General features: G+C 62.3%; 40 protein-coding genes (2 of these 40 running past the window's edge). 17 read left to right on the forward strand and 23 right to left on the reverse strand.

What is annotated here, in order from left to right; all coding sequences use genetic code 11:
- Positions 1 to 178 carry the 5' end (the start) of an OsmC domain/YcaO domain-containing protein gene (locus OQ248_RS27805; protein WP_265814840.1) on the reverse strand. The gene continues 2021 nt to the left of window position 1, outside the view, so 178 of the gene's 2199 nt are visible here — the first part of the coding sequence; the start codon lies at positions 176 to 178; its stop codon lies beyond the left edge, outside the window.
- Positions 179 to 282: 104 nt separating this feature from the next.
- Entirely contained in the window at positions 283 to 1212 is a 930-nt protein-coding gene (locus OQ248_RS27810; protein WP_265814841.1) for a LysR family transcriptional regulator, read from the reverse strand.
- An 86-nt stretch (positions 1213 to 1298) separates the two neighbouring features.
- Here OQ248_RS27810 and OQ248_RS27815 point away from each other — a divergent pair, with 86 nt between their 5' ends.
- The 6 genes from OQ248_RS27815 (at position 1299) to OQ248_RS27840 (ending at position 7656) form a co-directional block, all read left to right on the forward strand.
- Positions 1299 to 3266, forward strand: coding sequence for an alkyl sulfatase dimerization domain-containing protein (locus tag OQ248_RS27815; protein WP_265814842.1), 1968 nt, complete (start codon positions 1299 to 1301; stop codon positions 3264 to 3266).
- Positions 3267 to 3388: 122 nt separating this feature from the next.
- A complete protein-coding gene (locus OQ248_RS27820) occupies positions 3389 to 4258 on the forward strand; it encodes an AraC family transcriptional regulator (RefSeq protein WP_265814843.1) in 870 nt (289 codons plus the stop codon).
- A 90-nt stretch (positions 4259 to 4348) separates the two neighbouring features.
- Positions 4349 to 5113, forward strand: a complete 765-nt coding sequence (locus OQ248_RS27825; RefSeq protein ID WP_265814844.1) for a hypothetical protein — start codon at positions 4349 to 4351, stop codon at positions 5111 to 5113.
- Between the two features lie 28 nt (positions 5114 to 5141).
- Positions 5142 to 5579: a hypothetical protein gene (locus tag OQ248_RS27830; RefSeq protein WP_085708504.1), complete on the forward strand. Its 438-nt coding sequence runs from the start codon at positions 5142 to 5144 to the stop codon at positions 5577 to 5579.
- 86 nt (positions 5580 to 5665) lie between these two features.
- Positions 5666 to 6331: a response regulator gene (locus tag OQ248_RS27835; RefSeq protein ID WP_114882371.1), complete on the forward strand. Its 666-nt coding sequence runs from the start codon at positions 5666 to 5668 to the stop codon at positions 6329 to 6331.
- Positions 6307 to 7656 carry an ATP-binding protein gene (locus OQ248_RS27840; protein WP_265814845.1) on the forward strand — a complete coding sequence of 450 codons (1350 nt, stop codon included), beginning with the start codon at positions 6307 to 6309 and terminating at the stop codon, positions 7654 to 7656. The genes OQ248_RS27835 and OQ248_RS27840 overlap by 25 nt, the downstream gene beginning before the upstream one ends.
- 14 nt (positions 7657 to 7670) lie before the next feature.
- On the opposite strand, the gene OQ248_RS27845 is transcribed toward OQ248_RS27840, so the two are convergent.
- Positions 7671 to 9512 (reverse strand): potassium transporter Kup, encoded by a 1842-nt coding sequence (locus OQ248_RS27845; protein ID WP_265815164.1) that lies wholly within the window; start codon positions 9510 to 9512, stop codon positions 7671 to 7673.
- Positions 9513 to 9811: 299 nt separating this feature from the next.
- Here OQ248_RS27845 and OQ248_RS27850 point away from each other — a divergent pair, with 299 nt between their 5' ends.
- Positions 9812 to 10705 carry a LysR family transcriptional regulator gene (locus OQ248_RS27850; protein WP_265814846.1) on the forward strand — a complete coding sequence of 298 codons (894 nt, stop codon included), beginning with the start codon at positions 9812 to 9814 and terminating at the stop codon, positions 10703 to 10705.
- Positions 10706 to 10711: 6 nt separating this feature from the next.
- On the opposite strand, the gene OQ248_RS27855 is transcribed toward OQ248_RS27850, so the two are convergent.
- The 8 genes from OQ248_RS27855 to OQ248_RS27890 all read right to left on the reverse strand — a co-directional run bounded on the left by OQ248_RS27855 (position 10712) and on the right by OQ248_RS27890 (position 18866).
- A complete protein-coding gene (locus OQ248_RS27855; protein WP_265814847.1) occupies positions 10712 to 11866 on the reverse strand; it encodes a carboxymuconolactone decarboxylase family protein in 1155 nt (384 codons plus the stop codon).
- Positions 11867 to 11885: 19 nt separating this feature from the next.
- Entirely contained in the window at positions 11886 to 12938 is a 1053-nt protein-coding gene (locus OQ248_RS27860) for an alpha/beta hydrolase (RefSeq protein WP_265814848.1), read from the reverse strand.
- A gap of 180 nt (positions 12939 to 13118) precedes the next feature.
- On the reverse strand, positions 13119 to 14369 hold the full coding sequence (locus tag OQ248_RS27865; RefSeq protein WP_265814849.1) for an allantoin permease: 1251 nt from the start codon (positions 14367 to 14369) through the stop codon (positions 13119 to 13121).
- A 183-nt stretch (positions 14370 to 14552) separates the two neighbouring features.
- Positions 14553 to 15527, reverse strand: a complete 975-nt coding sequence (locus OQ248_RS27870; protein ID WP_265814850.1) for a biotin-dependent carboxyltransferase family protein — start codon at positions 15525 to 15527, stop codon at positions 14553 to 14555.
- Entirely contained in the window at positions 15524 to 16396 is an 873-nt protein-coding gene (locus OQ248_RS27875; RefSeq protein WP_265814851.1) for an allophanate hydrolase subunit 1, read from the reverse strand. Before OQ248_RS27875 ends, OQ248_RS27870 begins: the two co-directional genes overlap by 4 nt.
- Positions 16393 to 17766 (reverse strand): acetyl-CoA carboxylase biotin carboxylase subunit, encoded by a 1374-nt coding sequence (locus tag OQ248_RS27880; protein WP_265814852.1) that lies wholly within the window; start codon positions 17764 to 17766, stop codon positions 16393 to 16395. The genes OQ248_RS27875 and OQ248_RS27880 overlap by 4 nt, the downstream gene beginning before the upstream one ends.
- A gap of 10 nt (positions 17767 to 17776) precedes the next feature.
- Positions 17777 to 18022, reverse strand: coding sequence for an acetyl-CoA carboxylase (locus OQ248_RS27885; protein ID WP_085708515.1), 246 nt, complete (start codon positions 18020 to 18022; stop codon positions 17777 to 17779).
- A gap of 85 nt (positions 18023 to 18107) precedes the next feature.
- Complete coding sequence (locus OQ248_RS27890; protein ID WP_265814853.1) at positions 18108 to 18866, reverse strand: 5-oxoprolinase subunit PxpA; 759 nt, start codon at positions 18864 to 18866, stop codon at positions 18108 to 18110.
- Between the two features lie 125 nt (positions 18867 to 18991).
- Between OQ248_RS27890 and OQ248_RS27895 the strand changes: the two genes are divergently transcribed.
- The gene (locus tag OQ248_RS27895) at positions 18992 to 19909 is read left to right on the forward strand and encodes a LysR family transcriptional regulator (RefSeq protein ID WP_119429207.1); all 918 of its coding nucleotides are present in this window, start codon (positions 18992 to 18994) and stop codon (positions 19907 to 19909) included.
- Positions 19910 to 20007: 98 nt separating this feature from the next.
- Positions 20008 to 21057 carry an NAD(P)-dependent alcohol dehydrogenase gene (locus OQ248_RS27900; protein ID WP_265814854.1) on the forward strand — a complete coding sequence of 350 codons (1050 nt, stop codon included), beginning with the start codon at positions 20008 to 20010 and terminating at the stop codon, positions 21055 to 21057.
- Positions 21058 to 21431: 374 nt separating this feature from the next.
- Here the strand turns inward: OQ248_RS27900 and OQ248_RS27905 are convergent, their stop codons facing one another.
- Positions 21432 to 22790 (reverse strand): DUF4041 domain-containing protein, encoded by a 1359-nt coding sequence (locus OQ248_RS27905; RefSeq protein ID WP_265814855.1) that lies wholly within the window; start codon positions 22788 to 22790, stop codon positions 21432 to 21434.
- Positions 22791 to 23065: 275 nt separating this feature from the next.
- On the opposite strand from OQ248_RS27905, the gene OQ248_RS27910 reads away from it, so the two are divergent.
- From OQ248_RS27910 to OQ248_RS27925, 4 genes are all read left to right on the forward strand, one after another.
- Positions 23066 to 23473: a hypothetical protein gene (locus tag OQ248_RS27910; RefSeq protein ID WP_265814856.1), complete on the forward strand. Its 408-nt coding sequence runs from the start codon at positions 23066 to 23068 to the stop codon at positions 23471 to 23473.
- Between the two features lie 96 nt (positions 23474 to 23569).
- Entirely contained in the window at positions 23570 to 24085 is a 516-nt protein-coding gene (locus OQ248_RS27915) for a GNAT family N-acetyltransferase (RefSeq protein ID WP_265814857.1), read from the forward strand.
- 38 nt (positions 24086 to 24123) lie between these two features.
- On the forward strand, positions 24124 to 25158 hold the full coding sequence (locus OQ248_RS27920) for a GSCFA domain-containing protein (protein ID WP_265814858.1): 1035 nt from the start codon (positions 24124 to 24126) through the stop codon (positions 25156 to 25158).
- A complete protein-coding gene (locus OQ248_RS27925; RefSeq protein ID WP_265814859.1) occupies positions 25127 to 25816 on the forward strand; it encodes a hypothetical protein in 690 nt (229 codons plus the stop codon). The genes OQ248_RS27920 and OQ248_RS27925 overlap by 32 nt, the downstream gene beginning before the upstream one ends.
- A 34-nt stretch (positions 25817 to 25850) precedes the next feature.
- On the opposite strand, the gene OQ248_RS27930 is transcribed toward OQ248_RS27925, so the two are convergent.
- Genes OQ248_RS27930 through OQ248_RS27955 form a run of 6 tightly spaced genes read right to left on the reverse strand, consistent with a single transcriptional unit; the run spans position 25851 to position 49819 of the window.
- Positions 25851 to 26720 (reverse strand): TauD/TfdA family dioxygenase, encoded by an 870-nt coding sequence (locus tag OQ248_RS27930; RefSeq protein WP_265814860.1) that lies wholly within the window; start codon positions 26718 to 26720, stop codon positions 25851 to 25853.
- Positions 26721 to 26735: 15 nt separating this feature from the next.
- Complete coding sequence (locus OQ248_RS27935; protein ID WP_085708523.1) at positions 26736 to 26942, reverse strand: MbtH family NRPS accessory protein; 207 nt, start codon at positions 26940 to 26942, stop codon at positions 26736 to 26738.
- Positions 26939 to 27613 (reverse strand): hypothetical protein, encoded by a 675-nt coding sequence (locus OQ248_RS27940; RefSeq protein WP_265814861.1) that lies wholly within the window; start codon positions 27611 to 27613, stop codon positions 26939 to 26941. The genes OQ248_RS27935 and OQ248_RS27940 overlap by 4 nt, the downstream gene beginning before the upstream one ends.
- A complete protein-coding gene (locus tag OQ248_RS27945) occupies positions 27610 to 36705 on the reverse strand; it encodes a hybrid non-ribosomal peptide synthetase/type I polyketide synthase (protein WP_265814862.1) in 9096 nt (3031 codons plus the stop codon). The genes OQ248_RS27940 and OQ248_RS27945 overlap by 4 nt, the downstream gene beginning before the upstream one ends.
- Positions 36702 to 40814, reverse strand: coding sequence for an amino acid adenylation domain-containing protein (locus tag OQ248_RS27950; protein WP_265814863.1), 4113 nt, complete (start codon positions 40812 to 40814; stop codon positions 36702 to 36704). The genes OQ248_RS27945 and OQ248_RS27950 overlap by 4 nt, the downstream gene beginning before the upstream one ends.
- Positions 40811 to 49819, reverse strand: coding sequence for a non-ribosomal peptide synthetase (locus tag OQ248_RS27955; RefSeq protein WP_265814864.1), 9009 nt, complete (start codon positions 49817 to 49819; stop codon positions 40811 to 40813). Before OQ248_RS27955 ends, OQ248_RS27950 begins: the two co-directional genes overlap by 4 nt.
- 815 nt (positions 49820 to 50634) lie before the next feature.
- On the opposite strand from OQ248_RS27955, the gene OQ248_RS27960 reads away from it, so the two are divergent.
- The 3 genes from OQ248_RS27960 to OQ248_RS27970 all read left to right on the forward strand — a co-directional run bounded on the left by OQ248_RS27960 (position 50635) and on the right by OQ248_RS27970 (position 53084).
- Positions 50635 to 51060 (forward strand): hypothetical protein, encoded by a 426-nt coding sequence (locus tag OQ248_RS27960; protein ID WP_265814865.1) that lies wholly within the window; start codon positions 50635 to 50637, stop codon positions 51058 to 51060.
- Between the two features lie 21 nt (positions 51061 to 51081).
- A complete protein-coding gene (locus tag OQ248_RS27965) occupies positions 51082 to 51498 on the forward strand; it encodes an organic hydroperoxide resistance protein (RefSeq protein WP_265814866.1) in 417 nt (138 codons plus the stop codon).
- Between the two features lie 152 nt (positions 51499 to 51650).
- Positions 51651 to 53084: a catalase gene (locus OQ248_RS27970; RefSeq protein WP_265814867.1), complete on the forward strand. Its 1434-nt coding sequence runs from the start codon at positions 51651 to 51653 to the stop codon at positions 53082 to 53084.
- Positions 53085 to 53154: 70 nt separating this feature from the next.
- On the opposite strand, the gene OQ248_RS27975 is transcribed toward OQ248_RS27970, so the two are convergent.
- Together OQ248_RS27975 and OQ248_RS27980 are read right to left on the reverse strand one after the other, a co-directional pair.
- A complete protein-coding gene (locus OQ248_RS27975; protein WP_115077463.1) occupies positions 53155 to 53904 on the reverse strand; it encodes a creatininase family protein in 750 nt (249 codons plus the stop codon).
- A 134-nt stretch (positions 53905 to 54038) separates the two neighbouring features.
- Positions 54039 to 54854: a helix-turn-helix transcriptional regulator gene (locus tag OQ248_RS27980; protein ID WP_265814868.1), complete on the reverse strand. Its 816-nt coding sequence runs from the start codon at positions 54852 to 54854 to the stop codon at positions 54039 to 54041.
- Between the two features lie 134 nt (positions 54855 to 54988).
- Between OQ248_RS27980 and OQ248_RS27985 the strand changes: the two genes are divergently transcribed.
- Positions 54989 to 56203, forward strand: a complete 1215-nt coding sequence (locus OQ248_RS27985; protein ID WP_265814869.1) for an MFS transporter — start codon at positions 54989 to 54991, stop codon at positions 56201 to 56203.
- Positions 56204 to 56249: 46 nt separating this feature from the next.
- Here the strand turns inward: OQ248_RS27985 and OQ248_RS27990 are convergent, their stop codons facing one another.
- The 3 genes in view from OQ248_RS27990 to OQ248_RS28000 are tightly spaced (at most 24 nt apart) and all read right to left on the reverse strand, a layout consistent with a single transcriptional unit that may run on beyond the window.
- Positions 56250 to 57026: an alpha/beta hydrolase gene (locus OQ248_RS27990; RefSeq protein WP_265814870.1), complete on the reverse strand. Its 777-nt coding sequence runs from the start codon at positions 57024 to 57026 to the stop codon at positions 56250 to 56252.
- A gap of 24 nt (positions 57027 to 57050) precedes the next feature.
- Positions 57051 to 57560, reverse strand: coding sequence for a cytochrome P460 family protein (locus tag OQ248_RS27995; RefSeq protein WP_265814871.1), 510 nt, complete (start codon positions 57558 to 57560; stop codon positions 57051 to 57053).
- 24 nt (positions 57561 to 57584) lie between these two features.
- On the reverse strand, positions 57585 to 57671 hold the final stretch of the coding sequence (locus tag OQ248_RS28000) for an alpha/beta hydrolase (RefSeq protein WP_265814872.1). It continues 957 nt past the right edge of the window; only the last 87 of its 1044 coding nucleotides appear in the window; the start codon falls outside the window, past its right edge; it ends in the stop codon at positions 57585 to 57587.

Below are 57671 nucleotides of genomic sequence, written 5' to 3' on the forward strand. Positions count from 1 at the left end.
CGCAATACAGCTTCACGAAGTACGCCGCACACAGCGCCGACGAAGCCAGGAAGTAGTCGAACGGACCCGGTGCCGAACCATCGCCCTTGTAGCGGATCGGTTGGTCGGCCACCACCGTGAAGTCGTCGAACTTGGCTTCAAGTCGAAGGTTGTCGAGAAAGTTGACCTTGATTTCCATGGGGGACTACCAGAATAGCGAGCTGAACAGAATGGCCGCCATTATCCGGTTTTTGAGCGGGAAGTCTTGTGCTTTGGCGTTTTGGCCGCCGACCGGAGCGCCGCTCAGGTCGAGATGTTGCGCTGCGCCATCTCGTCGGCGATGGCGTCGATCACGCAGCGGGCTGTCGGTGACAGGCTTCTGTTGGGCAGGCTGACGACACCGATTTCGGAATGCAGTCCGGGCCGGTCCACGACCTTCAATTCGATCAGATTGCCGCTGCGCAGGTCTTCAGCCACGGCGCCGTGGATCACGCCGAGGATGGTATCGGTCGAACAGGCCACCGTCCTGAGTAACGCCACATCGTCGCACTCCAGCGCAAGCGGCAAGGCCTGGCGCGTGGAAATGCCCAGGGTATGCGCAGTCTCTTCCTTCACCACGGCCGGCAGGCGCGTCGTGGCGATGCCGTACTTTTCCAGGTCTCTCATCGTCACCGCGCGTCCGGCCAACGGGTGCTGTGGCCGGACGAAGAACCCCGCCGAGGCCTGACCCAGCGGGCGGATCAGCAGATCGGTGTCGGCCGAGAAATTGCGAATGTCCGCGACGAAGAATTCGACCGCTTCGTCCCGCAACCGGGCTTCAAGAATCTGCCAGTTGTTGATCTCTACCCGCAGGGTGACTTGCGGATATTCCCGGCGCAACCGAGGCACCACCTGATGCATCAGCATCGCCGCCGGAAACGGTCCGACGCCAAATGCGAGGCTGCCGAGCCGGCCATCGCCGTAAAGCGCCAGGTCCCGCTCCAGCGAGCGTGCATCGAACAGCAACCGTCGCGCCCGCTCGATCAGAAACTCCCCCGCCGGCGTCGGGCGTACGTCACCGCTGTCCCGGTCGAACAGGCGCTGACCGGTTTCGCTTTCAAGCGCCTGAATGCTGCGGCTCAGGGCCGGCTGGCTCAAGTGCACGCGTTCGGCAGCGCGGCCGAAATGGCGTTCATCGGCAAGGGCCAGCAGGTGTGTCAGTCGTTTGAGGTCCATCTGACCGATGCTAGCCACGCATTGTCCGGATGTAAACAATGCATTGGATACATCACGCCCGCCTCCCTACTCTCTGAAGAATCGATCCTCGGAGAACAACAAGAATGAGACCGACCTTTCACACATTGATCGCCCTGACGCTGGTTTCCCTCGCCGGCTGCGACAAACCGCCCAGCGTTGCCAGCGGCGAAGCGACGTCCGCCACTGCGGCGGTGATAGAAGCCTCAATCAAGGGCCTGGACTTCAACGACACTCGGGACATGACTGACGCCCAGCGCGGCCTCATCGCCCGCCCGACCGGCCAGATCCTCGGCCCCGACGGCTCTGTGCTGATCGATTTCGATGCGTTCAGATTCGTCGAAGGCAAGGCTCCCGCCACGGTCAACCCGAGCCTGTGGCGTCATGCGATGCTCAACGCCCAGATCGGTCTGTTCAAAGTCACCGACGGCATCTACCAGTTGCGCGGTTTCGACATCGCCAACATGACGCTGATCGAAGGCCAGACCGGATGGATCGTGGTCGACCCGCTGACCTCGAAGGAAACCGCCGCCGCTGCCCTGGCCTTTGCCCGCGAGCAACTCGGCAACAAGCCCGTGACCGCCATCATCTTCACCCATGACCATGCCGACCACTTCGGCGGCGTACTGGGCATTACCTCGGTCGCGGAAGTCGCCGAACGCAAGATTCCCGTGGTGGCTCCTGTCGGCTTTATGGAGGAAGCCACCAGCGAAAACGTGTTGGCCGGGCCGGCAATGTCGCGCCGTTCGATGTATCAGTTCGGCAAGAACCTGGCGCCAGGCGCCACCGGCATGGTGGATACCGGGCTGGGGAAAAACGTTGCCTACGGCAGCATCGGCATTCTGCCGCCGACGCAGATCATCGATCAGCCGACGCAGGAACGGGTGATCGACGGCGTGACCTTCGTATTCCACAACATTCCCGGCGCTGAGGCCCCGGCCGAGCTGACCTTTTCCATCCCCGAACGCAAGGCCTACGGCGGCGCCGAGCTGCTGGCGCAGACCATGCACAATCTGCTGCCGATCCGTGGCGCCAAGGTTCGTGATGCGTTGCTCTGGTCCGATTACACCCAGGCTGCCCTCGATGAACTGGGCGACACCGAAGTCTATTTCGGCCAACACAACTGGCCGGTCTGGGGCAATGAGCGCATCCGCGAATTCATCACCAAGCACCGCGACGTCTACAAGTACATGCACGATCAGACCGTGCGCCTGATGAATGCCGGTTACACGCCCGACGAGATCGCCGAAAAGATCCGGTTGCCCGACTCGCTGGCTTCGTACTTCGGCACCCGCGGCTATTACGGCGACCTGCGACACAACGTCAAGGCGATCTACCAGATGTACCTCGGCGCCTACGATGGCAATCCGGCGCATCTGAATCCGCTCCCTCCCAGGGAATCCGCCAGACGTTACGTCGAGTTGATGGGCGGCAGCGCCAAAGTGCTCGAAGCCGCACGCGTGGCCTATGACAAAGGCGAATACCGCTGGGTGGCCGAACTGTTGGATCAGGCCGTCCTCGACCAGCCCGACGACAAGGCCGCCAAGGAACTGCTGGCCCAAACCTATGAACAGCTGGGCTACCAATCGGAATCCGCGACCTGGCGCAACAGCTACCTGACCGCCGCCCAGGAACTGCGCAACGGCCCGCCGGCCAAAGGCGTGAGACGTTCGGACCTGATCGAGCTGATGAAGCAGACGCCCACCGAACGCTTCCTCGAAGCCATGGCCGCGAGCCTCGACGGGCCGGCGGCGGACGGCAAGAACTGGACCTTCAACCTGCAACTGACCGATACGAAGGAATCGTTCGTGCTGTGGATCGAGAACGCCGTGCTGCACTATCGCCGGGGCGCACCGGTCAGCAATGCCAACGCCACGTTGAGCGTCACCAAGGATCTTTTCGTGCAACTGCTGGGCGGCACGGCGGGGTTCAAGGACGCGCTCACATCCAAAGACCTGAAAGTCGATGGCAGCACGGTGGATCTGGTGAGATTCCTTGGATTGCTGGAGAAAGCCCCGGGCAACTTTGCGATCGTCGCTCAGGCGCGCGATTGATTCGTGCAAGGTGGTTCGGATGTAATGCCTGAAGAGGTCAAACCCTGAGCAAGTCCGGCTAGGTATCTGTACGCCGCTTTCGACGATTCTAGGGCCGACCGTTACTCCAGGAGCTTCACTCCGTGCCAGACGCACCGACGCAAACTGCCTACGCGAAGCGCTTCACCGTCGTACTCGCCTACATCGACGCCAATCTTGAGGGCGATCTGTCGGTGAAAACGCTGAGCCAGGTGGCGAACTTTTCCGAGTTCCACTTTCACCGGCAGTTCACGGGATACGTCGGCGTGCCCGTCTCGCGCTATGTGCAGTTGATGCGCCTGCGCCGCGCCGCGCACCGTTTGAGCACCCTGCCCGACCATTCGGTGATGGAAGCCACGCTCGACGCGGGGTTCGAAAGCCCCGAAGCGTTTTCCAGGGCATTCAAGCGAGCCTTCGGCACTTCGCCGGGGGCTTTTCGCAAGGCTCCGGACTGGAGCGTCTGGCACACGGTCTTCGCCATACCTCACTTTTCAAGGAGCATCACCATGCAGGTACGAATCGTCGACTTCCCCGGAGTCCAGGTCGCTGCGCTCGATCACCGTGGGCCGCCAGGCCTTGTCAATCAAAGCGTGCAACGCTTCATCCAGTGGCGCCAGCAGAGCGGGCAGTCACCGGTGACATCGAGCCGCACGTTCGGGATTCCTTACGGCAACCCTGACACCACGCCGCCGGAGGACTTTCATTTCGCGATCTGCGGCGAAATCCGTGAAGCGGTGGCGCCGAATGAGTTCAGCGTCCGCGAGCTAAGCATTCCTGCCGGCCGTTGCGCCGTGGTGCGTCACTCAGGTTCCACCGATCACATCGGTGAAACCATCTACCCGGTCTACCGCGACTGGCTGCCCGCCAGCGGCGAAGAGTTGCGCGATCACCCGCTGTTTTTCGAGTACTTGAGCATCAGTCCCGAGACCCCGCAGGAACAGTGGCAAACGGATATTTACGTGCCGCTGCGCTGACAATCGCCTGCCCCTCAGGCTCAGCTAAGTTTCACTGGATACCTTCTCTCATGCGCACATTCAGCGCTGCTCAGGAGAGGCCATCCACCCATGAAACCCGCCATAGCCGACTGGCTCAACAAAGTGCCCGAAGTGACGCTGTCCTTCTGGGTGATCAAGATCCTGTCCACGACCGTGGGTGAAACCGGTGCCGACTTTCTGGCCGTAGACGCCGGTTTCGGCGCCGGCCCGACCAGCCTCGGCATGGCCGCGCTGCTGGCCATCGCGCTGTTCACCCAAATGCGTACCAAGGCCTACACCCCCTGGATCTACTGGCTGACCGTGGTGCTGGTGAGCATCGTCGGCACGCAGATCACCGACATCCTGACCGACATGCTGGACGTCAGCCTCTACACCAGCACGGCGGTGTTCTCTGTGTTGCTGGTGGTGAATTTCCTGGTCTGGTACCGGACCGAACGCAGCCTGTCGATCCGCGAAATCGTCACCCCGCGTCGAGAACTGTTCTATTGGGCCACGGTGCTCTGCACCTTTGCCCTGGGCACCGCCGCCGGCGACCTGGCCACTGAAGCGCTGGGCCTGGGCTTCACCGTCGGCGCAGTGATCTTCGGCGCGTTGATCGCCGCCACCCTGATCGCCTGGCGTCTGGGTGCCAACACCGTGCTGACCTTCTGGATCGCCTACATCCTGACCCGTCCCTTCGGCGCCTCCCTCGGCGACTTGCTGACCCAGGCCAAGACTTACGGCGGCCTCGGCATGGGCGCGACCTGGACCAGCGCGATCTTCCTCTGCGTCATCGTCCTGCTGGTCACCGTCGCGCAGATCAGCGTCGGCAATCGCAAAGCCATCACTCAGTAAACCTTCAGACTTTCATCAAGGAATCATCATGCGCCAGATTCAAAACATCATTCGTCACGTCGCCATCGTCTCGTCCATCTGCCTGCTGAGCATCGCTGCCGGCTGCTCGAAACCGGCGGACAAACCTGCGGCAAACGCCGCTGCAGGAGCCGTCAGCACACAAGGCCAGGCCGCCTCCAAACTGGGGGATCTGTCCGAGTTCCGCAACATCGCGGCCGACGTTGCTGCCCTGGTCGATAAAAACGATCTGCCCGGCGCCAAGGCCCGAATCAAGGATCTGGAAACTGCTTGGGACTCGGCCGAGGCCGGGATCAAACCCCGTGCCGCCGGCGACTGGCACATGCTGGACAAGGCCATCGACCGCTCGCTCGACACCTTGCGTGCCAGCGCCCCGCAGCAGAAAGACTGCAAGGCGCGGATGGACGAGTTGCTCAAAGCCTTTGACTCGCTGAAGGGCAACGCCTGATCCGGGGCCGGACAAACCTTTGCACAGATGCTTCAATACAAGCGCGACGGCCCTGCCCGTCGCGCTATTTTTTTGGAGAGCGGGTCATGCGGATATTACTGGTGGAAGACGATCCGATGATCGGCGACGCCATCCAGGGCGCGCTGAACGACGCCAGCTACGCCACCGACTGGGTGAAAAACGGCCTCACTGCACTGGCCACCCTGGACACCCAGCATTACGACCTGGTGCTGCTGGATCTCGGTTTGCCCGGCAAGGACGGGCTGGACGTGCTCGACAGCATTCGCGCTCGCAACAACCCGGTGCCGCTGCTGATCATCACCGCCCGGGACGGTCTCGACGACCGCTTGCGTGGCCTCGACGGTGGTGCTGACGATTACTTGCTCAAACCTTTCGACATGGCCGAATTGCTGGCGCGGATGCGCGCAGTACTGCGGCGCAAGGGCGGGACTGCGTTGTCCTTGCTCGACAACGGCGTGGTGTCCCTCGATCTGGTCTCCAAGCAAGCCACGACCGCCGACAACCCGGACGTGCAATTGTCCAGCCGCGAATTCGCCCTGTTGCAGGCCCTGTTGATCCGGCCCGGGGCAATCCTTTCGCGCAGTGAACTGGAAGACCGGCTCTACGGCTGGGGCAATGAAGTGGAAAGCAACGCGGTGGAATTTCTGATTCACGCCCTGCGACGCAAACTCGGCAGTCACGTCATCAAGAACGTCAGGGGAATGGGATGGATGGTTTCAAAAGGCGCCTGAGGGATTCGGTGCAACTGCGGCTGTCGGTCACCCTGTCGCTGGCGATTCTGCTCGTTGCACTGCTGGCCGCGGCGTTTGCGTTCGTTTCGGCGCTGGACGAGGCCCACGAAATGCAGGATGAAACCTTGCGTCAAGTGGCGGCCCTGTACGACCGCCAGCAAATGACCCTGCACTACCCCGCCGCTCAGGCCGTGGACGACGACAATGAAGAGTCCCGGGTCATCGTGCAATACCTGGCCGACGGCAGCCAGGCGGTCGGCAACGACGACGCCCTGCTGCCGCTGCCCTTCCCCACGACCCTGTCCGATGGCCTGTCGACCTTGAAGGTGACCGGTGAAGACTTTCGCGTGCTGGTCAGAACCACCGCCCGTGGCGAACGCATCGTCGTCGCCCAGGAAACCGGCGTGCGCGACAAGGAGGCCCGCGAAAGCGCCTGGCGCAGTCTGCTGCCGTTCCTGATTCTGTTTCCGGTGCTGTTGCTGGTGGTGGGCGATCTGGTACGCAAAATGTTCCGCCCGATTGCCACGCTCTCGGCCGACATCGATCAGCGTGACGAACAGGCCCTGCACCCGGTGGACGAAAGCCATGTGCCGAGCGAGATCCGGCCGTTTGTGGTGGCCATCAACCGCTTGCTCGGTCGCGTCGCCCAGTCCGTGGACAACCAGCGGCGTTTTGTCGCCGATGCTGCCCACGAACTGCGCTCGCCGATGACCGCCCTGTCCCTGCAGGCCGAACGACTGGCCGCCACGGAAATGCCGGCCGCCGCCCGCGAACGCCTGTTGCCGTTGTCCCGGGGCATAGAACGCAGCCGGAACCTGATCGATCAATTGCTGAGCCTGGCTGCCGCGCAGTCGAGCTCAAATGCAGCGCCAACCCGCGTTTCAGTCCTGCACATTTACCGACGGATTCTGGAAGACCTGCTGCCGCTGGCGGACCGCAAGAATATCGATATCGGCGTCGAGAGCAGCGAGGACGTGCAGGTCAGCATCAATGAAACCGACCTGTTGATCCTGCTCCGCAATCTGGTGGACAACGCCATCCGCTACACCCCGCCCGGCGGGCGTATCGACCTCTCGGTCAAGCGCGAGCAAGCGGCGGTCGTCCTGCAAGTCAGCGACACCGGCCCCGGGATTGCCGTGGAAGAACAGGCGCGCGTCTTCGACCCGTTCTATCGCAGCCTGGGCACCGATGAGTCGGGCTCGGGGCTGGGCCTGTCCATCGTCAAGGCGATTGCCGATCGCACGGGGCTCAAGGTTGATCTGGGGTTTACCGACGTCATCGAGCGCAGCGGTCTGTGTGTCACCGTCAGCATCGAGCAACCCTGAGCCGTTTCCCGTCCTTACATTTCGACCTGCGTCCCCAGCTCGATCACCCGGTTCAACGGCAACTTGAAATACTTCAGGTTGCTGTTGGCATTCTTGAGCAGGAACGCGAACAGGTACTCGCGCCACTTGGCCATGCCGATGCGCTTGGTCGGGATCACCGTTTCACGACTCAGAAAATACGTAGTGCGCATCGGGCTGAAATCCAGCTCGGCCAAGTGGCAAAGGCTCAGCGCCAACGGCACATCCGGTTCCTCGGTAAAACCGAAATGCAGGTTGACCCGGAAGAAGCCGTCGCCATAGGACTCGACTTCGAAGCGACGATCCACCGGCACTCGCGGGCTGTCTTCGGATACCACGGTCAGCAGCACGACCTGCTCATGCAGCACCTGGTTATGCAACAGGTTGTGCAGCAGCGCGTGGGGAACCGCGTCGGCCCGTGCGGTCAGGAACACCGCCGTGCCCTGCACGCGATGAGGTGGCTGCGCACGAATGCTGCTGATGAACAACGGCAGTGGCAGCGCGGTTTCATCCAGCCGCTCGACGATGATTTTGCGTCCGCGCTTCCAGGTGGTCATCAGGATGAACAAGCCAATACCGGCGATCACCGGGAACGCACCGCCCTGCAGAATCTTCGGTGCGTTGGCCGCGAAGTACAGGCTGTCCACCAACAGAAAACCGAACAGCATCGGAATCGCCAGCCAGCGCGGCGTCTTCCACAGCAACAACACCACGGCTGCGGACAGCAGCGTGGTAATCAACATGGTGCCCGTCACCGCCACGCCATAAGCGGCAGCCAGGGCGCTGGAGGATTCGAAACCGATCACCAGCAGCACCACACCGACCATCAACGCCCAGTTGACCGTGCCGATGTAGATCTGGCCCTGCTCCTGGCTTGAGGTGTGCTGGATGAACATGCGCGGGACGTAGCCCAGCTGGATGGCCTGGCGCGTCAGGGAGAACGCACCGGAAATCACCGCTTGCGAAGCAATGATCGTCGCCAGCGTCGACAGCGCGACCATCGGCAGCAGCGCCCATTCGGGAGCCAGCAGATAGAACGGGTTACGCACCGCTTCCGGGTTGCCGAGGATCAACGCGCCCTGACCAAAGTAATTCAGGACCAGACCGGGCAGGACCAGCATGAACCAGGCGCGGGCAATCGGTTTGCGACCGAAATGGCCCATGTCGGCGTACAAGGCTTCCGCACCGGTCAGCGACAGGACGACCGCGCCCAGAATCGCCACGCCCATGCCCGGATGGGCCGTAAAGAAGCGCACCGCCCAGATCGGGCTCAGGGCCTGCAACACCTCGGGACGCTGCACAATGCCGTAGACCCCGAGCGCGCCCAGTACCACGAACCACAGCACCATGACCGGGCCGAACAGAATGCCGATCCGCGCCGTGCCGTGTTTCTGGATCAGAAACAGCGCCACCAGCACCAGCACCGACAGCGGCACCACCCAGTGCTCGATGCCGTCGAACGCCAGCTCCAGCCCTTCTACCGCCGAGAGCACCGAGATCGCCGGAGTGATCATGCTGTCGCCGTAGAACAGCGCCGCACCGAACAGACCGAGCAACACCAGCACCTTGCTCAAGTGCGGGTAAGGCGCCGACGCACGACGGGCCAACGCCGTCAGCGCCATGATGCCGCCCTCACCCTGGTTGTTGGCCCGCAGGATGAACAGCACGTACTTGATCGAGACCACCCAGATCAGCGACCAGAAAACCAGCGACAGAATGCCCAGCACACCGTCGTGATTGAGCTGCACGCCGTAGTGGCCGGAAAACACTTCTTTGAGGGTGTACAGGGGGCTGGTGCCGATATCCCCGTAAACCACGCCGACAGCGGCCACCAGCATGGCTGCGCCCGAGGTCTTGGTTGGGGAATTTTCGTTGGTTTTACTCAAGGGTCGCGGCTCTCGAACGGCGGGAAGTAGTGGCATGCCATCCTTGGGCAATACGCGGACCGTGGCCTTCAGGAATACAAGGCTCAGGTGCGGTCAAAAAAACGCGGCCAGTATCGATGCGAACCCAATCCTCCACCGTAAAGAATGCGTAAAAAATCGACCTGACCCGAGCCGTCGCGCAGTTTTTTAGAGTCGGTCAATTGTTATGGCTGATGGCATAATCGCCAGCAGTTCATAACAGGGGCGCATCAATGTCCGTTGAAAGCTACGACCTGCTCGCAATCTTTTCGGCGGTGGCGCAAGAGCGCAGCTTTACCCGTGCGGCGGCGAAACTGGGCATGTCGCAACCGGCCCTGAGCCGGGCGATGCGTCAACTGGAGGAGCGTCTGGGCGTGCGCTTGCTCGCGCGCACCACCCGCAGTGTTTCCCCGACCCAGGCCGGCGAACACCTGTTGCGAGTGATCGCGCCCCGGTTCGAAGAGATCGATCACGAACTGGCCTTGCTCAGCGAGTTTCGCGACAAACCCGCTGGCAAATTGCGCATCACCGCTGGCGAGCATTCGGCGATCACCATTCTGCAACCCGCCCTCGCCCGGCTGATGCCCGACAACCCCGACCTGAATGTCGAGATCATCGTCGACTATGGCCTGACCGACATCGTCGCCGAAGGCTTCGACGCCGGCGTACGGTTGGGCGAACAGGTGGCCAAGGACATGATCGCCATGCGCATAGGCCCGGACATGCGCATGGCGGTAGTCGGCTCCCCGGCCTACTTCGCCCGCCACCGCAAACCGCTGATTCCACCCGACCTCATGGAACACAACTGCATCACCCTGCGCATGCCGACCCATGGCAGCCTGCTGCTCTGGGAATTCGAGAAGGACGGGCAAACCCTGAATGTGCGAGTCGAGGGGCAACTGGTGTTCAACAACATTGCCATGCGCCTGCAGTCCGTGCTCCAGGGTCTGGGGCTGGCGTACATGCCGGAAGACCTGGTGCAGGAGCATGTCGCGCAGGGCCGGTTGATCCGGGTGCTCGCCGACTGGTGCGAGCCGTTTTCCGGCTATCACCTCTACTACCCCAGCCGGCGCCAGAGTTCACCCGCCTTCACTTTGTTGCGCGATACGTTGCGCTATGGCGGCTGATGCGGCTCAGGGCTGGGCCAGGTGTTTTTCCAGTGCTTCGCTGGCGCGCGCCGCCGCTTCGACTTCTCCGTGCCGGGTCAGCACCTGCGTCAACTGACGCAATTGCGCAGCGCTCAAGCCCACCCGCAGGCTGGCCGCAATATGCGAGCGCAGCTGCGATTCGGCGCCGGGCGTAGCCGCCAGGGCTGAAACCGTAGCCAGTTCGCGGCTTTGCCAGTCCAGGTTGTCCCGTTCGAAGATGTCGCCGAACAGATGCGTCTGCAGGAACTGGTTGATGACCGGCGCGAAGTCGAACAACGGGCCCTGAACCGGTGCCCCGGCAATACGAGTCTGATTGGCCTTGCCCACTGCCAGCAAGGCGTCGCCTGTCGCCACGGCGTGACCGGGTTCGCGCCCGGGCTCATCGTGGAGGCCCCGTTGCTTGCGGGCCTCGACCACTTTCATCAACTCGCCCAGCGCATTGAGGCTGCGTGGGAAACCGGCGTAGGCATACAGCTGCACCAGGATTTCCTTTGCCTCGCTGACGGTCAGCCCGGCATCCAGTCCTTCGTTCAAAGCGCTGTTGAGACGCGGCATGTTGCTGCTGGCCATGGCCGCGCCAATAGCCACAATCGCCTGCTGCCTCGCGGACAACACTTCGGAAACGGCGGCTTCTTCTGCCGGAGCTGCCGGCGGCACCGGCCGGTCTTCGGCGACTTTTTCCAGCCACTCCACATTCTTGCCGTTCACCGAGCCGGTCACGGCCAGGTGGGTCATGGTGCTATTGGGCGCGGCGCCGTGCCAATGCTTGACGCCCGGCGGGCAGACGATCACATCGCCGGGGTGAATGTCCTGCACAGGCTTGCCCCATTCCTGGGTCTGCCCGACACCGGAAATCACCACCAGGCGCTGTCCGGCGGGATGGGTGTGCCACGCTGACCGGGCGCCCGACTCGAACGTCACGTAAGCGCCGGACGCGTTGATTTCGCCCGTGTCGTTGAACAGTGGATCGACGCGCACCCGACCGGAGAAATAATCTTCAGGCCCCACTAATGAAGCCTGGGAACCCGCACGACGGATCTGCTGCGCGCTCGACGGCTCACTGCCGCCGCCCGCGACTTCGGCAGCGCTGGCAAAAGGGGTGGCCGCGCACATGGCGAGGCCCAACAAGGTTTTGTTCATGGCGATAGCTTCCTTCGGGTCAGAGGGTTCGGGCGTAGAACGCCGTCAGCTGTTGCATGGCGACGTCGACGTAGGCCGGAACCCAATAGGTTTCGATGTGGGTGGCGCCGTCGATCTTGAACAGGGTCTTGTCCTGGGTCCCGATGGCCTTGGCGAAGGCCTGCTCCGACATGTACAGGCTGTCGGCCTTGCTGCCGGCGATCATCAGCAGCGGTTTGTCGATCAGTTCGATCTGGTCCGTCGCATCGAAACTCATCAGGTCCAGCAGGCTGCTGAGGGTGTAACGGAAAGTCGAGTTGGGATGCGCGTGGGTCTTGCCGTAATACTCGAAGCCCTGGCGGTACAGGTCGAACGGCAATTTGGCGATCTGCTCGTCGGTCAGTTTGGCATCGCCGATGTATTGGATTTCCCCGCCAGCGGCTTCCTGGGCGCGGGCGGCCGAGGCTTGCTGCAAGCGCTGCTGGATGGTGTCGAGTTGCGAATCCTGATAACCGTTGCGGCGCACCAGCCCGGAATTGAACATGCTCACCGTGGCAATCGAGCGGAAGCGCTTGTCGGTCTGCGCGGCCTTCAACGAATAGCCGCCACCGCCGCAGATGCCGAGCAAGCCGAGATGGGCACTGTCGACGCCCGGGTAGCTGGCGATGAAGTCGGCCATGCCGTGAATGTCTTCGACGCGGTTGGCCGGTTTGTCGATGTTGCGTGGCTCGCCACCGCTCGCACCCTGATAGGCCGCGTCCGCCGTGATCGTGATGTAGCCCTGATCGGCCAGACGCTGAGCATAAAGACCGGCAACCTGCTCTTTTACCCCGCCATTGGGGTGCGCGACGACAACGGCGGGATAGTGCCGGGCCGGATCGTAGTTCGCCGGGGTGTAGACGTTGGCGGCAATGGCCAGGCCATTGAGCGTGTAGGTCACCGGGTGAATGTTGACCTTGCCCGGTTCGTTACGGGTGATCGCGCCACCGTAGGTCAAGGTGAACGGGTTCTGCCGGTAATCCGCTGCCTCGACTTCAGCGCCCGACATTCCGATCATCGCGGCCAGCACGCCGGCCTTCATCGTGGTTCGCATCGTTTGCACCCTCCTTTCCATCAATACGGTATGGAGATGCAAACTACCCTTCGACGATTGATTGATAAACGGCACTAATTGGATAGAACTGATATCAGAATCACATAAGTCCGACGTTCGGCTTCCTGATCATGCACTCGCGACGCAGGCCCGCCGTCGAGCGGGCCAACGCCGATCCTCTCAACTTGCCCTCTGCCCTACCCACCGATGCCGAAAAGCCAGCCCGGCCTGCAGGCCGAACGCGAGCACCACCGTCGCCGGTGCAGAAAAACTGCCGGGAACACCGCCCGTCCACATCAGCAACAACCCCAGCGCCGTGGCGGCGAACCACGCCATCAGGCCGACCGGATTGAACGCCGGGCTGCGTTCAAGTGCACCTTCGTCATTGCTGCCATAGACAATCTGCGCCAATGCCACACCGACCCAGGCGACCACAAAAATGCCCTGATACGCCAATGCCTTGAGCAAGTAGGAAAACACGTCGGCGAGCATCAAGCCGTACACGATCACCCCGACCACCAATGCCCACAGCAGGTACGAACCGCGTATGCCGAAGCGACCGAAGAATGCCTGCATGTTGAGGGTCGCCAGATAGTAGTTGGCGGTGTTGATCCGGGTTTGCGTGGCCCAGACGAACAGCAGGCCCCACAGCCCCATCAACTGCAGAATGGCCATCACCACAGAGACTTCGTTCAGCGCGCCTTCATGGGGAATACTGCTGACCAGATAGATGCCTGCCGCGCCGTTGAGCAGAAAAGTCACGGCATAGAACGGCATGCCGAAGTTCCAGCGCCCATGATACTGAGCGTCCTGCGGTTTGCCGAAACGGGCGTAATCGAAGGTGAACAGCATCAGGATCCAGACGCCCATGTAGGCCACAAAGCAATCCCACCAGCCGAAGGGCGCGGGGGTTGCCGGGCCGAAATCGAGCCATTGCGGCTGGTAACCATAACGGCTGATCGACAGCCCGACCGCCACCAGCAAACCGCCCAGGTACACCGGCAACAACACGCCGTTGAGCTTGTCCAGCCAGTGCTGCACGCTACCCAGAATCATCGGCACGCTGTACAGCACCACCAGCAGGGCAGCCAGTGGATAGACCAGTTCCGGGTACAAGTGATTGAGCGCCACGGCGATCACCGATCCTTCGAACACGGCGTAATAAATCGCCGTCGAAAAGAAAATCAGCGTGGCCAGGCATGCCCCGGTCCGGCCGAACAACACGCTTGAAAACAACGCGACCGACCATCCGCTGCGCATGGCGAAACGGCTGAGAACGCTGTTGACCAGCCCATAACTGATCACCGACAGCACCATCCCGATCAGCGCATTGCGTGCACCGAAAGACAAGGCCAGCGAAGCGCCGACCACGATGTAGAACATGGCGCTGCACACGGCCCACCAGGCCATGGTCAGAGACAGTCGGCCCATGCGGGCCTCGGTGGAAACGGGATGATGGGCCGGATCTTGCCCGGTTTGACTCGATTGCGATAAAGCAGCCATATGCGTGTACTCCAGAACCAGTCAAAGGTTGAAGCGCGGGCAGCCGTCACCGCACCGAAGTGCGGCGTTGGCCTGGCGTGTGGCAGGGCCCGCGCGGTGCGGCGGGCAGAGTCAGGAAGGGAAAAGCTTGCTCAGGCAGCTGAGTTTTTTCTTGTAGGAACGCCGCGCGTCCAGGGCCTCGTCGAGGCTGACCGCTACAAAGCGAGCCTTCTGGTTGGGCTGCATCTGGCCGATCAGATCCAGGTCGGCACTGATGACAGTGCCGATCATGGCGTAACCGCCACCCGATACGGCATCGCGATGCAGCACGATGGGTTCGAGGCCGGCAGGTACCTGAATCGAGCCGATCGGGTAGCAGCTGTCAACGATGTTCGACGGATCGGAGCCTGCACCAAAGGGTTGCTCTCGCGGCTGGAAGTCCAGCGCACTGCCGCCCTTGAAGCGATAGCCGATGCGGTCCGCTTCCGATCCGACGGTCCACGGCTCGGCGAAAAAGCTCTTCGCTGCCGCGTCGGTCAGGCGATCGTAATAGAGTCCCGGCACCACGCGCAGCGTGATCTCCCCGCCCAGTGACTGGCGCAGCGCCATGGGCAGACTGGCCCCGACACGCCCCTTGCCGCTGGCGTTGCCCACCGGCAATTCGTCTCCGGCGATCAAGCGGCGTCCGGCAAAACCACCCAACGCCCCGAGCGCATAAGTCGACCGACTGCCCAACACCAGCGGCACGTCGATTCCGCCTGCCACCGCCAGATAAGCCCGGGCACCGGCCTTGGGAAAATCGAAACGCAGAACCTGGCCGGCCTTCACCGCGAACGCGGTGGCGTGATGCATTTCCACACCATCGAGTCGAGGCGCCATGTGCGCGCCACACACCGCAACCAGTGCGTCTTGCTGAAACGCCAGCTCAGGGCCCAACAACGTACACTCCAGTGCGGCGCAATCCACCGCGTTGCCGACCAGATGATTGGCCGCTCTCAGCGCATATTGATCGAGCGCGCCGGACGGCGGGATGCCGAGGTGGTAGTAACCTTCGCGGCCCAGATCCTGAACCGATGTGGCGAGACCGGGTTTGAGTACCTTGATCATGCCAGCACCTCCTGCAGCGACACGGGATAACCGACCGGGTCGGCGAGAAACGCATCCAGTGAAAACTCCACCGGCCGGATCCGTAAATCGAAATGCCCGGCCTCCACTTCTGCAACGGCCTGGTCATACGCTGCACGATCCATTGGCTTGAACTGCACAATGTCGCCCGGACGGAAAAACACCATGTGGTCTTTCAGGTACGCCAGCGATTGCTGCGGGTCGTAGATGGGGGCCGGTGTGACACCGAACATCTGATAGCCCCCGGCGCCACGTACCGAGTAGATACAACCGAAGCAACCACCGTGACCCAGCGTCAGTTTCGGCGTGTCGGTACGTGGACGCAGGTACTTGGGCACCTGCAACTGACGTTCACGTTCGACCATCTGGAACATGAAGGGCAAACCGGCGACGAACCCCACCATCGAGATAAACCATGGCGCCCCGCTATGAGCCGCAATGAACGCATCGACGTCCGCCAGGCCATTGATGCGCGCGGCGTATTCCAGATCCGTGGCGCTCGGGTCCTGGTGCCGGTCGCGAAAACGCATCAGCGTTTCGTGGGTCCAGGGATCGTTGTACAGCACCGGAATCTCAATGATCCGGGTCTGCAATGTGCGCTCGGCAACGGCTTCTGCCTCGGCGCCCTGCACCGCTTCGAGCAAGGCCTGCGGCGCAATTCGATCCGGATCGAAGCGGATCTGGAAGGATGCGTTGGCCAGACACACATCGAGTACGCCATCGAGTTTCAACCGCTCCACGGCGCGGGTAACGGCCATGCCCTTGAAAAACGCCTCGAGGGACATGCTTTCACTGACTTCGGCAAACAGATGTTCATCGGCACCAAAGCTGTAGCGGATCGGACGACTCATGCTTCACCTCCGCTGCGGCGTGCGGACAGCCAGTTTTCCAGCGTCCCGGTATGAAAGTCGGCGGTTTGCAACCACGGTTGTTGCAGCAGTTCAGCGTGCAGCGACAAGGTGCTGGCCATGCCGGTCAGCAGGGTTTGCGCCACTGCTGTCCGGGCTCGCGCCAGGGCTGTGGAGCGATCCGGCCCATGCACAATGAGCTTGGCCAACAGCGAGTCATAGTACGGTGGCACCCGATAGCCTTCATACAGATGGGTGTCCACACGAACGCCTTCGCCCTGCGGCCAGACCAACGATTCCACCAGACCGGGGCTTGGGAAAAAATCCCGGGCCGGGTCTTCGGCATTCAAGCGCATTTGCAGGGCCGCGCCATTCAGACGAATGTCACTCTGTTTCAGGCCCAGTGGTTCGCCACCGGCAATTCGCAACATCGCCTGCACCAGATCGATGCCGGTGACCCGTTCGGTGACCGGGTGTTCCACCTGGATTCGGGTGTTCATCTCGATAAAGAAGAACTCGCCGGTGACGTCGTCATACAGGTACTCCAGCGTGCCCGCCCCCTTGTAGCCGAGGGATTCGGTCAAGCGTACGGCGCTGGCGCAGAGTGCCTCCCGCTGCTGCGTGTTCAGTACGGGCGACGGTGCTTCTTCAAAGATTTTCTGACGTCGGCGCTGTAGCGAACACTCGCGCTCGAACAGGTGCACGGCGTTTTTCCCGTCGCCCAGAACCTGTACTTCGATGTGCCGGGCCTTGCCGATAAAGCGCTCCAGATACACCGCACCATTACCGAAAGCGGCCTGCGCCTCGCGCTGCGAACGGGGAAATTCTTCACTCAATTGCGCGGCATTTTCTGCCAGGCGAATACCGCGCCCGCCACCGCCCGCCGAGGCTTTGATCAGCAACGGGTAACCGACCGATTCCGCTGCCCGAAGCGCCGACTCGACATCAAACAGCTCGCCCGGCGAACCCGGTACCACGGGAACACCTGCCGCCTGGGCAGTACGCCGCGCTTCGGCCTTGTCGCCCATGCGCCGGATCGTGTCCGGGTCTGGCCCGACGAAAATCGCGCCGCTGGCAATCACGGCTTCGGCAAACCCGGCGTTCTCGGACAAAAAGCCATATCCAGGGTGAACCGCATTGGCCCCCGTCGCTTGCAGGGCACCCAGCAACGCCTCGATGTTCAGGTAGCTTTTATCGGCACGGGCCGGCCCCAGAAGATGCACTTCATCGGCCAGGCGTGCGGCCTGAGAGTCGGTATCGGCCTCGCTGCACGCGGCAACGGTGGGAATGCCCAGGGCCTTGGCCGCACGGATGATGCGCACGGCGATTTCGCCACGGTTGGCGACCAGCAACTTACGAATAGGTTGAGTCATGTTCACGCCCTCACTCGCTATCAAGCGTAGCGACGACCTGACCCGGCTCCACCGGATCACCGTCTTCAACCTGAAAGGCACTGAGGCGCCCCGCCGTCCCGGCGGTCAGTTCGGAAAACTGCTTCATGACTTCGATCAGGCCAATCACCGTGTCGGCGCTGACAGGATCGCCGACCTCGACGTAATTCGCCGAATCCGGCGTGGCCTTTCGGTAGAAAGTCCCGGGTAACGGGGTAATGACAGAGTGTTCGGCCATGTCTGTTCCTCTTGGAATAGTTGTAGAAAGGCAGGCAAAAAATGTTTGAACCCCGGCGTCTGTGTGCCGGGTGTTTCGTTTTTATTCAGCGGGGTCGGCGCACCTCGATCCCGGCGGCATCGAGCGCATTGCGGGTGGCCTCGACCAGCGCCAAAGCCCCCGGCGTATCGCTGTGCAGACAGATGGAATCGAACTCGATCGGCAGATCCTCACCCTCGACGGTGCGCACCACACCCTCCTGGCAAGCGCGCAACACACGGGCGGCGACAACTTCCGGATCGTAGGCGCGAACATTGCGGGTGAAGACGATGGAGCCGCTCAAGTCGTATTCGCGGTCTGCATAGAACTCGCGAACGACCGGTTGGCCGAGTTCTTTGGCGACACGCCAGATAACCGAATCGGGCATGCAATACAGCAACAGATCGGGTTCCAGCCGCTGCAGGTTTTCCACCAGCAGACGCGCTGCTTCTTCGTCCCGGGCCAGATGCATGTACAGCGCGCCGTGAGGCTTGATGTGTTGCAACGCCACGCCCTGCACCCGCGCCAGTTCGCGCAGTGCGCCCAGTTGATAAAGGATGTCGTCGACCAGTTCCTGAGCCGGTGCATTGATGTGTCGGCGACCGAAACCCACCAGATCGCGAAACCCCGGATGAGCACCGATGCCGACCTTCAGACGCTTGGCCAGCTCGACGGTGCGACGCATGGTGCCGGGATCGCCGGCATGGAAACCGGTGGCGATGTTGGCGGAACTGATGAACGCCATCAGTTCGTCGTCGACACCATCGCCGATGGTCCACGGGCCGAAGCCTTCGCCCATGTCTGAGTTGAAATCTACTGCCTGCATAACCCTTGCTCCTGACCCTTGTGACTTCATGCAGGCCACGTTAAATTCCCGCCAACCCCTTGGGAAGATCTATTAACAGATAGGGTATCTTCTGAAAAACAGATACCTTAAAAACAGGAACACCCATGTCGTTGACCTTGCGTCAGATTCGCTATTTCGTTGCCACCGCGGAGATCGGGCAGATATCCCAGGCAGCGATTCATTTGAATATTTCCCAGTCGGCGGTGACCACGGCGATCAAGGAACTGGAAGGCATGCTCGGCACGTTGCTGTTCCAGCGCTCGGCTCAAGGCATGAGTCTGACGGATGCCGGTCGGCACTTCCTGAACCGCGCCTACGTGATTTTGCGCAGCGTCGACGACGCGCTGAACAGCCCGCTACCCGACATCCGCGCCAGCGGCCTGATTCGCCTGGCCGCAAGCTACACGGTGATCGGCTATTTTCTGCCGCACCATCTGCAACGGCTGGAACACTGGCACCCGGACGTCGCCATCGAGGTCCACGAGCAGGAACGGCAGGCCATCGAACAGGGATTGCTGGAAGGCAAATTCGATATGGCGGTGGTGCTTACCGCGAACCTCACGCACCCCGACATCGTTTCGGAAACCCTGTTCAACTCCGAACGCCGTCTGTGGCTGCCCAGCCACCATCCACTCTGTGAGCGCTCGGCCGTCAGCCTTGCGGATGTCGCGCTGGAACCTTACATCCTGCTGACCGTGGATGAAGCGGAACAAAGTGCCATGCGCTATTGGGAAAACGCCCGCCAGCAACCCAACGTGCGGGTGCGTACCAGTTCTGTAGAGGCCGTGCGCAGCATGGTCGCCAATGGCAGCGGCGTGGCGATTCTCTCGGACCTGGTGCACCGCCCCTGGTCGCTGGAAGGCAAGCGCATCGAGACCCTGACCATCACCGACAAGGTGACCCCGATGAGCGTCGGCCTGGCCTGGCACCGCGAGCGCGAATTCAGCCCGGCGATGCAGGCCTTGCGCAATTACTTCCACGACGCGTTCCTGGCACCGCAGCAGCTTTCTGCACGGCGCTGACGCACAGGATCAGGCAAGTATTCGATAGGAATGCGCTAACGGAATGCAGGTCCGGAGCGGGAAGATGACTGTCCGACAGATCCATCGAGGACGTTCCCATGCTTGTACAAGCCTACGGTACCCACGCGGGCGACAAACCCCTTGAGCCCATCCAGATCAATCGCCGCGCCCCCGCGGCCCATGACGTCCAGATCGACATCGCCTTCTGCGGCATCTGCCATTCCGACTTGCATCAGGTGCGCTCCGAGTGGGCCGGCACGCAATTTCCTTGCGTACCGGGACACGAAATCGTCGGCCGCGTTTCGGCGGTCGGTGCCCATGTGTCCGAATACAAGGTCGGCGATCTGGTCGGCGTCGGTTGCATCGTCGACAGCTGCAAGCACTGTGAAGACTGCGAAACCGGCCTGGAAAACTACTGCGACGGCATGATCGGCACCTACAACTTCCCGACCCCGGACGCCCCCGGCTGGACGCTTGGCGGCTACTCGCAAAACATCGTGGTGCATGAGCGTTATGTGCTGCGCATCCGCCATCCCGAAGCGCAACTGGCCGCCGTCGCACCGCTGCTGTGCGCGGGCATCACCACTTACTCGCCGCTGCGTCAGTGGAACGCCGGGCCGGGCAAGAAAATCGGCGTGGTCGGCATCGGTGGCCTGGGCCACATGGGCATCAAACTGGCCCATGCGATGGGCGCACACGTGGTGGCGTTCACCACTTCCGAATCCAAACGCGAAGCAGCGAAAGCACTGGGTGCCGATGAAGTGGTGGTGTCGCGCAATGCCGAAGAAATGGCCGCGCACACCAAGAGCTTCGACTTCATCCTCAACACCGTCGCCGCCCCTCACGATCTCGACGCGTTCCTAGTGCTGCTCAAGCGCGACGGCGCACTGACTCTCGTGGGTGCGCCCGCCTCGCCGCATCCATCGCCGAACGTGTTCAACCTGATTATGAAACGCCGCACCATCGCCGGTTCGATGATCGGCGGCATTCCAGAGACCCAGGAGATGCTGGATTTCTGCGCCGAACACGGCATCGTGTCCGACATCGAACTGATTCGCGCAGACCAGATCAACGAGTCCTATGAGCGGATGCTCAAGGGCGATGTGAAGTATCGGTTCGTGATTGATAACGCGACGCTCGCGGTTTGAGTACAGTTGGAAGCTCGCTGGGCACTCAGGAGCAATGGCGCAGGACGACCAACGCCTTTTCCGCATCTGGAGCAATGAAGTAACGAATGATCAATTCAAACTCGGCCTCCATCGTGGCGACATAATGCACACCCGATTCCTTTCGGGCGTGCAGCCTGGTTTGGCAGTGTCGTCATCGACGTCGAGACAGTGCAGGCGATGCGGTACTCGTATCGCCTGCGCTAAACATCGCAGCCACTGGCGCTCAGCGACGGTATTGTCGGGCCCCCAGCAAGTTGGCCATCAAAGGCACCAAGATCTCTCAAATGCGTTGTGAACTCTAAACCTGAGCGAATGCAGCAGGCTGTTACCATGAAGTGCATCGAATCAGTATGTTAACTCTGTGCTGCAAACCGTTCCGATTGCTGGATTGCGGCCTTGGGCAACGCCATACGCAAGCTTTCGCGGTACTGTTCGGCCGGCGCTTCGTGGATGACTTCGACGGCAGCGTCATAGTTTCCTCGAATGACCGACTCGATCTCAGAGATGTCCGCACGGAAAAACTCTTTGCGTCCATTGACCTTATTCAGACGGCCTGCGGCAAAACGTTCGTGCAGCTTCGCCTCCAATGCAGGTGCGTTATCCGAAAAGACCATCGCATGCACGTCAAACCAGAACGGCACAGATGCGTCACCCAGTTCATCAACGCGGTCCATCGGTTCAAGGCGACGGGTCATGCCGATCTTGTAAACTCCTTCGCCGAACGCCCCCACGTTAGAGATCACATATACGTAGCCTGCCTTGGCATTTTTCTCACGATAGTCGATCAGGATTTCTTCACTTTCCAGCTCAGCTCGACTCGCTTCAATTTCAGCCAACTTTGCCAAAAGGACGCTCTGTTCCTCTTCGGACTCTGCTTTTTCCAAGCGTGCCTGGAGATCACGTAATGCTGTGGTGAAGTGCTTGCGCTCCTTGGCGATCTTCTCCCGAGCAGCGCGAATCTCTTGCTCAAGCTTCTGTTGTTCACGCAGCTCCTCACGGATGCGTTTGGCCTCCTCCTTTTCCTCTTGCTTCTTGATCTGAAATTCGTAGGCGAGATGCAGCTCATCTATCTTGAGACTTAGGTATCTGCGTGATATTTCCACGTCCATGATCTTGCCAAGGCGGTTGCAGGTTTCGTACGACTTGAGAATTCGTTTCTCTCCCAATTCGACGTTGTCGAACTTTACGTTGTCCACGCAATAGTCCGACTCATTGTTAAACGAGCGAATAACCAGTTTGATCATGTCGTTTACAAGCTTGCGCCCTTGCGCCTTGCTGTTGTTGACTGACCAATCCATGTTTCCGGTGGCCGCCTCGCCGCTTTTGATCATCGTTTTTTGGCGGGAGCGAACGCCCTCCAGTCGAGACTTGTATTCCTGGCTGCTTGTTAATTTAAATTTTGGCTCATAGAGAGCAAAGCTCTCGAGAAGTATCGTTTCCTCCCAAACCAATATCTGCCCCTGCAAATCGGAGGTGCGTTGCGCAATCGCTGCGACCTCCCGCTCAGCGCGCTGAGTTTCCTCCCGAACAGCAGCAAGCTTCCCTTTCTCTTGTTCAATAAGCCTCTGGACTTCCAAAACGTCCATGACGCCAATCTTTTCGGCAAGCGCTTGCAGCTCTGCATAGCGCGCCTGAAGCGCCGTAAGCTGGGTGTTCAGGTCCTCCGCTCGCTGTCGATGTGCCGGGCCTTTCCAATAGTCACTAAAAGACATGGGTTCCTTCCTTGTTACTGAATCGAATGGTTGTTCCTTCCGAAATCGGCAGGAAGCATTTATAGCGCAATCCAGCCGCAACGACTGTCTGCCAATTGTCCCCCATCACTCTTCCAGTCAGAAAAATGTAAGTGATTGAGACGGCGTTGACAGGCCAACTCTGTCAGCTACCGCTTTTCAAGGTAACCCTAATTGAAGTAGCCTTTTTGATATCAAAAGGATATCAATCATCTTCGAAGGTCTTCAGACCCGAGTTTTTTGCGGAAAGGAATTTCATGAACAAAGCGATTTACGTAAAAGCCTTCTTTTGCCCAATCGGCGAAAACGTAGAAGTCAAAGTACCGACTGGCCGGATGAAGAAAGGGCTTTTTGGCGAAAAAGAGGAGATGGAGAAGGTCATCGAGTGGCGGCAGACCGGATGGTCCGACTCACAGATCGATGGCCAACGCTTGAACGAGGACATCAATGAAGCGGTGAATCGCCTCAACGAAGAAGGCTACGAAGTTCAATCCATCCTCCCGATCCTTTCCGGTGCGTACAACTACGAATTCAAATACAAAGAAGCACACAACTCAGGAAACCTGGCCGAGGGCGGCGGTTGGGGGTATGGCTATGGCTACGGTTACAGCTATACCGAAGGCGTCACGATCATCGCTAAAAAAATGAACACCCAGGTTCTGTAGATCCCTTGAGACCACCGAGCCGTTCCGCTCATTGATCTTTCCCCCCACACCAAGTAAAAAACCCTCTCCTTTTTCCACCCTCGCAAGGAGCAGCGGATGCTCGAGCTATCCACGGATCGACTGGGCCTGCGCACGATGGTCGAATCCGACTGGCCGTTGTTTCTCAGGCTGCATTCCGAGCCACAAACCATGCAGTACGTGTTCGGCGAGATTGCCGAGGAACAGGTCCGCAAAGGCTTCGAGCACCGGCTCCCGGCATGGGGCCCGCAGTCGCAGCACTGGCTGTGCCTGGTGGTGACCGACAGGGCCAGCGGGTACGAGCTGGGCGTGACCGGTTTTCGCATTCTGTCGCCGGGGCATGCCGAAGTGGGATGCCTGCTGTTGCCGGAGCATCAGGGCAAAGGCTTTGGCACCGAGTCGCGAAAGGCGATCATCGACTACGCCGCGGCCATCGGGCTGAACTCGCTGGAATCGACCGTGACCGACGGCAATGTCGCGTCCTGCAAGGTGTTGGAAAAATGCGGCTTTGTGTTCGCACGTCGTGTGCCGCAGGCCTACCAGATCGGTGATCGGTGGTTCGACGATCTGATCTACCACTATCAAATCCGCTGAGCCTTGCGCTCAACGACTCGCCAAGGAGGCCTCTCGTCGTGAATCCCTATCAATGCCTGCCACCCCGCGCTTTCTGGCGTACGGCCGTTGCCGACAAGTCCGCGCCGGACATCGGTGAGCTGTGGACCCCGCAATTCGAGATCGGCAACAAGGATGCCATCGTCACCGCCGGCTCCTGTTTCGCCCAGCACATCGGCCGCGCGCTGGTGGAACGCGGCATGCACTGGCTTGACGCGGAACCCGCCCCGGAAGCGTTGCCCGAAGCCGACTGGAAAGCCCACAACTACGGCGTGTTTTCCTTCCGCACCGGCAATCTGTATACCCCGGCGATGTTGTGCCAATGGCTGGAATGGGCGCTGGGCGTGAGCGCTCCGCCGGACGAGACCTGGGTGCATGACGGACGTTTCTTCGATCCGTTCCGCCCCGCCGTGGAGCCCGACGGTTTTGCCAGCGAGCAGGCGCTGTTCGAGTCGCGTGAGGCCACCCTGGACGCCATTCGCGAAGCGCTGCGTCGCGCCAAAGTGTTCGTGTTCACCCTCGGCCTGACCGAAGCCTGGCAACATCGCGAGACCGGCCTGGTGTATCCCGTGTGCCCCGGCACTTTGCGCGGCACATTCGATCCGTTGCTCCACCGGTTCTGCAACTTCGGTTTCATGGACACTTACGGCGACATGGTCAGGGCGCTGGAGTTGATGCGTTCGATCAACCCGCAACTGCGCTTGCTACTCACTGTTTCACCGGTGCCCCTGACAGCAACCGCCACCGGGCAACATGTACTGAGCGCCACGACCTACTCCAAATCGGTGCTGCGCGCCGTTGCCGGGCAATTGTGTGAAGACCTGCCCGACGTCGACTATTTCCCGTCCTACGAAATCATCACCGGCACCCCGTTCAAGGGTGCGTTCTACCAACCCAATCAGCGCGAAGTCACGCCAGAGGGCGTGGCGTTCGTGATGCAGCAATTCTTTGCCGGACTTGAAGCCGTCCAGTCGGTGCAGGCGCCGACCACCTCCACTAGTGTTTCCAGCGAGGATCTTGTCTGTGAAGACGCCGTACTCGATTACTACGCCTAGGTTTCTGCTGCTGGGCGACTCCCATGCCGGCGTCATCGGCAAGGCGGCGCAGGCCCGTGAGATAGCTTTCGGTGGCGGCCCGCTGGGCACCGGTCGGGACTTCGCCGTCGATTTCTTCAGCCTGACCCGTCATGACGTGGCCTTTCGGGATGCGGAAATGGATCGGCTGTACCGCCAGGCCCTCGACACGCTGGAAGTCCAGCAACTGGCGAAGGTCGGCGTGCCGCTGGTGAGCACGATCGGCCTGAGCCTGCACTATCTGGCCACCGCACCGAACTGGACCTGTTACCAGAATGCGCAAGGTGAATTCGACGACGGCTTTCTCGCCGGGCCGTTGTTCGAGGCGGTCATCGACACCCTGTCCCGCCCCGCCCTGGCCTTCTATGAACAGGCTCTGGCGCTGAACCTCAAGGTGTTCGCCGCGCTGCCGCCGCAACGGGTGCCGGAGTTGTCCGACCCGCGCGTGTTCATGGCGGCGCAGTCATTGTTGATCGAACGTTTGCAAGGGCTTGGCGTCGAGCTGATCGACGTGCGCGAGGCGGCGAACGATGAGCAGGGTTTTCAGCGTGAGGCGTTCTGCGAAGTGGATGATCCGCTGCACGGCAATCTGGCGTTCGGTGAGTTGATCGTCGAGCAACTGGTCCGGCGCGGCGTCTAGAAAAAGAGGGAGCGCATGGCTCCCTCCGATGTTTTCAAGCCTTGGGCTGCGTCCCGAGAATCGTCACCCGCTCGCCATAACGCGAATGCGGGAAGTAATCCCATATCGCGTGGTGCTGGGTGCAGCGGTTGTCCCAGAACACCAGCGTGTTCGGCGCCCAGCGAACGCGGCAGCTGAGGGACGGCTCCCGGGCCACCAGGTCGAACAGCATGTTCAGCAACACCTGACTTTCGCCTCCGGACAACTGCACGATGTGCGACGTGAACCCGGAATTGACGAACAGCGACTTGCGCCCGGTTTCCGGGTGACGAACCACCACCGGGTGTTCGGTCTTGGGCAGATTGGCCGGCGCCTCATAGCCTCTCCACGGAATTGCACCGTCGTGAATCGCGGTCAGTTCGCCGAGGAACTGCTGCATCGTCGGCGAAAGCATTTCGATCGCCAGGTGCATGTTGGCGAACAGCGTATCGCCGCCCGTGCCGATGGCCGGGGTTTCCTTGACGTACAGCATCGACCCCATGGACGGCGCGAGGTCAGCCGTGCCGTCGGTATGCCAGGTTTCGCCGGCCACATAGCGCGATTGCGCATTGGCGCGGATCACCACCAGTTCCGGGTCATCGCCGTCGATGTCCTCCACCGGCAACGCCCGCAGTTCGCCGAACAGCCGACCAAACGCCTTGTGCTCTTCCACCGTCAGATGCTGATCGCGGAACACCAGCACGTGGTTCTCCAGAAAGGCCCGACGGATTTCCGCGAGCTGAGCGTCATCAAGCGGCTGCGAAAGATCGACGCCGCCGATTTCGGCACCGATGATCGGTGTGATCCGGCCGACCGTGATGCGCTGATACGGCGCACGTTTTTCTGCGGCGATACGCTCGATTGCCTTGAGTGCCAACTGATCCATGTTTCCTCACCTTTTCTATTGGAACGACACCGATGACTGCTCGCGCAGAGAACGCGGGCGCATGTCGATCCAGTGCTCATTGATGTAATCCAGACAGACCTGACGTTCGCCACGCATCCCCGCCGCGCTCCAGCCGCTGGCCATCGGCTTGCCCGCCGGCCACAGGGAATACTGACCCTGAGCGTTGATCACCACATCGAATTGCTGCTGTGCATCGTTCATGTCGTTTCTCCTGTTGGATGGGATTGCAGGTGCCGGATCAGCCCTTGTGCGAGATGGTTGAACAGCGCACGCCGTTGTTCGTCGGTCTTCGCACAGGCCCAGACGTAAACCCGCGCCGACGCTGCGCAAACCTGCGCATACGCATCCGCGTCGTCAGTCGCGAAGGCCCGGGACGAGATTTCAACATTGGCGCTGGCATGGGCCTGAGCGAACGCAGTGGCGCTGGCATCGGTATTCAGTTGCGCGTAATACACCGCGAACGCCTCGGCATCGCCGAAGTGCTCGGCGATCATGGCGGTGTTGCTCGGCGCGAGGCCGTAAGTCATCGCACTGGCATGGGCCTGGGCATAGGCCGTGTCGTAGGCATAGGCCCGTCGATACAGCGCCAGCAACACCGGTTTGAGGGTGGCCCGCCACTCGCCCTGGCGCCCGGACAAACCGAGGGCCGCCCGTTGATGCAGGCTTTGCAATGCGAGCAGCGCCGGCCGGTGTTTCGGCAATGCCTCGCACAACATCGGCACGACAACATCGGCTTGCCAACGATGAATCGGACGAAGCGACTGCGTCTCCTCGAACCCGTGAATCCGCTGACGCAAGACTTCGGGCTGCTCTTCACACAGCACCTGCGTCAAAGTCGGCAACCAGCGAGGCATCAGGATCGGCTCATTCATCTCGACGGCCCCTCCATGCCAATGACCTCGGCCAGCAACCGCGCCCAACGACCCGCGACGATGCCGTAGTGGTCGGTGTCCAGTCGCTGCCAGCTCTGTAGCTGCGGCAGCAAGGCCTGCCAGTTGCGTTGCAGGTCATTCATGTTCCAGGCGTTGCCCAGCCCATAAGGGTTGGCGTGCCCTGCGATGAACATCTGCACCCGTGTGTTGCTCAGCGCTGGAGGCTGGAAGTCGACCATGCTGGCCATGTTATTGCGGCAGCACACCGTCAGCCGTTGCAAATAAGCCTGACGTTCCTCGGACATCCCCTGCCCTTCGACGTCAGGCCAGCGCTGGGCGAACTCACGCTGGAACACCTGCTCGATGGTCCGCTCGTCGATGCCGGCCAGTTCCGCACCGGCATCCGGCGCCGGCGGGTCGATCAGGTAAAGCAGCGGTTGCCTGAAACCGTCAGCCTGGGCTTGCAGACACAGCGCCTGCGCCACCCAGGCCCCGAACGACCACCCCGCCAGGCGCCAGGCGCAACCGTCCGGGAGGTGGGCCTTGATTGCCTCCAGATACAACCGGGCGCGCTCGACGATGCTGATGTTCGGTAGCGCCGGCACACGCAACGCAGGATCTGCGATCACACAGACACCCAGATCCGCTGGCAGCGTCGAAACCAGTTCCAGATAGGCCTGAACATCGCCGCCCACCGGATGGATCAGGTACAGCCATTCGCGACCGGTGCCAGCATGCCACTGATCGATCCGCACCGCATCGTTCCAGCTGTGCGGCGCGTCCGCTGACGCCTCTGCCGTGGAATCTACCACCAGCCCCAACACCTCGATCAGGCTGACCTTGTGGCTGAACTGCGATAGCTGGAACACCTCGCCGGTGGCCGCTTGCAACTCGTCGATCAAGTCCAGCAACGTCAGCGAATCCGCGCCCAGGTCATAAAGCGAATCATCGCCCTCCAGATCCGTCACGCCGAGCCATTTGCACAGGCATTCGCGCAGACGCACGGAAAGATCCACGCCCTTCGGCGCTTCGACCGGTACGGCAACAGCGCCATGGCGAACCGGATAGAAACGCCGCGCCGTGTCGATACCGGTGGTGGAAACCAGCAATTGCGGCAGCTGCGCCGCCATCGCCAGATCGAACACCCGACAACCCTCTTCGGCCGACAAGCCGACCGTCAGATGCTCCTGATGCGCAGCGTCCCCGCCATTGCTGGTCGTGGCCATGCCGATGTCGCGCCAGATGTCCCAGTTGATCCCCAGACGCAGGCAAGCATTGGTCGTGTCCGGACGGTAATGCGCGAAGCCGTCGAGCACACCGCTGGCTGCCGAATAATCCAGATGCCCCGCGCCGCCGAACAGTGCCGACATCGACGAGCAATACAGGACGAAACCCGGCGAAAGCTGCTCGATCAGGCTTTCAACCGCGAGCATGCCGCGAGTCTTGGCGGCCATCGCCTCGGCCATCTGCCGGGCGTCGCGATGGCGAATCAGGCTGCCCGCGCCGACACCCGCCGCATGAATCACCCCGGTCAGTTGACCGTAGCGTCGGGCCAGTTGATCGAGTACCTGCGGCCAACGTGACAGGTCAGCGATGTCCGCCTGAAGGCAGTCGACTCGCGAGGCGTAAGCCGCGAGATGTGCAGGCAGCTCACCTTGACGGGAGAGCAGCACCACACGCCGCGCAGGTGCCTGCAACAGGTGTTCGCAAAGGGTTCGACCGATCCCGCCGGTGCCGCCCAGCACCAGAAACGTGCCGTCTTCCGGCAGCAGGCTGGAAGTCGTGGTCGGGCCCGGCATTGGCTGAGCGATCAACCGTGGCTGCCACAGGTAACCGTCGCGCACCGCCAACCGCCGAGGCAACGCAGTCGGATCTCCAAGCAGCGCCGCCAGCTCTGCGGCCTGCGCATCAAGGTGCGGCGACGGCCAGTCCAGCCAGTGGCAACGCACCGGGTATTCCTGGGGCACCACTTCGCTGATCCCGGCCAGTGCTCCCAGCTCGGGACGCCGAACCTCGCCATTCACCGGACACGCCTGCCACGACATCAGCCACAACCGCAGTCGTGTGGTGCGCACGGTTTGCCCCCAGGCCTGCATCAGCGCACTGACCGTGTCCAGACAGGCCCATTGCGCCAGATCCAGCGATTGCTCGTTGACCGCCCCTGACACCGCCAGCGGCAAGGTGTGCAGCCAGTCGAGTTCGCCGGTGTCAGGTTCTGTGACCTCGGTGAGCAAACGGCTCAAGGCTTCGGTGTCCAGCGGATCCAGTTCGAAACGATCGGCGCCGAGATGCTTGAAACCATTGCCGGTGCGGACTTGAACCACGCGTCGATAAACCGTTCGCAGATGTTCCAGCAATGCCGCGCCGGGTGTTTCATGGCTGCAAAGGATCAGCGTTTCTCGTTTGGCATCAGATGCCTTCACACTCAGGCGCTGGACACGTACCCACTGCCGTTGATGGAACCACTGCGCCAGAGGTTGCCGCTCGATGCCGACCGAAACGGGGGCAACGATTTCGCCAGCGGGTTGAAACCGATAGGTCTGGAGATCAAAAGACGATGGCTGCAAATCCCATGGCGGCGGTGCCGAGTGCTGCGGCCACTGGATATGGGAGCCTTCGTACCAGGCCTCCAGCAATGCCTGCGCTGAATGATCACGGGCGATCAGTTGTGCACCCGACGTGGTGATTTCCTTGATCGCTGTCGGTTGCAACGGAATTTCGTCACCCGGTTGGCAGACTATCCCGAAGCGCCAGCGCAGTTGCCGGCGACCAGACTGCAAGTGCCGCAGCAACGCAGTCCGCTGCTCCGGATGCGCTTGCATGTGCTCACGGATCACCGCGATATCGCGCAGCAGTTCCGCTCGGCTGTGGGCCGAGAGCATCAGCAGTGGCAGCGTTTCCTCGGCCACTTCCTGTGCCTTGGGTGCTGCACCGACAATCACATGAGCGTTGGTCCCACCAATCCCGAAACTGCTGACACCCGCCAGTCGCCGCCGCCCTTCCGGCCACGGCCGCGATGCAGTGGGCACGTAGAACGGCGAATGCTCCAGATCGATCTGCGGATTGATCCGGTCAAACCCGAGGTTCGGTGGCAGCACGCCATGGAATACCGCGAGACTGGCGCGAATCAGCCCGACCACCCCCGCCGCCGCGCCCAGATGGCCGATCTGGCTTTTCACCGAGGCCAGCGCGCAACTGCCGGCCGGCGCCTCGCCGAAGGCCTTGGTCAACGCCGCGACCTCGATCGGATCCCCCAGCAAAGTGCCGGTGCCATGGGCTTCGATGTAACCGATGTCAGCGCCCGTCAATCCGGCGCGACTCAAGGCGTCGCTGATGACCGCACTTTGTCCGGCCACCGACGGCGCGGTGTAGCTCATCTTGGCCCGGCCATCGTTGTTCAGTGCCGAGCCTTCAAGTAACGCGTAGATCCGGTCGCCATCCGCCCGCGCTCTGGCCAATGGCTTGAGCACCACCACGCCATAACCACTGGCGCCGATGGTGCCGCTGGCGTCGTCGCTGAACGGACGGCACAGGCCATCGGCAGAGAAGATGTGCTGCGAGCGATGACGGTAGCCATCGCTCAGGGTCGGGTCGATCAGTACACCGGCGGCCAGCATCACGTCACTGTCACCCTGACGCAGCATCGAACTGGCCAGGTGCACGGCGATCAGCGAGCTGCCGCACGCCGCCTGCACACTCAGGGCCGGGCCGTTGAGGTCCAGGTGATACGCAGCTTTGGTCGCCAGGAAGTCCTTATCGTGATGCAGCGCCATCTGGAAGCCGTCCGGCAGATCGCCTTCAGCGGTGTCGCGCAGCAGTTGCTGGAAGTAGGTGGTTTCGCCGCAACTGGCGATCAGGCCGATACGGGGACCATCCGCCGACGGGACGATGCCCGCGTGTTGCAGAGCCTGCACACAGCCCATCAGCAGATGCCGCTGTTGCGGATCCATCAGGCGCGCTTCCTGGCGGCTGATGCCGAAGTACTCGGGATCGAAATCGAGCATGCCGGCCAGTTGGCTGCGGGCGCCGACCAGACCTTCTTCGGCGGCAAAGCGTTCGATGCCCAGCTCATTCCCCTGCACCATCGCCCAGAACTCGGAGAGGTTCCGCGCCCCGGCCACATTGACCGACATGCCAATGATCGCCATCGGCTGGTGACCTGCATCGGTTTGCCGGACACGCTCCACTGCTGCCACCGAAGCCGTCGACAGATGCGCCGCCAGACGCCGTACCGTGACGTGTTCGAACAGGTCGGCCATCGTCACCTTGTGCGGCAGCTCTTCAGCGTAACGGCCATGCAAACGCATCAGGCCGAGGCTGGTGGCGCCGGCCTCGAAGAAGGTCTGTTCCGGTTCGATGTCACGGCCGATCACATCCCGGAACAGCTCGCTCAGTTGCCGCTCCAGTGCAGTCAATTGCACATGCGGTTGAGGCGTGCTGCGCCGCTCCAGCGCCTCACCCACATTCGGCAAGGCCTTGCGATCGATCTTGCCGCTGGGGGTCCGTGGCCAGACGTCGATCCGGCGATATTCATCGATCCGCACATGGGCCGGCAGCTGTTTCGCGACCTGACGATCCAGCTCTTGCGACGTCGCAGGCTCGCCGTCGAGTTGCAGCCAGGCGATCAGGCGTGGCGGATCGGCCTGAACCGCCACCACCGCGTTGACCACTTCCGGCACCTGCATCAGCGCCGCCTCAATCTGCCCCAGTTCCAGACGATGGCCGCTGAGTTTGATCTGCTGGTCGTCACGTCCCAGATAATGCAGGCAGCCCTGGGCATCGGCCCACGCCAGATCGCCGGTGCGGTAGAACAAGCGGCCCTCTGGAAGCTCTACAAACCGCTTGGCATTCAGATCAGCATCCGCCAGATAGCATCGGGCAACCATCGGCCCGGCCACCAGCAGATAGCCGCGACTGCCACTTGGCACCGGACGATCATGCTCATCGACCAACAGCAACCGGGCATTGCCGACGGCATGCCCGATCGGTGCACGCAACGGCCAGTCGCGGGGCTGCGGAGGCAGACGCAAGGCACTGACCACATGGGTTTCGGTCGGGCCGTAGTGATTGAACAACGAAGCTTGCGGCATACCGCCGAACCAGTTGCGCAGCGCGTCCGTGCAGAGCAATTGCTCCCCGGCGGTGATCACTTCGCGCAATGCCGACGGGTAGATTCCCCGAGCCACAGCGGTTTGCGCCAGATGCTGCAACGCCACGTACGGCAGGAACAACCGTTCGATCCGCGCCTCGACCATGTAATCCAGCAACGCCTCGGCATCCTGACGCCAGCGCGGCGTGATCAGGTGATAGCAGCCGCCCCCGCACAGAGTGCTGAAAATCTCCTGAAACGACACGTCGAACGACAGCATCGAGAACTGCAAGGTCACCGCTTTCGCCGGCAACTGCCCTTCCGTGCGCTGCCATTGCAGCAGGTTGCACAGGGTGCGTTCCGACACTTGCACACCTTTGGGCGTGCCGGTCGAGCCGGAGGTGAACAGCGTGTACAGCGGTCGCTCACCGCCGTGACGTGGACGCTCGAACGCTTCGGCACCGACGTGCAGATCGACCTGATGCGTGGCGAATCGTCCGGCATTCAGATCATCGAGCGCGGCCGCCGTCGTGTCGCTGAACAGCACACAATGCGGTTGCGCTTGTTCCAATACCTGACGCTGGATCGCCACCGGATAAGCGGGATCCAGCGGTACGGCGGTCAGGTTGAGTTTGGCCAGGGCCAGCAGCGCGACGATGTGCTCGACCGACGCGTCGAGGAACAGCACGACATGCAGCGGCGCGCTACCGAGAGGCAATGGATGATGCTCGATCAAGTCAGCGGCCAGAGCGTCGGCCAATCCATTCAGCTCGCTATAAGTGAGTTGGCGCTGACCTTGAACCAGCGCAACCGCATCCGGCGTGCAATGCACCTGATGCTCGAACCAGTCCACCAGGGTGTTGAACGGCAGCTCACCCTTCGGCCCTTCACTGGCCGGGGCCAGACCGTGTCGATAAGGGCCCAGCAGACTGTCGAGCGTCGCCGCCGGGCTTTCCAGCAACAAGTCCAGACCACGGCGGAACAATGTGTTCACCGTGCTCATCTGTCCGGCATCGAAATAGCTGCACTGATATTCCCACCAGCACTCCAGCTGCGAACCGCTGCCCACCATCAACAGGGTCAGCGGGCACTTGGCGTGCAGGTGTTCGTTGAACTCAAGGGTCGCGCGCAGGCTGGAGTCGGCCAGCGCCGCGTAATCAGTGTTTTCCAGCACGAACATGAAATCGAACAGCGCGGTACTCGAAGACAACCGCAGGTCTTCGACCAGATCCGCCAGTGCCACGTCCTGCAGCGCCAGCACCTCGCGCACGGTGGCGGTCTGTTGATGCAGTTGTTCGCTCAGGGTCACTGTGTGGTTTACGGCGGTGGGAATCAGCACGGTGTTGGCGAACATGCCGACGCTGTCCTCGAACTCAGCCAGGGGCCGGTTGGCCACCGGGCTGGCGATCCGGGGCCGCTCGCATCCGGTCAGGGCGTAAAGGCTCCAGGCGAAGACACTGAACAGCACTTCGAAACGGGTCAGTCGCTTTTGCGTGCAGAACCGTTCAAGGGCTGCACTGCGCACCGCACCCAAGGGTTCGCGGTGCAACCTCGCGTCCGGGCTGACCGGGCGCATCGGCATCAACGCGGGTGACGGTTCTTCCCGATGACGATGCAACTCGGCCAGGGCTCGCCGCTGGTCACGGTAATGCGGATCGACGCTCCACTGCCGCTGCCACTGGCCAAACTCCAGCGTCGTCAGACGGGCTGACGGCTCAGGGCTTTCGCGACCTTGCACAGCGTCGGCATAGAGCTGCTTCAGGTCGTCGAACAGCAGGTTCACCGACCAGCCATCGACGATGATGTGATGCAGATTCAGCAGCAGCCGACAGCTGCCATCGGCGAACGGCAACAGCCACGCCTGAAACAGGTTCGGCGTGGACAGGTCGAACGGCGTGGCGAACACCAGCTCCGCGAAGGCCTGCCAGTTGTCTTCGGTGAAATGCCCGACGGCGAAGGTGCGGCAGGCCGGGCCTTGCTCGGCGATCACCTGATCCAGACCCTCGGCACCAGGCACGAACGCCGTGCGCAATCCGGGATGGCGCAGCACCAGACGTCCCACAGCCTCGGCCAGCGCTGATAGATCGACACCGGCCGCCAGATGCAGAATCAGCGGCACGCTGTAAGCGGTCGAGGTCGGCGTGCGTTGCTGCAACAACCACAGGCGGCGTTGTTCGGCGGTGGCCGGCAAGCGTGCGGCGCGACTGATCACGGGCGCAGGTGGATAGATCGAATCGCCACGCTCGCCCAGCAGCTGTCCGGCCAATGATGAGAAAGACTCGTTGAGCAGAGTGTCGAGGGGGATCTCGCGCTGCCAACGGGTACGAATCGCCGAGCGCAGACGCATGGCCTTGAGCGAATCGCCGCCACTGCCCAGCCAGTCGTCCTGCGCACTCAGGCCCGGTTGGCCGAGCAGCGAACGGGCCTGACTCAGCAACCAGTCCAGCGTCGGCGAAGCATTGTCGTTTTCCATGGCCACTGAAGCTGGATGCCATGGACTCAGCGGCTGCCCCAGCAAGCTGTCGCGATCGATCTTGCCATTGGCCGTCAGCGGCAGGCGCTCCAGCAGGAACAACTGATGCGGCCGCATATACGGCGCCAGTTGCGCCCGCAGATGGGCTTCGAAGGCGTGATAGTCCAGCTCCCTGCGCGGCACGATGAACGCCAGCAGCTGATGATCCTCCGCCGCCTGACGCCGGGTGCAGACAAACACCTGCGCCACACCCGGATGCTCCAGGATCCGTTGCTCCACCTCCCCCGGCTCGATGCGGAAACCACGAATTTTCACCTGGCGGTCGACCCGTCCCAGACACTCGATCAAACCTTCGGCATTGCACCGCACCAGATCGCCGGTGCGGTAATGGACGTGTGCGCCACCGTCGAGGTCGGGCAACCGGACGAACTGGCGGGCGGTTTCTTCGGGCCGGTTGCGGTAGCCACGGGCGACGCCGCTGCCACTCAGGTACAGCTCGCCCACCTCTCCCACGGGCACCGGCCGTTGCTGTTCATCCAGCACCTGCACGCCGGTATCCGGCAGCGCTCGGCCAATGGGCGCCAGGTCACCGGTAAAGTCGCGGCTGATCGGCCAGCACAGGGCGAACGTGGTGCATTCGGTGGGGCCGTAGACGTTATGAATCCGGCACTGGCTCTCTGGATTGGCCCGATACCATGCACGAACCGCCGCAGCACTGATCTGCTCGCCGCCGATCAGCACCTGCCGCACGCTGGAAAAGCACGACGGCCACTCGGCAATCAAGGTGTTGAACAGCGACACCGTCATGAACAGGTTGTCGACCTGCGTCCGCTCCAGTACCTCGGCCAGCCGCCGGGCATCCAGCACGTCCTCGTCGGCGATCATCACGCAGCAACCGCCGTTGAGCAGCGGCGCCCACAGTTCGAAACTGCACGCATCGAACGCCGGGTTGGACAGGCAGGCAAACCGGTCCGCCGGGCGAATTTCGATATAGCCGTCGGTGTGCGCCAGACGCAACAAGCCGCGTTCGCCGACCTCAACCGCCTTCGGCGTGCCGGTGGTGCCCGAGGTGTAGAACAGGAACATCACCTCGGCGAAGTCTGCGGTCAGCGCTTGCGACGGAGTGTCCGGCTGATCGAGCAAGGCCTCGACACTGGATTGCCACAATGAAGGCGACCACTGAGGTTCTTCGTTCAGGGTAATCAGCCCCACGCACGCCGCATCCGCCAGCATCAACTGCCGGCGCTTGAGCGGACTCGCACGGTCCAGCGGCACAACCACGGCGCCGACCTTCAACGCGCCGAGAATAGCCGCCAGCCATTGCCAGCAACGTGGCATGCACAACGCCAGCGACTGGCCGGGCCCGACCCCGCGAGCCTGCAACCCTCGGGCGATACGCTCGCTGGCGCTGGCCAGCTCGGCGTAAGTCAGGGTTACCGAGCCGTCGATGACGGCCGCAGCTTGCGGATTGCGCTGCACTTGCCCGGCAAAACGCGCGAGCAACGTCAGGTCATTGGACGCACTCATCATTTCGCCTCCTGCGCGTCGAAGCGTTGCAGCTCCTGCCGGATGATCTGCGAGACCCGATGGATTTCCGCACTTTCGAGCATGTCCCAGTGCCCGCCGCTGACCAGTTTCGCCAGATAGCCGCTACCCGCGCGACGCCGCCAGAAGCCGCGCAGTTCATGCAACTGATGGCGGCTGAAATCTTCTCGCGCCTGGATCAGCACCACACGCCCGGCGCGCGGCGCACATTCATAGGCGGCCATGGCCAGCCGGTTGTGGTTATAGATGTGGAAATAGCGCTCGACTTGCGCGTCTTCGATGCCGGGGTACATGCCGTTGAAGCGCACCAGTTTGTCGCGGAACTCGGCCATGTCCACGGTGCCGATCTGCTCGCGGAAACCCGGATCATCGCTGCCCTGGGTATCGAGCAACACCACGGTCACCTGACGATGCCCGGCCGCCGTCAGCAACCGCGCCATTTCATAAGCCACCAGACCACCGAACGACAGGCCGGTGAGAATCAGCGGTTGCGTCGTCAGCGGTTCGATCAATCGCAGATACGCTTCGGCCATCGCTTCAACCGTCGGCTCGGTGTCTTCTCCCGGATTCAGCCCCGGTGATTGCACCCCGTAAACACCAGCCTCATCCGGCAACACCTTGGCCAGCGACAGGTAACAGAACGCCGTACCGCCCGCCGGATGAATGCACACCACGTTGTGCTGGCCGCTGTCGCGCCGGAATTCGATCAGATTGCCCTGCGCAACCGCCGGGTTGGCCCCGACCCGCAGCCAGCCGCCCAGCGCTTCGATGGTCGGATAGCTGAGCACCACGCGCACCGGCATTTCAACCGCGAACACCTGGCTGATTTCATGGGCCATTTTGATCGCGGCGATGGAGGTGCCGCCGACATTGAAGAAGTTGTCGCGGATGCCGATCTGCGGCACCAGCAGCAGGCGTTTCCAGATCTGGTACAGCGTCAGTTCAATATGGTCGCGCGGGCTGCTCAGGTTGACCTGGCGGTTGACCATTTCCTCATCCGCCAGCGCCGTCAGCGCGGCACGGTCGACCTTGCCATTGGCGGTCAGCGGCAAGGCGTCGAGCCACAGATAACTGCCGGGGACCACCGCACGGGGCAGTGTCGTCGCCAGATGGGCCTGCACCGCCGCTTCATCCATCGACTCAGTGACCACGCAACACGCCACCAAACGCTGATCCTGCGCCACCTCACCGACCATCAGCACCACTGCGCTGCGAATGCCGGGAAACGCTTCAAGCCGGGTTTCGATCTCGCCCAGCTCCAGACGCACGCCGCGCAACTTGACCTGAAAGTCGTTGCGGCCGAGAAACTCCAGCTGGCCATCCGGGCGATAACGCGCCAGATCACCGCTGCGATAGAGGCGATCACCGGCCACGAACGGATTGTCGATAAAGCGCTCGGCACTGAGCTGCGCCAGCCCCAGATAACCCCGAGCGACGCCGACACCGCCAATGTGCAATTGCCCGGTGACGCCCACCGGCACTGGCTCATCGCGGTCATCGAGTACGTAAAAACGGTTGTTGGAAATCGGCCGACCGATCGGCAGTTGCCGGGCCGGTACTTCGGCGCCGGGCTCCAGGCTCCAGACGCTGTTGATCACCGTGGTTTCGGTCGGGCCGTAGACGTTGTGCAGCCGCGCATGGGGCAGGCGCTCCTGAAAACGCCGGGCCAGTGCTGGCGGGAGTTCACCGCCGCCGCTGAACACATCGGTCAGCGAAGCACACAGGCTGACTTCTTCGACCTCCAGAAACAGCTGCAACATCGCCGGCACGAACACCAACGCCGTGACCCGCTGCTCGCGAACTTCGCGCGCCAGATAGGCCGGTTCGTAATGTCCGCCGGGCCGTGCAATCACCAGTCGCCCACCGGTTGCCAGCGGCCAGAACGTCTCCCAGGCCGAGGCGTCGAAACCGAACGGGATCTTGTGCAGCATCGCTCCCGCTTCACCGCAGACCTGCAAGCACCACAGCAGCAGATTGCTCAGGCCACGGTGCGCGACCATCGCGCCCTTGGGCAAACCGGTGGTGCCGGAGGTGTAGATCACGTAGGCGAGATGGTCAGGGGTGACGCCGACATTGCGTGGGTCGAGATTGTCCGTCGGCAACGACGCCCAGCTCGCGGCATCTTTTTCGAGATCGAGAATCGGCGCTTCCCAGGTCGAATCTTGCAGCGCCTGACGCAAAATCCCGTACGCCGAGCCGAGGGTCAGCAGCACCGCCGGCGTGCTGTCGCCGAGCATATGGCTCAGGCGTCCCAGCGGATAATCCGGATCCAGCGGCACGTAGGCGCCACCGGCCTTGAGGACTGCCAGCAGCGCCACCGGCAACTCCAGCGAACGCTCGATGCACACCGCAACGCGCACATCCGGACCGACGCCCAGCGTGCGCAAGTGCCGCGCCAGTCGGTTGGCCTGCGCATTAAGTTCGACGTAACTCAGTGACTCGCCTTCAAACACCACCGCGCAGGCCTGAGGGTTGCTCGCGGCCTGAGCTTCGACCAGTTGATGCACGCATTGCGCCGGTTGCGTCAGCGGCATGGTGCGGTTGAAATCGACCAGCACCCGCTGACGTTCAGCCTCGTTCATCAACGGCAACGCATTCATCGGTTGCTTGGCGTCGGCGGCGATCTGTTCGAGCAGGTGACGGTAATGCCCGCTCAGGCGTTCGATGGTCGCGATGTCATAAAGGTCGGTGTTGTATTCCACCAGCAAGTCCAGCCGCCCTTCCCGCTCGACCCATTCAAACGCCAGGTCAAACTTGGCCGTGGCGCTGCTGGTGCCATACGGCGTCAGTTCCAGTTCGGGCATCCGTACGCCGCTGCCGGGGGTGTTCTGCAACACCAGCATCACCTGGAACAGCGGCGAATGCCCCGGATCACGCTGCGGGTTGACGGCCTCCACAACGCGGTCGAACGGCACGTCCTGGTGGGCGTGAACATCGAGCATCTGGCCACGCACGTCACGCAGCAATTCGGCGAAGGTCTGCTGCGGATTCAGACGCTGACGCAGCACCAGCGTGTTGACGAAGTGACCGATCAGCGGCTCGACTTCCGGCCGATTGCGGTTGGCGAACGGCGTGCCGATGCACAGATCCTGCTGGCCGCTGTGGCGCCACAACAACACCGACAAGGCACCGAGCAGCACGTTGAACAGCGTGCCTTGGGTCTGCCGGGCCAGCGCCGTGAGTTCGCGCAGGGTGCTGCCATCGACGGAGGAACTGAACGTGGCGCCGACATAACGCTGCACCAACGGTCGCGGCCGGTCGGCGGGCAGGGTCGACAACAGTGGCGCTTCGTCCAGGGTGCGGCGCCAGAAATCGAGCTGAGCATCCAGCGCCGCACCGCCGACGCGCTGTTGCTGCCAGCAGGCGTAGTCGGCGTATTGCACCGGCAACGGCGCGAGAGTCGAGGTCTCACCACGCAGATAATCGCCGTACAGCGTCGCGACTTCCTGCAGGATCACGCCCATCGACCATCCGTCGGCGATGATGTGGTGCACGCTGTACAGCCAAAGGTATTCGTCTTCAGCCACGCGCAGTAACGACGCCCGCAGCAACGGCCCGGTGGCCAGATCGAACGGTGCCCGGGCGTCCTGTTCGACGGCGAATCGCACTTGTTGCTCGCGCTCATCGGTAGACATCTGGCGCAAATCCGTCACCGACAACGACAGCGGCATCGACGGATGCACCACCTGACGCGGCTCACCCTCCACGCTGCAAAACGTCGTGCGCAGGACTTCGTGGCGGGCGACCAGTTCGTTCAGCGCTCGTTCCAGATGCGCGACGCTCAACTGCCCTTTGAGCGTCACCGCCGTGGGCACGTTGTAGAACGGGTTGCCGGGTTCCAGTTGATCGAGAAACCACAGTTGCCGCTGCGAGAATGACAACGGCCAGTCCGTTTTCCCGTCGGCACGCCGAGGAATCGCCGTGTCATCCTGGCCGCCGAGCAAGGCAATCAGTTCCTGCTTGTGACGCTTGAGCGCCGCTGTCAGTTCTTCGGTGAGAAACCCGCGCGGCGCCTTGCAACGCAGCCTGTCACCGTCCACCTCGAGCACCACGCCATGGCGAGCGAACAACGCCAGCAATTGATCGGCATTCATACTTCGAACTCCTCCATGTCTTCGTCGTCCAGACTTGCGGTCACAGGCTCGATGGCAAACGCCTCGACCGGCGCGCGGTGTTGTTCATCGGCCGCGCGCAGGCCGCCGATCATCGAGTAGATCAACTCGTGGCTTGGCCCGAGGTCGAACAGCGCCGTCAATTGCTGTTCCTCGACCGAGCCGATGCCGCACAGGCCCAGGCCGTGTTCGACGGCGGTCATGCTCAGCAACTGGGCCATGGCGCCGCTTTCGATATGGCAGAAGTCACGGCTGCGCTCGCCATACAGCGGGCGGATCGCGGCCATGTCGGCGATGAAGAACAGCGAGAACGCGGCGTTCTCGTACACCGGGCGATTGACGAAATAGTCGTAGGTGTCCGGGTCGAGCAGTCCGCTCTGGAGCGCCAGCAAACGATGTTGGCGGGGATCGTAGTAATACGCGCCACCGGGCACGCCGAGCACGCGATCCGGTTTGATGTAGAGGTACGCCTGAATCGGGTACAGCCCGCCCGCCGACGGGAACTGGTATTTCACCTCGCCGTCGAGTTGCCCCTGGGCCAGTGCCGCCAATACATGCGCAAAGGCTTGAGTGGCAATCGGCTGCGCGCCGAACTGGCGCACCGAGCGGTAATCGCTCAAACGCCGGGCGAAGGCCGGGTCTTGCGGCAAGTCCAGTGCCACCTCCGGCAAGGCTTGAGCGAAGGCACGGCGACCGCGCTGCTCAGCCTTGAACTGCGCCCGTTGCTGCGGATCTTCGATGATGTCCTGCGGGGTCTCCGGCGTCTGCTGGACGTTGCCGAGCAATTCCTGGCGCACCCGGTTCTGGCGGTACATGCCAAGCAGGTGCAGCAACGTCGGCTGGGCCAGCAATTGCGCCACATGCGGGCGGAACTGCAAGGCGCCGGACAAGGCGTTGCTGATCCTGACGATATCAATCGAGGTCGCACCGAGGTTCAGCAGGTTGGCATTGGCGGCGATGGATTCGCGCTTGAGCACGCCCTGCACGATTTCCACCAGCCGCTGTTCCTGCGGCCCCTCGACTTCCAGCGCCGGGCCTTGTTCCTCGATTTGCTCCGGTTCCGGCAGGCGCTTCTTATCGACCTTGCCGTTTGAGGACAACGGCCAGGCCTCGACGAAGGTGAACGACGTCGGAATCATGTACGCCGGCAGCTTGTCCGTCAGGTAGTCGGTGAAGTCACTGGCCTGCAACGCCGGATCGGCCTTGAGCACATAACCCGCCAGACGTTTCTCGCCCAGCGTGCTGCCAAGAATCCGCACCACCGCGCTCTGCACGCCGGGATGGCGATTGAGCGCGGCTTCGATCTCGCCCAGCTCGATGCGATAGCCCTGCACCTTGACCTGATTGTCTTCGCGACCGAGGAACTCGATGTTGCCGTCCGGCAGCAAGCGGCCCAGATCGCCAGTGCGATACAGCCGTTCGCCTGTCAGTGGATGGTTGAAGAAACTGCCGGCACTGAGTTTTTCATCGCGCCAGTAACCTTTCGCCAGACCGATGCCGCCGATGTACAGCTGACCCGCGACCCAGGTCGGACGGACCTGCAACGCGTCATCCAGCACGTAGAAGCGCTGATGGTCGAGAGCCTTGCCGTAGGGAATGCTGCGCCAGGCCGGATCGACGTGCTTCACCGGATAATAGATCGACCAGATCGACGCTTCGGTGGCGCCGCCCAGACTGATCAACTGCATATCCGGCTGCAAGGCCCAGACCCGCTCGGGCAGGGTCAACGGAATCCAGTCGCCCGACAACATCGCCACCCGCAGGCTGGCAGGCAACGCGCCGCCCTCGCCCTCGACGTACTCGACCAGCATGCCGAGCAGCGCCGGCACCGAGTTCCACAGACTGACGTGATGACGCTCGATCAATGCCAGCCAGTGCACCGGATCAAGGGTCAGTTGCGGTTCGAGGATGACCACCGCCGCGCCTACCGCCAGCGTGCCGAAGAAGTCATAGACCGACAGGTCGAAACTCAGCGAGGAAATCGCCAATACGCGGTCGTTCGGGCCAACGGCAAAGCGCCGGTTGATGTCGAGCAAGGTGTTGACCGCACCGCGATGGTCGATCACCACGCCTTTCGGCTGGCCGGTGGAGCCGGAGGTGTAGATCACGTAAGCGAGGTCGCTTTCGTTCACCTGCACCGGTTGCAGTGGCAATGCATCGTTTGAGACTGCATCGGTCACGGCAATGGGCGTGACCTGCGTCGGCCATTCGACTTTGTCGATCAGCGCCGGTTGGGTCAGGGCCAGACTCGCCTCGGCCCGTTCCAGAATATGCCGCAGTCGCTCAGCCGGCTGAGTCGGTTCGATGGGCAGGTAAGCGCCGCCGGCGTACAGAATCGCCAACGTTGCCACCACTTGTTCCCAGCCGCGCTCCATCACCACCGCGACCAAGCGGTTCGGCAGCACACCCTGCGCTTGCAGGCGGGCGCCGAGTTGCCGGGCCTCAAAGCGCAACTGCGCGTAAGTCAGTTGTCGCGTGCCGATTACTGCCAATGCATCCGGCGTGGCGAGGGCCTGACGTTCGAACAGTTCGTGCATCAATGGCAGTGCTTGCTGAATGTCGACCGGTGCAGGCAACCGTGCCTGCGGCAGCAGTTGTGGCGTGTTCGCGCCCCAGGCCGCCGGCTCGCACAGGCTGTCGAGCAGCGTGTTATAGGCGACGAACATCTGCTCGATCATGCCCTGCGGGAACAGTTCGTCGATGCTGTCCCAGTTGAACAACAGCCGTCCTTCCAGCTCCAGCAACGTGTGGTCGAGCCACACCTGCGGGGTCTGGGTGATGCTGTGCATGTGTTTGGCATTCAATGCGTCCGCGAGGTTGAACTCGGCCAGTTCCGGCGCCGCTTCCGACAGCGTGCTGTTGAACACGATCGGCATCGCCGTCTGCTGCACGCCCCGTGCCTGGGACAACTCGCGCAGCACCCGCACGCCGCTGACCACCGAATGATCGATGTCGCGCCACAGCTGCGCCTGTACGGCGCGGGCCTTGTCGGTGAAGCTCAGCGCTCCGTCGATGCCGACTTCCAGCAGCACCAGCGAGGTGAAATCACCGATGATTTCGTCGACATCCGGGTGCAACGGCATGCGGTTGAACAGCGGCAGACTCAGGGTGAAACGAGGGGTGCGGCTCCACAGCGCGAGAACTTCGCTGAAGGCGGTCAGGAGCATCACTGACGGCGTCACCGCAAACTGTTTGGCCACGGCTTTGAGCTGCGCCCATTGCGCCGCCGACATGTCGCGGTCACGGCGAGTGAAGTGCGGGTTGGCGATGCTCTCGGGTTGGCGCACCAGCGGCAGGTCCGGCGCCGGGGCCAGAGTGGTCACCCGTTCGCGCCAGTAGCCCAGCGCCTGCTCGTAGCGGCGACCGTTGCGCAGTTGCTGTTCGGCCAATACGTAGTCGCGGAAAGTCAGGCCCGGTTCCGCCAGTTCCAGCACCGGATCGACGTAGAACGCCATGAGTTCGCGGGCGAGAATCTGCGTGCTCGCGGCGTCGACGATCAGCGCGTCGAGGCTGATATGCAGATGGGTAATGCCGTCATCGAGCAACGACAGGCTGAACTCGAACAGCGGCCAGCGACTGGCGTCCAGCACCTGATGGGACTGGCGTTCGCGGGTTGCTTCCAGCGTGCGCTGCGCCTCTTCGGCAGGCAATCCGCGCAGATCACTGCGGGGCATGCGATAGGTCGGCACCTGAGCCAGCACCTGTTGCGTACCGTCGCTGAGAAAGATCACGCGCAGCATGTCGTGGCGCAGGATCATGCGGTTCAACGCTTGTTCGAAACGCTCGGCGTCGAAGTCGGGAATACGCAGTTCTTCGTAACCATGGGCACTGACACCGCCGAGGCTGACCGTGGCCTCGCGACCGAACCAGTAGGCTTGCTGGATATCGGTCAACGGGAACGGTTCATGCCGGTTACCGCGATCCGGCTCGATCTGGATGAACGCCGGTTCAACGCTCTGCTCTTCACGCGACACCTGCGCCGCCAGATCCCCCAACACCGGCGTTTGAAACAGGCTGCTCAGCGACAGCTGCGCGCCCATGCGCTGGTTGATCGCGTAGATCATCCGCGTCGCCAGCAGCGAATGGCCGCCGAGGTCGAAGAAGTTGTCGTGGATGCCGACCCGCTCGCACTTGAGCACTTCGGCCCAGATTTCGGCCATCCGCCGTTCGATGTCGTTGCGCGGCGCCTCGTAAGTCGCCCCGGCGCTGCGTTCCGGTGCCGGCAGCGCCTGCCGGTCGAGCTTGCCGTTGCGGGTCAGCGGCAGTTGCGAGAGCCGGACCCAGGCACTCGGGATCATGTGTTCGGGCAACTGGCGTTGCAGTTCGGCACGCAAGGATTCGCTGGTGGCGGAGCCGACCACATAGGCCACCAGACGCTTGTCCCCGGCCACATCCTCACGCAACAGCACTGCGGCTTCCTGCACGCCGGGTTGTTGATGCAACAGGCTGTCGATCTCGCCGAGTTCGATACGGAAGCCGCGCAGTTTCACCTGTTGGTCGATGCGCCCCAGGTACTGCACGTTGCCGTCGGCCTGGAACTTCGCAAGGTCGCCGCTGCGGTACATCCGCGCGCCCGGCTCGTCGCTGAACGGGTCCGGCAGGAAGCGTTCGGCGGTCAGGTCCGGGCGGTTCAGGTAACCCCGGGCCAGGCAGGCGCCAGCAATGTACAACTCGCCCGCCACGCCGACCGGGACCGGATTCAAATGTTCGTCCAGCACGTAGAGCCGCGCATTGGCGATGGGACGGCCGATGGGCGGTGCGTCCGGCCAGGAATCGGCCTCGTTGCAGTCAAGGCTGAACTGGCTGACAACGTGGGTTTCGGTCGGCCCGTACTGATTGTGCAACTGCGCGCCACCGAGCCCACGGACAAACCCGCGCAGCTCGTCGTTGATTTGCAGGGCTTCACCGGCAGTGATGATTTCGCAGCCACCGGCCGGCACCGGTGCATCGGCTTCGGTCAGGCCGGCGAGTTGCTGCAACACGGCGAATGGCAGAAAGGCGCGCTGCACGCCTTCGGCCACCAGGGTCGGACGCAGCGCGGCAAGGTCCTTGCGACTGTCTTCGGTCATCAGCAGCAGGCTGCCACCCTGGCAGAGGGTGCTGCAGATTTCCTGGAATGAAACGTCGAAGTTCAGCGGGGCGAATTGCAGCACGCGCTGCGGTGCTGTGGCTTGATTGAGTTGCCAGTTGATCAGGTTGTCCAGCGCACGACGGTTGTGGGCCACGCCTTTCGGGCGGCCGGTGGAGCCAGAGGTGTAGAGCACGTAACCGAGGTGTTCCGGGGTCACCGTGACTTGCGGATCATCCGTCGGGTGTTGTGACCATTGCGGTGCGTCAGTGTCCAGGCAGCAGATCTGCGCCTCGTTCGCCGGCAGCCCGGCCATCAGGCTCGATTGCGTCAGCAGCATGGTCGGCGCGGCATCGCTGAACATGAACGCCAGACGCTCGCTCGGATAAGCCGGATCGAACGGCACGTACGCCGCGCCGGCCTTGAGGATCGCCAGCAGGCCAATGACCATTTGCGGCGAACGCTCCAGGCACAGGCCGACACAATGCTCGGGGCCGACGCCCTGCTCGATCAGGTAATGCGCGAGCCGGTTGGCGGCGCGATTCAGTTCGCCGTAGCTCAGTTGCTCACGGTCGGCGAGCAGTGCCACGGCATCGGGCGTTTGCCGGGCCAGGGTTTCGAAACGTGTCACGCAACCGGGCAACGACGCGGTGTCCCGCGCGGTGCGGTTCCAGTCATGAACAATCTGCTGATGTTGCTCGGCGCTCAGCAGTTTGATCCCGGCCAGCGACTGTTCGCTGTCCTCGACCATCTGCGTCAGCACCCGGCGCAGGTACTCGCCGAACTGCTCGACGGTGCCGCGCTCGAACAGGCCCGAGGCGTATTCCAGACCGCCGACGATCTGCCCGTCGCGCTCATGGAGTGCCAGTTGCAGATCGAACTTGGCCACTTGATGACTGCTTTCGACCGGCGTGACGTCCAGCCCGGTCAGCAGCAGATCGGAATCCTGATCCTGCTCCCAGGCAAACAGCACCTGGAACAGCGGACTGTGGGCCAGACTGCGCGGCGGGTTGAGCAATTCCACCACTTGCTCGAAAGGCAGGTCCTGATGCTCCTGGGCCCCCAGCGCGACCCGTCGCGCCTGTTGCAGCCATTGCGCTACTGACGGCGAGCCCGATCGGGTCATGCGCAGGGCCAGGGTGTTGACGAAGAAACCGATCAACCTTTCCAGTTCCTGCTGCGGACGGTTGGCCGATGGCACGCCGATCACCACATCGTCCTGCCCCGACAGGCGCGACAACAGCAGCGAAAAACCGGCCAGCAAAGTCATGAACAGCGTGGTGCCTTGCTGCATGCCCAAGGCTTTCAGGCGCGTGGTCAAAGCCTCGTCGAAGACCAGCGGTACAAAACCACCGAGGTAGTCCTGCACGGGCGGACGCTTGTGATCCGTCGGCAATTCCAGCAGCACCGGCGCGCCCGTGAGGGTTTCGCGCCAATAGCGGTTTTGCTGTTCCAGCACTTCACCGGTCAGCCATTGCTTCTGCCACACGGCGTAATCCACGTACTGCACGGGCAATGGCGGCAGCGGATCGTCGCGATCCTGTAGCGCGGCTTCATAGAGTTGCCCCAGCTCACGAGTGAGCACGCCCATCGACCAGCCGTCGGAGATGATGTGGTGCTGGGTCAGCAGCAACACATGGTCATCCGCTGCCAGTCGCACCAGACTTACGCGCATCAGCGGGCCACGGCTCAGGTCGAACGGCCGGGCGCCCTCCTCGTCGATCAACCGGGTGAGACGCTGTTGAGCATCGGGCCCTTGCAGATCGGTGACGGTCAGTCGAAGGCTGTGGGCAGGCGGTGAAACCTGCTGCCGCCCTTCCCCTTCAACGGCAATGAAAGTGGTGCGCAGCGCAGCATGGCGCGCCACCAGTTGATTGAAGCTGCGTTCGAGCGCCGGCACGTCCAGCAAACCGCGCAAACGCAGGTTCAGCGGCATGTGATACGCCGCGTTGCCGCCCTCCATTTGCGCCAGAAACCACAGGCGCTGTTGGGCAGACGACAACGTTTGCGCGCCCGAGCGTTCAAGGGCCGCGATGGCTGGACGAGCCGCCGCCTGACTGGCTTGCAGCCGTTCGGCGAACTGTTTCAGAACGGGTGCGGCGAACAGCGTCGAAGGCGCGACTTCCAGCCCCAGCGTATGGCGAACCTGCGCCAGCACACGCATCACCAACAGCGAGTGACCACCGAGAGCAAAGAACTGATCTTCACGCCCCACTCGCTCAACACCGAGCACGTCGGCCCAGATCGCGGCGAGCGCGGTTTCCAGCGAACCCTGCGGCGCCTGGTATTCCTGCTGATCGAACGCCTCAACGTCCGGCGCTGGCAAACCGGGCCGATCGACCTTGCCGTTGGCGGTCAGTGGCAGCGCATCCAGACGCACGAATGCCGTAGGCACCATGTAATCCGGCAGGCTGATTTGCAGCTGTTCACGCAGGGAGCGCGGGCTCAGTGTTATGCCCGGTTTTTCGCAGTAATAAGCGACCAGTCGAGGTTCACCGAGGCCGTCCTGACGCAGCAACACCGCGCTTTCACGCACGCCCGCAATGTCCGCCAGCCGGGTTTCTATTTCCCCCAGTTCCAGACGCAGACCGCGCAACTTGGCCTGGGAGTCGTTGCGGCCGAGGAACTCCAGTTGGCCGTCGGCCCGATAACGCGCCAGATCTCCGGTTCGGTACAAGCGCTCACCCGCCACGAACGGGTTATCGATAAATCGCTCGGCAGTGAGTTGCGGCAGGTTCAGATAACCCCGCGCCACGCCGACGCCACCGATGTACAGCTCGCCTGCGACACCCTCGGCAACGGGCTCGCCTTGTTCGTCGAGCAGGTAAATCCGGGAGTTGAGCAATGCCCGGCCGATAGGCAGCACGCCGTCGGCCTGACTGCTTTCGGTGAATTCGAAACAGGTGCTGTCGATGCTCGCTTCGGTCACGCCATAGGCCTGGACGATCTGCACCCGCTCACCGCAGAGCCTGCGCAATTGCCGGGCGCTGTGGGCGGTCCAGATGTCCGAACCGCAGACCACGGTGCGCAGGAACGACAAGTCATGGCCGGTCTCTTCGACCCAGGCCAGCAAGGGATTGAGCAGCGCCGGCACGAAGTCGGCAAAACCGATCTGCGCATCACGCATCAAGCGATACAGGGCCGGCGGGTCCATCAAGGTGTCCCGGGGGCACAGCACCAGCGTGCCGCCAAAACCCAGCGCACGAATCAGGTCGGCGCTGAACACGTCGAAGGAAAACCCGGCCATTTGCAGGTGATTGATCGGCTTGCCCAAGGCATAAAGTTGCGCCCAGGCAGCGCTCACGGCGATCAGCCCGCGATGCTCGACCATCACGCCTTTCGGGGTGCCGGTCGAGCCCGAGGTGTAGATCACGTAGGCCAGGTGTCGGGGTGTCAGGCCTGTCGCGTGGGGATCAGGATTCTCGGGTGACTGTGAAGCCCAATGTGTTGAATCGCCCAGATCCAGCACCATCGGTGCCGTGGCCGACTGTTCGAGAGCAGCCAACAAAACATGCCGCGCCTGACCGTGGGTCAGCACCACCGGCGGCGCGCTGTCGGCCAGCATGTGCGCCAGCCGCGCCTGCGGATACGCCGGGTCCAGCGGGACATAGGCACCTCCGGCCTTGAGCACCGCGAGCACTCCCACCAGCATCTCCAGCGAGCGCTCAAGACAAATCCCGACCCGCACATCCGGCCCGACGCCGAGGCTGCGCAGGTGATGGGCCAGTCGATTAGCCAGGATATTGAGATCGCGGTAACTGATCGCCTCTTCCTGCCAGCGTACGGCAATGGCCTCGGGGTTGCGCAGCACCTGCGCTTCGAACAGACCGTGCACGCACAGATCGGTGTCGAACGGAATCGAAGATGAAACGTCGGGCTGCGCGGGATTCGTCCCACGCAAGGAAGTGTTGTCGAGCATCGGAGGCTACCGTCCATGACTGCATTATTTTTGTGATCAGGCAGAGACAGCACGCGCCCCGCCAGTCAGGCCCCGGTATCAGGTACCGGTTCGGTCATTCGAATTCAGGAAGATGGCGCGGCACGCGCATGCAGACTCGCGTCGCACGCAGGCACACACAGGAAACCGGGGGGAGAAAGGCTGGCGAAGAACACCGCGGCGCGGTCCGCGCAGGCAGCTGGGGAGATGACTGAATCGTTGACGACGTCCGTCGCCCTGCTCATTGCATCGTCGATTGCAAACCGCGTGATCAATTGAAACCTCGACTTCCATTTGAGGGTCAACGACGAGGAACAACCTGCGCGGTGGGTGACAGCGCCAGGGTGGTCCCGATCGGCTGCGACTGCCGGGTCTGTAGACACACGGCAATCTTCTGGCGCCGGGTTTGTGACCCGTAGCGCCGGCGGATAATAACCACGTTTTTTGCTGGAGAGGCAAACAAAATGTAGGAAAAGTGCGAAATAAATATCGGGGGTTTCCTACGCCATCGGAATGATGGCCAAGCGACCGGGTTGTCATAAATGCGCCCGCGCAAACCTGCCCGTCCTTCAGGCATCCACTGCCGGAAAACCACGCAAAGACCCCGGCCTGACAGCCAGGCAGTCGTTACTTCAAACACAGCCTTCAGGCATCGCTAACAAGCGCTAACAACGCATAACTGGCAGTCGATCAGGTCCTGGGGGCAGGATTGACGCTCACCGCTGAACGTCAGGCAACCTGCAGACATCATGGGTTGTCGCGGTCGGTCGAACGATGGTTTTGCGAGGGATCCGATCATGGCTGAAGGTTATCGCCAACATTGCCTGTGCGAGGCTGACCGACTCGGCAACGACGAACTGTATGCCTTGGTCTCGGGTGCCGTCAGGCATGACAGGGCTGAATCCCAGCAACTGTTTGCGACGGTGACACCGTTGCTCATCGCCTATTTCGAAGGCCAGGTTCAGGCCGGAAGGATCAGTCGCGAGGACACCGGCCGCCTCGTCCAGCAAGCCTTCAAGACCCTGTATCTCGAGCAGGCCCGGCATGACCCCGGCTTTCCGTTTCGGGCATGGCTCATCGAGATTGCACGATCCACGTTGCTCGACAACCTGGGCCATCGGGGCATCACAGCGCCGGACCACCCCACGCCGCTAGCGGGTGCGTCTGCCGCAGAACGTCACGACACCCCACGATCAGCCTGCATCGATCTTTCGACGCAGTGAAATCTTCACCAGAGAATGCCCATGATCAACATCGAAAAAACGCTCTACACCGCGCAGACCTGCACTACGGGAGGCCGTGAGGGGACCGCACGCAGTCACGATGGTCGACTTGATCTCAGGCTCTCCCCACCGGGCGCACCGGGGACGGGAACCAATCCCGAGCAGTTGTTCGCGGTGTGCTGGTCGGCTTGTTTTCTCGGTTCCCTGCGCCACGCCTGCAACGCTCGCAGGATCGGCTTCCCGGCAAACGCCGGGGTGGAGGCTCAAGTCGACCTCGTACACGCAGAGCACGGGTTCTTCCTGCAGGCCCGCCTGGCCGTGTCGCTGCCGGAGATCGAGCCGGAAGTGGCACGCCAGCTGATCGAAGCGGCGCACCAGAATTGCCCCTACTCCAAAGCCACGCGCAGCAACATCAACGTCAGCATCACCCTCGCCTGATCCTTCCTCTGCTGCTCCCGAACCGGCCAGCCGCCGACACGCCAGACACGCCTGCCCTGCCCGGTGGCCATGCAGCGACACCATGGTGCAATAGAGGGCTCCCAGGGCTTTTGATGTGATGGCGGCAAACCGACAAAAGCCAGGAGTAGCGCATGAAAAAGCTGACGACCGCCGCCGGCGCACCAGTGGTGGACAACAACAACTCGCAGACCGCCGGCCCGCGAGGCCCGGTGCTGTTGCAAGACGTATGGCTGCTGGAAAAGCTGGCGCATTTCGATCGTGAGGTCATTCCCGAACGGCGCATGCACGCCAAGGGTTCGGGGGCGTTCGGCACCTTCACCGTCACCCGTGACATCAGCCGCTATACCAAGGCCAGACTGTTTTCGAGCGTGGGCAAAACCACCGATATCTTCGTCCGGTTTTCCACCGTGGCCGGCGAGCGTGGTGCCGCCGATGCCGAACGTGACATTCGCGGGTTTGCCATCAAGTTCTATACCGAGCAAGGCAACTGGGATCTGGTGGGCAACAACACGCCGGTGTTCTTTCTGCGCGATCCGCTGAAATTCCCCGACCTCAACCATGCGGTCAAGCGCGACCCGCGCACCAACCTGCGCAGCGCCCGCAACAACTGGGATTTCTGGACGCTGCTGCCCGAGGCGCTACACCAGGTGACGATCGTCATGAGTGATCGCGGGTTGCCGCGCACCTACCGCCACATGCATGGTTTCGGCAGCCATACGTTCAGTTTCATCAGCCCGGCGAACGAGCGATTCTGGGTGAAATTCACCTGGAAGACCGAGCAAGGCATCGAGAACCTGACCGACCAGCAAGCCGCGACCCTGATCGGCGATGATCGCGAAAGTGCCCAGCGCGACCTGTACACCAGCATCGAGGAAGGCCACTTCCCGAAATGGAAGCTCTACGTGCAAGTGATGCCGGAGCTGGACGCCGAGACGTACCCGATCAATCCCTTCGACCTGACCAAGGTCTGGCCCCACAAGGATTACCCGTTGATCGAAGTCGGTGTACTCGAACTCAACCGCAACCCCGACAACTACTTCGCCGATGTCGAGCAGGCAGCCTTCAACCCGGCCAACGTCGTGCCCGGCATCAGTTTTTCACCGGACAAGATGCTTCAGGCTCGCCTGTTCTCCTACGGCGATGCACAGCGTTATCGCGTGGGCGTCAATCATCATCAGATCCCGGTGAACGCCCCACGCTGCCCGATCAACAGCTATCACCGGGACGGCCAGATGCGCACCGATTCCAACGCAGGCAGCACCCTCGGCTACGAGCCCAACAGCCATGGCCAATGGGCCGAACAACCTGATTTCAGCGAGCCACCGCTGGCCCTCAAAGGCAGCGCGGGGCACTGGGATCACCGGGAGGACGGCGACTGTTTTTCGCAACCTGGCGCGCTGTTCCGGGCCATGACCATGGCCCAGAAACAGGCCCTGTTCGATAACACCGCACGCTCGATTCATGGCGCCAGCGCAGCGTCGAAACAACGACACATCGACCACTGCACTCGGGCAGATCCGGCGTATGGCGCAGGGGTCGCGCAAGCCATTGAGGCACTGGGCTGATCTGCAATGACGCTGGCAGGGAGCCGAAACAACAACGCCCGGATTAACCGGGCGTTGTTGTTTGTACGGGTCAGTCAGGCAATGATTCGCGGCTGAAGGCCTGCACCTCCTGCACCAGACCGCGCGCCGCCATTTCCACCAGTTGCCGGCCCTTTTCCGGCGAAGCCTGGGCCGGGTCCGAGCCCATGCGGCCATCGGGGTGACGGGCACGGAAGTCCGCGGCTTCGCGGATCGGGCCCCAGTTGGCGATCTGCGGCGAGTAATCGGCCGACTTGATGGAATCGGGATAGGCCCACTGGGTCACGGCGATTTCCGAAGGTGTCGCATGAATGCCGTGGCCGGTCGGGAACTGGTCACGCGCCAGCTCGTTCACACCTTCCAGATCCCACCAGTTGCACAGTTTCAGGGCAAACCCGGCCTTGCGCCGGGCAAAACTCGCCTCGGCGTACAGCTCCGAAAACGCCGCTTCGATCGAGGCGATGTTGCCGCCGTGGCCATTGAGGAAAAAGATCTTTTCAAAGCCGTGGGCAGCCAGCGAACGGGTCCAGTCCGCAATGGCGGCGATGAAGGTCGAGGGCCTGAGCGAAATGGTGCCAGGGAAACCGAGGTGATGTTGCGCCATGCCGATATTGAAGGTCGGGGCGATCAGGATGTCTGCACTTTTCTGCGCTTCATGGGCGATGATCTCCGGGCACATCCAGTCGGTGCCCAGCAGGCCGGTCGGCCCGTGCTGTTCGTTGGAGCCGATCGGGATGACGATGGTGCGGCTGCGTTCGAGGAATTGGGCGATTTCGGACCAGGTCGATAGGTATAAAAGCATCAGGATTCTCACTCTTCGAAGGTTCCTCGCGGAACGAGGGTTGGCGTTCAATGCACCTGCAACAGCAGCGTCATTGATAACACCCGCCTCCCTTCGACGACAGAATACGAAGGTATCGGAATCGGCAGAACGCTCTAATCGCGAACGAGAAACTCACGGGGCGATTCGCCCATGACCCGTCTGAACATCGCACTGAAGGCACTCTGGCTGGCATAGCCCAGGTCCCGGGCAATCACCCCGACGGACTGCCCTTTGTCGAGCCGGTCGATAGCGGTCGCCAGCCGCACCTGCTGCAGCCAGTGGCGGAAATTCAGGCCGGTTTCATTGACGAACAGGCGAATCAGTGTGCGCGAACTGGCGCCAACCCGGTCTGCCCAATAGCCGATCGAATGGTCTTGTCCGGGGTCCTGCAGAATCGCCTCGCACACCGTGACCAGTCGCCTGTCGACCGGCCACGGCACTTCGATCGGCAACGTCCGCGCCGCCTGCAGTTCACTGAGTATCAACGCCACGATGTGTGCATTGCGCCCTTCCTGCGGGTATTCGATCGGCTGGTCGGCCAGGGCCAGAATCAACTCGCGCAGCAGTCCGGGGATCTCCAGCACTTTGCAGTGATGGCCCAACCCTGCGCAGACCTGCGGCTCGATGTAGATCGAGCGCATCCTGACCGCGCTCAGCATCAACTGGTCGTGGATCACCCCGGGCGGAATCCATAACGCCCGCTTCGGCGGCAGGATCCACAACCCGCGTTCGGTGGCCACCCGCATCACGCCGTTCGAGGCATACAGCAACTGCCCGTGCCGATGCACGTGCGGCTCGTTGTATTCGCCGGTGGCCTGATCGCGCACCAGCACGGTCATCACTCGCGGCACATCCTGATAGTCGGGATAACGTTCGCTGCGCGGCGCGGACTCACGCCTGGCGACGACCTTGCGCACCTCTTGTTTCATCGGGTGGAGTCTCCTGAAAACAGCCCTTGATCGTCGTAAGGCCACGATTGTCACTTTGGCGACAAATCCTGGCATTTGCCATGACCGGCCCATTGTTAGCCTTGCGCTCATTGTTCATCAATGAGGCTTTTCCCATGGCAATCACCCGCAATCTCTCCAGCAGCCAGCAGGCCATTACGGCGGTGATCGGCCTGCTGATCCTGTCCATCGCCCTGCGGCCGCCGATCATTTCGGTGGGGCCGATTCTGCTGTTGATTCAGCAGCACTTCCAGTTGAGCTACACCCAGGCCGCACTGCTGACCTCGATCCCCGACGTCTGCATGGGCGTGTTCGCGCTGGTGGTTCCGAGCCTGGCCAGACGCTTCGGGATCGATCGCAGCGTGGTTGTCGCACTGACGCTGCTGGGGGCCTCGACCTTGCTGCGGGCGCTCTCGCCGAATGCATTTTTCCTGCTCGGCAGTACGTTCTTTGCCAGCGTCGGCATTGCAGTCGCCGGTGCAATGACCGGTGCGTGGATCAAGACTCACTTTGCGCAACGGCCGGCATTGTTCATGGGCATCTATGCCGGCGGACTGAGCCTGGGCGCGACCCTCGCGGCAGTGTTCAGCGCGCCGATTGCCGAGCTGGCGCAGGACTGGCGGGTCGGTGCCGGGATCTGGAGCGTACTCTGTGTCACCGCCATCGCCAGTTGGGTGTGGATGGCTCGGCGTTTTGCGACATCGTCGCCAGTGATGAAATCGCCGTCGCACCAGCGCAAGCGCCTGCCGTGGGGCAATCCACAGGCGTGGCTGATCGCGTTGAATTTCGGTGCCGGTCAGTTCGTGGTCTACGCCCTCTTCGCCTGGATGGCGCCAGCGTCGGTGGAAGCGGCCACGGCGAGTGTGTCCCCGGGCATTCTGCTGGGCATTTTTACGGCGGTGTTCGCCGTGGCCAGCGTGGGTGCGGGGCTGATTCCAAGCAAGGCCCACGACCGGCGCGGCCTGCTCGGACTTTCGGCGTTGCTGGCCCTGCTGGGGCTGGGCGGCATGGCGTTCCTGCCGGCGTACTGGCCGATGCTTTATGTAGTGCTCGCAGCCATCGGGCTGGGCATGGGTTTCACCGTGGCCATGACCTTGCCGCTGGATCACGCCAGCACCAGCGAACAGGCCGGATTGTGGACGGTGTTCATGCTGTTCATCGGTTACCTGATCGCCGCGCTCGGGCCGTTGCTGTTCGGTGCCCTGCGCGAATACACCGGACACTATGGCCCGGCGTACACCTTGCTGTTCGCGGTTCTGCTGTTGATGCTCGGCATCACCCCGCTGCTCAGAGTGACACCGGCAGCATCGCCACAGGTGTCCGCTGCCTGAGCGGGAAGTGACAGACCTGCGACGCGCCTCGGCACGTCGCAGGGTTTCAGTTGGCCGCAGCGGCTTTTTCAATCAATCGGGCCACCGGTACCGGGTTCGACACCATCACCACGTGAGAGCCGCCCTTGACCACCTCGACTGCCTTGGCATCGGCACGTTTGGCCATGAACGCCATCGCCTGGGGCGGGATGTTCTTGTCCTTGTCGCCGTAGATGTACCACGACGGAATGTGCTTCCACGCCGGCGTGCCGGCCTGTTCGTTCAGCGCTGCTTCGGTGACCGGGCGCTGGGTCGCGGCCATCAGCGCCGCTTGTGCAACCGGGACATCGGCGGCGAACTGATCGTGAAACTTGCTCTGCTGGATGTACAAGTCCTTGCCGCCGTCGGCCAGCGCAACGGGCGCCGCCAGTGTCGGGCCGAGGGTGCTGCCGGGAAACCTGCCGGCGAGCCCGGCAACGGTTTCGCCGGCCTCGGGGGCAAAGGCACTGACATAAACCAGCGCTTTGACATTGGCATGATCGTTGGCCGCCTCACTGATGACGTTGCCGCCATAGGAGTGACCGACCAGTACCACCGGCGACTGGATGCTGCTCAGCAAGGCCGAAACCGCCGCGCCATCGCTCTTGACGCCACGCAATGGATTGGCGGCGGCGATCACCGTGTAGCCATCCTTCTCGAGAATTTTCGCCACGCCGTTCCAGCTCGACGCGTCGGCAAACGCGCCGTGCACGAGTACCACGGTCGGTTTGGCGGATTGGCCGAAGGCACTCACGCCCAGGCACAGGCCGGCAGCGAGGGTCAATGCAGTCAATGTTCTTTTCATGTGACAACTCCTTGTGTGACGGGATCAGGGGGCGTATCGGGTGAAGACAAAATCGTGGTTCCGCACCCGCGCCTGATGGCATGCGAAACAGGTCTGGTGCTGGTCTTCATCGGCAGGCTTGCCATTGATGAAGCGGCCGAATCCCCAGCCACCGGTCGAGGCGTATTTGCGCGAGTCCTTGACCATCACCTGAACGGTGGTGGCCGCCCCCGGAATCGAGGCGGGCTCGAACTCCGGGGACTGCACGTGCTTCCACGCCAGCTTGACCAGCACCGTGCCGTCGGGAAACGGCAGCGTCTTGCTCTGGTAAGCCTTGATCGCCCGGTCATTGCCCAGCACCGCGCGCAGTTCATCCAGCGGCGCGGCTTCCTGGGCCGGGGCAATCAGCGCCCACTGGCGATAGTTTTTCGGCAGCTTCACGCCGTAGATCGGCGAGGCGTCGCCATCGTCGGCCTCGCCCAACGCGACACCGGTGGCGGCCAGTGCAGCGAGCGCAATGGCCGCCGGCAACACGGCCCAATGGTTGAGTTTCATCGTCGAATCCCCTCAGGCCGGCTATCAGAGATGATCGGCATCGATCACCGCCTGAGCGAACGCTTGCGGCGCTTCCTGTGGCAGGTTGTGACCGATGCCGCCGCTGACAAG

The sequence above is a fragment of the Pseudomonas sp. COW5 genome, from assembly GCF_026240005.1.
Lineage (GTDB): Bacteria > Pseudomonadota > Gammaproteobacteria > Pseudomonadales > Pseudomonadaceae > Aquipseudomonas > Aquipseudomonas kribbensis.

Coding starts and splice junctions, on each gene's coding strand:
- OQ248_RS27910 (WP_265814856.1), top strand. CDS start 23,066: ATGAACAAAGCGATTTACGTAAAAGCCTTCTTTTGCCCAATCGGCGAA.
- OQ248_RS27890 (WP_265814853.1), bottom strand. CDS start 18,866: ATGCAGGCAGTAGATTTCAACTCAGACATGGGCGAAGGCTTCGGCCCG.
- OQ248_RS27990 (WP_265814870.1), bottom strand. CDS start 57,026: ATGAAAAGAACATTGACTGCATTGACCCTCGCTGCCGGCCTGTGCCTG.
- OQ248_RS27835 (WP_114882371.1), top strand. CDS start 5,666: ATGCGGATATTACTGGTGGAAGACGATCCGATGATCGGCGACGCCATC.
- OQ248_RS27980 (WP_265814868.1), bottom strand. CDS start 54,854: ATGAAACAAGAGGTGCGCAAGGTCGTCGCCAGGCGTGAGTCCGCGCCG.
- OQ248_RS27870 (WP_265814850.1), bottom strand. CDS start 15,527: ATGATCAAGGTACTCAAACCCGGTCTCGCCACATCGGTTCAGGATCTG.
- OQ248_RS27885 (WP_085708515.1), bottom strand. CDS start 18,022: ATGGCCGAACACTCTGTCATTACCCCGTTACCCGGGACTTTCTACCGA.
- OQ248_RS27895 (WP_119429207.1), top strand. CDS start 18,992: ATGTCGTTGACCTTGCGTCAGATTCGCTATTTCGTTGCCACCGCGGAG.
- OQ248_RS27950 (WP_265814863.1), bottom strand. CDS start 40,814: ATGAATGCCGATCAATTGCTGGCGTTGTTCGCTCGCCATGGCGTGGTG.
- OQ248_RS27970 (WP_265814867.1), top strand. CDS start 51,651: ATGAAAAAGCTGACGACCGCCGCCGGCGCACCAGTGGTGGACAACAAC.
- OQ248_RS27940 (WP_265814861.1), bottom strand. CDS start 27,613: ATGAATGAGCCGATCCTGATGCCTCGCTGGTTGCCGACTTTGACGCAG.
- OQ248_RS27995 (WP_265814871.1), bottom strand. CDS start 57,560: ATGAAACTCAACCATTGGGCCGTGTTGCCGGCGGCCATTGCGCTCGCT.
- OQ248_RS27985 (WP_265814869.1), top strand. CDS start 54,989: ATGGCAATCACCCGCAATCTCTCCAGCAGCCAGCAGGCCATTACGGCG.
- OQ248_RS27830 (WP_085708504.1), top strand. CDS start 5,142: ATGCGCCAGATTCAAAACATCATTCGTCACGTCGCCATCGTCTCGTCC.
- OQ248_RS27860 (WP_265814848.1), bottom strand. CDS start 12,938: ATGCGAACCACGATGAAGGCCGGCGTGCTGGCCGCGATGATCGGAATG.
- OQ248_RS27905 (WP_265814855.1), bottom strand. CDS start 22,790: ATGTCTTTTAGTGACTATTGGAAAGGCCCGGCACATCGACAGCGAGCG.
- OQ248_RS27965 (WP_265814866.1), top strand. CDS start 51,082: ATGATCAACATCGAAAAAACGCTCTACACCGCGCAGACCTGCACTACG.
- OQ248_RS27880 (WP_265814852.1), bottom strand. CDS start 17,766: ATGACTCAACCTATTCGTAAGTTGCTGGTCGCCAACCGTGGCGAAATC.
- OQ248_RS27850 (WP_265814846.1), top strand. CDS start 9,812: ATGTCCGTTGAAAGCTACGACCTGCTCGCAATCTTTTCGGCGGTGGCG.
- OQ248_RS27840 (WP_265814845.1), top strand. CDS start 6,307: ATGGATGGTTTCAAAAGGCGCCTGAGGGATTCGGTGCAACTGCGGCTG.
- OQ248_RS27875 (WP_265814851.1), bottom strand. CDS start 16,396: ATGAGTCGTCCGATCCGCTACAGCTTTGGTGCCGATGAACATCTGTTT.
- OQ248_RS27900 (WP_265814854.1), top strand. CDS start 20,008: ATGCTTGTACAAGCCTACGGTACCCACGCGGGCGACAAACCCCTTGAG.
- OQ248_RS27825 (WP_265814844.1), top strand. CDS start 4,349: ATGAAACCCGCCATAGCCGACTGGCTCAACAAAGTGCCCGAAGTGACG.
- OQ248_RS27815 (WP_265814842.1), top strand. CDS start 1,299: ATGAGACCGACCTTTCACACATTGATCGCCCTGACGCTGGTTTCCCTC.
- OQ248_RS27960 (WP_265814865.1), top strand. CDS start 50,635: ATGGCTGAAGGTTATCGCCAACATTGCCTGTGCGAGGCTGACCGACTC.
- OQ248_RS27975 (WP_115077463.1), bottom strand. CDS start 53,904: ATGCTTTTATACCTATCGACCTGGTCCGAAATCGCCCAATTCCTCGAA.
- OQ248_RS27915 (WP_265814857.1), top strand. CDS start 23,570: ATGCTCGAGCTATCCACGGATCGACTGGGCCTGCGCACGATGGTCGAA.
- OQ248_RS27845 (WP_265815164.1), bottom strand. CDS start 9,512: ATGCTGGTGGCCGCTGTCGGCGTGGTTTACGGGGATATCGGCACCAGC.
- OQ248_RS27865 (WP_265814849.1), bottom strand. CDS start 14,369: ATGGGCCGACTGTCTCTGACCATGGCCTGGTGGGCCGTGTGCAGCGCC.
- OQ248_RS27955 (WP_265814864.1), bottom strand. CDS start 49,819: ATGCTCGACAACACTTCCTTGCGTGGGACGAATCCCGCGCAGCCCGAC.
- OQ248_RS27855 (WP_265814847.1), bottom strand. CDS start 11,866: ATGAACAAAACCTTGTTGGGCCTCGCCATGTGCGCGGCCACCCCTTTT.
- OQ248_RS27930 (WP_265814860.1), bottom strand. CDS start 26,720: ATGGATCAGTTGGCACTCAAGGCAATCGAGCGTATCGCCGCAGAAAAA.
- OQ248_RS27945 (WP_265814862.1), bottom strand. CDS start 36,705: ATGATGAGTGCGTCCAATGACCTGACGTTGCTCGCGCGTTTTGCCGGG.
- OQ248_RS27935 (WP_085708523.1), bottom strand. CDS start 26,942: ATGAACGATGCACAGCAGCAATTCGATGTGGTGATCAACGCTCAGGGT.